This is a genomic window from Butyrivibrio proteoclasticus B316 (genome assembly GCF_000145035.1).
GTDB classification, from domain to species: Bacteria; Bacillota; Clostridia; order Lachnospirales; family Lachnospiraceae; genus Butyrivibrio; species Butyrivibrio proteoclasticus.
Genome location: NC_014388.1, coordinates 1 through 57,671, shown reverse-complemented (window position 1 = coordinate 57,671; position 57,671 = coordinate 1). Strand labels below are relative to the sequence as shown.

Sequence of the window (57,671 nt, the reverse complement as noted above, 5' to 3'; positions counted from 1 at the left end):
GGTTATCACAAGCTGAGGTTATGCACCATACAGGAGCAACTCTTTCAAGGTAAGTGCCTGTCTCCTTAATCGGAGGCATTGTCACAAGTTCTCCATCTACTCCTGCATCTTTCAGCTTTCCTGACAGTGTTTTAGCCCATGTTCCTGCCCAATATGTAAAAATGCCATATTCGTTAGCATAGAACTTGTCTCTGCAATCACCAGTACCGTTTTCAACGATATCCTTATCCATATAGCCTTTTGAATATGCATCTCTAAGTCTTACAAGAGCAGCCTTCATCGCGTCATCCATAAACCCATCTGCCCAGGTTCCATCCTCTTTTTCATAAAAAGATGGATACGCATCCTGATAAAATTCAGGAAGATAATTTATGTAAGGGGCTTCATTATTGATGATTCCTGCCGCTGAAACACCATAGGTATTACCGTCTATGCCATCTCCGTCAGGATCTCCCTCTGTAAAGGCCTTTAATACTTCCATATACTCATCGTAATTAGTTGGTACATCAAGGCCGACATTATCAAGCCATGCTTTTTTGATATATGTAACGCAGCCATTTCCTCTCGTTGGAGATATTCCATACAACTTTCCGTTTATTTCAAGTCCCTCTATAAGCGAGCTCTTTCCAGCCTCATCTATTCTGGACTGTAATTCTGAGCCATTATAATATGGGCTGATGTCTGCAAGCATTTCCTGCGCTGCATATGTTGTATAGTATGTAGAGCTAAGAAGCACAACATCCGGAAGGTTTCCTTCTTCGAAAGCCTTCGATACTTCTTCGTAGTAAACATCATGCTCCGGCTGGATTATTACAAGATCAATTCCTGTAAGATCTTCCCATCTCTTTTCAAATTCATCTCTACCGTTTTCCTGGGTTACTAAAGTTCCATCAACCATGATCGTTATAGAATCCGGTTTTGCAGCTTCCTTAGAAACACTGGCTACAACATTTTCTTTGGTCAATCCCTTCTTACCGATAGAACGGGCTTCTTGTGAATTACCACAAGCAGTAAGAAGTAATGCTACCGACAGTATTATCGGGGTTATTGCCCGTAACTTTCTGTTCATAAATCCTCCTGTATTGCATCATCACATTTTGAAATTCAATCATTTATTAACGCATAATTATTCAGCAACAAGAGGTCATTATAGCATAGTTTATATTTTATGCAATACGATTTTGAACGATATAAAATTACAATTATCAATAAATTTAGGTAAAAAAATATCCAAGAAAACTTCTGGTTCTCCTGGATATGCATTATTACTTATATTCTTCTGTTCAGCCCTTCTTACGTCCTGATTCTATCAGCTCTTTTTCAAAGGCTTCAGGATTCTTAAGATAATAATCCTGATGATATTCCTCTGCTTCGTAGAAGCTCTTAAACTTTTCCAAGGCAATCTGTACCTTCCGGCCGGAGTCAGCCTCAAGCTTACTAATCTTAGTGTAAGCCTTAAGTTTCTCCTCCTCTGTTGTATAATACACTGCTAAAGTGTATGAAAAGCCTTTATCTATAAACTGTCCATCTGCGTCAAAGGGATCCACGTTAGCCAGGAAAATATCCAAGAGCTTATCGTATGAAACCTTTTCAGGATCATATTCCAGCATTATAGTCTCTCTATGACCTGTTTTCTGAGCTTTAACATCCTCATATGAAGGGTTCTGCTCATCTCCACCGGAATAACCACAAACTACTTTATCAACTCCATACATTTTGTAAATTGGGGTAACGCACCAAAAACAACCACCTGCGAAATAAGCTTTCATACCGTTTCTCTCCTTTATATTTATTCATAGCTAATACTATATGAATATTATAAGAAAAACCAGCAATTCTTTTTCAAAAAATTGCCGGTTCTAAATCATACTAATACATCTAAATTAAATACTGATATCAAATCGTCGTCTTTTTGTCCAACGCCTTTGATAAGAGAATCACTTCCTTTGAGGAAAGGAGATGGCTCCTTGATCTCTTCGTCAGGAATTGCTACTACTTCTTTTACTTCATCTACAATAAGTCCAACCTGCTTATCATCCTCAATATCTGTAATAATGATCCTTGAACTGCTTGTAAATGTATCATCTTCAAGGCTCATCTTACGACGAAGGCTTATAACAGGTATGATCTCGCCTCTAAGGTTAATGATTCCCCTGTAATACTCAGGTGACCTTGGAACATTTGTGATCTGAGGCATTTCTATAATAGAATTAACAGAAGAAATATCGATTCCATAGTTTTCTTTGCTGATATTGAATACGATATATTTCTTCTCATCTCTGTTTTCATTTTTGTAAACTGCAAGTTCTGCCATTTCTAACCTCCTTATGCTACAAGTGACTCAACATTAAGGATAAGTGCAACATCATCCACATCCGGGAGTATAGAAACGCCAGTAAAAAACTCATTGTCACTGAGAAGGCCAAGTGACTTACTCTCAATCTCAGTCTGTCCAAACAGTTTATCTACAACAAGTCCTACATTAACATCATCCTTAGTACAAACTACAACGTTAATTGATTCCTTTTCTTCACTGCTCTCCTCAAGCTCAAAAATCTTATCAAGATATACAAGTGGAATAACCCTTCCTCTATGATTGATCACATCCTCACGATCAACAAGGCTGATATCTGAAGTCTGAATATTTTCGATGGCTAAAACAGATGAAAGCGGAATAGCAACTGTTTCATTCTGCACACCAACTATAAGAGCCTGGGCATTGTCATCACTAGTGCTGTTTATCACAGCTAACTGATTTGTTTCCATTTCTTACCTCTTTTATTTCAATTACTTATAGACTTTTGAACGAATATTTCATTCACTGTCCATGATTTGCTGAATATTTATACAAGACACGGATTATATTTTTACCATACTGATATATGCCTAGTCAATAAGTAATTTTCTTTTTTCCACACATAATAATTATGAAAAAAAGTTACATCCAAAGGTAAAAAATGAGATTAAAACTCAGACCTTTTTCGCTAATGATAAAGCTCTCAAATAACACAATCCTGCGAGTGCCGCTACAACCACAATAAATATCAGTGTCAGAACTGCATGGTTTATTTTCATTCCGAGAAAAATAACCCCAACTACAAGTCCCATAACAACAAACATGTTAGGAAGCATATATATAGCTACTGCCGATCCTTGCTTAATCACCTCCACCTCATTTTCCCAATCGAGACGCATATGCTTTATACCACATACACATCCCCACGCTGTAGAAAATGCGCATAGCATAACTCCGAGTATAAGGTACAAAACAGTATTGATAACCGGCACTTTTGCGGATATGCAAAGGCATATTATTCCAAAACTCATAAATGGAACGGTCAAATACATGTTAAAGAGCATCTTTCCCTGATAAATCTGCTCTTTTTTTATGGGTAGACTTTGCATTATCCAGTACTGTTTGCCTTCAAGTGAAGGTGAACACACTGTTGAAGCCACCATGCCAATAAGGAAATAAACTATAAAGGGAATCGCCGGCTGAACGATTGTTGGATCAAAAGGAGCGTTCTGCGTCACAACACCGACTATCTTGTCAAAGCCCATAATAAGGGTCGCTACTCCCAGAATAACCGCAAGAAGTTCACCCATTCCGACATTTGTAATATATGTCGTAGAACCGGTCATTCTCTTAAATTCTTTATATGCGATAGAATTTAGTATGCTATGTCTTTTCTGTGGAGTCATCTTATACTTCTTGGCAGCACTACGTGATCTAAGTGCAGAATTGATGCTTCTGTATGATTGTCCAACCACATAAAAGACCCCAGAAAACAGAATCACACTTACTCCCAGCAATAATAGCGCATGGAATATGCTTCCGGAATCAATAGCAAGTTCAAACCATTTCGCAGGAAAATAGTATCCTGCTGCGTTATCAATCACTTCAGATGTAGACGACAAAATGTCCTCAACCTTGTCCTCTTTGAACACTGCATCGATAATATATCTTAAAGAAAAGCAGAAGATGACAAAAATAAAGGTAAGCACTGTTTGTATCAGGTTAGTCTTCTTAAATCCAGCGCTCACTTTTGCTATCAGAAATCCCAGAAAAGCTGCAATAAGCATGGGAATTATAGGCAAAACGAGTGATAGTATCAGCCAAATAAGGTAAATATGTACCGGAGGAAAGGCAAATAATCCATATCCTGTCATCATCGCAAGACTTATACTCAAGTACCAGGGCAGGCTTTTTACATACATATATAAAAACTTACATCCTGCCACAGTTCTGCTCTCAAAAGGAAGCGACATCAGCATATCATATTCTTTGAAGTTAAAGAGATAACCATTTGTTTTAAAAAAGGTAAACAAGAAGGCAATGGAACTGATCGTCAATGCGCATAGCTCCGGAATGGCTCCTGTAAGGCCAACAGCTCCGTAGCCAAAAGTTGCTATAAAGCTATAGGCCATGATCATAGCATAAACTATAAACATGCCTACGTATGCACCCACAATCCTGCGCTTTTTCTTTTTATCATCACAGTGTTTGTAAATATTAGAATAACTTGTAGATAACAAAAGAGTTTTTAGAAGCAATATATTATTTTTCATTGCCATCTGCCTCCAGGAATGCTTCCTCCAAAGAATGTCCCTCAGTCAGTTCCTCCATAGTTCCCGATGCTATTATTTTACCCTGTTTGATAATTGCGACCTTATTACACAACTTTTCAGCAACATCCAGAACATGGGTTGAGAAAAAGATTGCTGTACCCTGCGCGCACATATCATGCATGATCTCTTTTAATACAAATGTTGCTTTAGGATCGAGGCCTACAAAAGGCTCATCCAAGACCAGAAGCTTGGGATCATGTATCAGCGCTGATATAATGGCCACTTTTTGTTTCATTCCATGGGAATAGGAACCTATCTGATCACCCAGAGAAGCTGTGATCTCGAACAAATCCGCATACTTTTTAATGCGAGCTTCTCTGTCAGTAGTACTGATATCAAAAACATCCGCAATAAAGTTCAGATACTGAATACCTGTAAGATTATCGTATAGATCAGGGTTGTCAGGAATATAAGCGGTCACACGCTTGCATTCAATCGGTTCATCTTTGACAGAATGCCCATCTATCAATATCTCACCATCAGTAAAATCAAGAACCCCTACAACAGCTCGTATTGTTGTCGATTTACCTGCACCATTATGTCCGATAAATCCAAATATATCGCCGCTTTCCACTGTAAGTGATACATTGTCAGCAGCTTTTACTCCCTCTTTGTACGATTTACTGTAATTTCTGATCTCAAGCATTTCCTATCCCCTCCATAAGCTTTGAAAACATAAAACTTTTTATCCTGAAGAACACTATCAGAATGAATTCTTCTTGGATGATGACTTGCCATTTCCAAGAATACTGAGTATTCTCAGGAACAGATTTATAATATCAAGATAAATATCAAGTGCGCTATCTACAGCATTGTCTACTGTCTTAGGATATTGCTGTGCTTTCCAGTAATCATATCCAATATATAAAGAAAAAAGGATGGCGCCGGCTAAAGAAGTAATGGACTGAGCGACACCAAATAATAAAAGGATGAGCTCTACGAGAATAAGACCAATAAGCCCTCCCAGAAGCACTCCTCCAAGTTTGGAAAAGAAATCAGGCTTAAGTATACTGCAGCATATCATAACAACTGTTATCCCTGCAGTATAGACCATAGCCAGCAGTACAACATTTGATCTGAGTCCTCCATAGTAATAGACAGAAGTTGAAACAACCAGGCCGATTGGCACTACAACAAGGTTATATCCCAGAAAACTGATAATAGGATCACTACTCTTTGCAGAAATAAATGTTCCTGCAAGAACACAAATAAAATAACCAATGAGAAGCGCCAGAGGATGTATACTAAGTGCTACTTCTGTAAATCTGGCACAAATAAAGATATTTACCAATAGTCCGTAAACAATTACTCCTCCAAGCCACATGTTATACGACCTGTCAGAAATTAGTTCATTCTCCATAACCTGTTTATAAAGTCGTTCTTGTTTTCTTTCACTTAATCCAAACATAGTAATTGCCTTTCTGAAAAAAAATTTTATCTATATCATTATATTATTTTTTTGCCTGTTTTTAATAAACATCATTTATTGCAAATTAGACAGCTTTAATCTCAGTAATCTGGCCATTTCCGCCTCATCCACGGAAACATGCCTGCTCTCTGTGCTTGCATAAATGCTTCTGTAATAAATATCAAATACTTTCTTTATTTCTGCCTGATGATCAAACGGCGCTATCTCTACATAATCTGACAAAAGGCCTCTATCTGTAAAATCACCTTTATATAGCTTTCTCAGTACCCTTTTTATCATCTCCACATCCATGGAAAGCCTTTTTTCATTATTTCCACGCCTATAAACGATATTTCTGATCACAATCGTCCCGGCTATTAAAAGAACTATTAACAAAATAATACTAAGGGCCACAATTGCAGCAATCATAAGAATCTGCGTCGTAGCCGTATTATTCTCCTGCTCCACGGGTTCAGGCTTGATAACTTCCGGGATATCCGGGATACTTGGCTGCTCATATACCGTATTTTTCCCTATTTCCTTTTTATCAGGCGCCGCGACTCTATGCCAAGAAAAATCTGCCGCTGTCATATAGGCACTTGTAGGCTCAAAAGGCATCCAGCCAAAGCCCTGAAGATAAGCTTCAGGCCATGCATGCGCACAGTTACTCCCAACAGAATAAGTTTCCATTTGTTCAAATGGGTAAGCATACCTGTATCCCACTGACACACGGGCCGATATTCCCGCAAGTCTTAGGAGCATCACCATAGAAGAAGCATAATGAACACAATAACCCTTTTGCGTTTCAAACAAAAATCTGTCAGCAATATCAGCCATTCCCTCAGCAGTACTCATATTTGAGCCAGGCTCATGTCCACCGGCAGTATCAGTGCTGTATGGATATTGACGCAGATAGGTTTCAATATTTTTGCACTTCTCATATTCACTGACACTTCCATTCGTCAGCTCTTTTACCAGATCCTTCATCCTCTCAGAGGAACCCGCTGTATCTGTATATCCCTTCAAATACTCTTCATCTATCTTCACAGCCCTCTCATATTCAGCTTCTGTCATAATGCTATCAAGAGGCATATTGTATATTTCCTGCATATAGCTATTAGCCTCAGCAAAAGACATATCCTCTTCCTTTAAGGCAGTCGGTGAATTCTCCAGCATACTAATAAGATAAGGGCTTCCATAATCAATATCCAGAAATCTTGCCTGCAGCCTGTAGCCTTTTTTATGCTGTGTCCCGGATACGCCTGCCTCGATTTTTCTCCCTTCATTTGTCAGTACATAAGAGTTGATCGGCGCAATTTCATCCTGAGTATCAAGATACACATATTCTATATTTACACGTGATAATTGTGAAAAAAGAGCCGCTACTTCCCTGTCTGCCCCCTGCGAATGCAGAAAATTTAAGTATCTTACAACGTTTGCAGCTTCCACTCCCCTTCCACCGGACAGATATACATTTCTGCGCATCTTCATATTAGCCCCTGTTTCTTCATCCTTAAAAATAAAAAAGGGCTTCTCATTAGTTTCAAGTAATAGCTGTACCTTGTCAGACTTTCCCACGCGGTCTCCCGTTACGTCAAAAGAACTGTATCCGGCTGTATATGAATCATCTTTAAACACGAAAGAAAGATAATATGACGCATTATCAGCTGCATCTTTGAACCCTGAAACTATTCTTTCACCTACTTCTATAGCCTTTGTCCAGTCAATGGGCTCTGTTTTCATGGGAAGAATTAACGAAAAGAAAGAAATGATGACAAAATAGTAGAAGGGAAATGCATTATTCTTTTTCTCACAAAAAAGTCTTTGGGAAGACGATAGAACAAGGGCTGCAAGACAGACAAATAATAGCTTATCAGTAAAAACAGCACCGTCAAAAGTTTTTCTGATAAGGCACAGATAAACAGCCACTGCAGATAATACAAAGGCTCCCCAGGTAATAACCTGCTCCTTATAAGTCATAAGTGCAAAGAGAAGCCTTATTATCACTGCTACCGCCATCGCTAGTTCTATATGCGGGATTAATGCATTATTTCTAAGAAGTAAAAATAAAAGAAGCGCAGGAATAAGCGACGTAAAAACAGATGTCAGCCTGCTGACAAAAACGCCAAAGACATATTCCATCGCGCTAAATAGAGCAAAGAAACCAATTACAAACAAAGAAAACTCTTCACGCCTTAAGTCTGCAACGTCTCCTCGCATAGTTATAAAAATTTCCGTAAATATGGAAACCAGAGAAAAAACAAACATATGAATCCTGATTTCATCCGCAAATAAGGTAGTAATCCTCTCCCGGCTCAGGGTTTTCTCTGATGATAATCCATGTATCCCCTTCATACACGCCATTCCTCACGTCATATGTCCTTTTGATAAGCTCATCGAATTCTTCACTGGAGCTATAGAATATGCTATCTGCAATAATGTCATAAAATTCCAGAAAGCTTTCATAAGAGTCAACGAAGCTTTCACTTATTTTCCCTGATGGATAAATAATCCTGACAGGAACCCCCTGATTGGCAAAGTGCCAGGCAGCTGATACTGCAAACTCCAGGAAAAAATCCCTCTTTTTAAGAAAAGCTGTGTCCTGCTCTCTTTCAGGCACATTAACTGCCTGTAAAAGAAGAGTAACACTTCTTTTTTCCATTTTGTCAGGAACTCTGGAAACCAGCTCAGATAATCTTGCAGATAGTTTCCAGTTTATCGAATTAAGAGAATCTCCCCTTTGATATGGCCTAATATCGCTTCCCGGGGTATTTTCTACCAGCCTCGGGCTCTTAAGGCCAGTGCTATTATACTGATTCTCAATATCAAGAACTCGGTCTGCCATATCAGTAATCCTTGGGCTGACAATAGCTCTAAAGGAATATGGAATATCAATAGTTATTGTATAAATTCCGAATGGATCTGCAAAAGAAACACATTCAACTCCAACATTATATGCCCCCGAATATCTGCAGTTTATACCTGATGAGAGCTCTTTTTTCTCATGGATTCTTAGAGATATCTCCTGACCATTTTCAATTTCATACAGGTCACACCTGTCCTCATAGAGATATAACTTCATCCTGTGAATCGGTAGTATTCCCTCATTGTCTATAGCCACTCTGTAACTATGCACTTCGCCTTTTGTGAGTTTATGAACCTCAATTTCCTGATAAATTCGAAGGAAACTATTGTTTACAAAAATATATAGTATTGAAACCGGAATGAGTAACAAAACTCCGTACAACCAGGCAAAAGCTACCGGGCCGCCGTAAAAACTGGCAAATGCAAAGCATGCTGCCACAACCACAAGATAAATTATGAACTTCCACTTCTGAACTTTAATTTTCATGAAACCTTCACTTGTTCAAGTATCTTTTTAACCATATCTGTCTTAGTAACGCGGCTAAGCCTCGCCTCTGCGGTAAGAATAAGTCTGTGCGGAATCGTTAATCTGGCAGCATTTGCAATATCCTCCGGAATGCAGTAATCACGCCCCTCCATATAAGCCAGCGCCTGAGAGCACCGCAGCATAGCCAAAAGAGCTCTTGTAGAGGCCCCACATGAAATCTCTGCCTTATTTCTAGTTGCCTCTATTATACTGACCGCATAGGTTCTAAGGTTGTCATGAATGCTAACCTTACCGGCTTCCCTCTGCATACTGATAATATCCTGTCCTGACAGGACCGGAGTAGTCTTATCATGTAATTCACCGCTCAAAAAGCGCCTTGCTATATCCTCTGAAGCGGCCGAATTCGGATATCCGAGCGAAAGCTTGATCATAAACCTGTCCAGCTGAGACTCCGGAAGCGGATATGTACCTGCCATATCAGAAGGATTCTGTGTTCCAATGACCATAAACGGCTCAGGTACAGGATACTCATGCCCATCAATTGTTACCCTGTGCTCTTCCATAACTTCCAATAGCGCAGACTGCGTCTTGGGAGACGTTCTGTTGAGCTCATCCGCAAGGACAATGTTATTTAACACCGGTCCCGGAACCACCTGAAAGCTTTCCCTGGCGGGACTATATATAGAAAGGCCTGTAATGTCTGAAGGTGTGGTATCAGGCGTGCACTGTATTCTGGAAAAAGAAACTGAAACAGAGTCTGCAAGCGCCTTGGCAAGAGATGTTTTGCCAACTCCCGGAACATCTTCAAGAAGCAAATGTCCTCCAGCAATAAGACAAGTCACTGCACTCTTTATCACCTCATCCTTGCCTAACAGCCTTTTTTGCATATTTTCTATAAGTTCTGTGATTTTAAGATTGGTATTATCCATAGAATCCCCCGATAGAATGAATGATCACACTCATATTTACTATACTCTATATTTATCGCAAATAAACAGACTAATTTGCAAATTGTGCGAAATATTCCATTTATTTTTCCAAAATTGGTATATAATCGTTATCCCGACTATCGTACAATGATTACATAAACAAGTAACTGATAACAATGGTTTTGATCAAAAGGAGAATAAACGTATGGAAATAACATTACAGGCAGTAGAGAAGGTTATGGAAGAGACAGGTGTGGATTTTAAGGCTGCAAAGGAAGCCCTCGTTAAAACTGACGGAGATGTAGATGCAGCTATAAAGCTTATTCAGCCGGATTCAAAAGAAATCAGTGATGATATCAAGGAACTGATCGACAAGCTTAAAAAGAAGGTTGAAGATGGCAATGTTGACAGAATCCAGATCAAAAAAGGTGATGAAGTAGTATTCAGCGTACCTGTTAATGTTGGTATCGTTGGAGGAATTATCGGTCTGGCTGCTGCTCCGTGGGCATTGATTGCCGGTTCAGTTGCAGCATTCGGTCTTGGATGCAAACTTGAAGTTGTACACAAAGACGGAACCATCGACGGAATTAACTGATCAAACGCAAATACAGCCTCAATCCTGGCTCAGGGTTGGGGCTGTTTTCATGGCATTCATGAATCACAACTCAAACCTCATAGTAAATGTCTCGCCCGAGTGCTAAAATATACTTAATTTGCACTATTACTTAAAAGGGGACGGGGAAATGGTAATACGGTATATTGGCCTTACTGAATATAATGATATAAAGGTTCCTATCAATATCAATCTTGGCGGGCCGTTTTTTTATGAGATGAAAAAAAGTGGTCATGAGTGGCCCTATCTTGTAGTTACCAAAAAAACTTCTGAATATATCTATGATTTCTATAAAACTGTCAGATTCTCCAAAGAAGATGAAGAATATAGTTCAGATATGCCGGTTATTAACACCGGTGTTCGCGAAATATCTGCAATTGTTGGTCGTAACAGCGCAGGCAAAACTTCAGTTCTTAGAATGATCAGCAATGTTCTAAGAGAAGACAAAAATTCCAATGCATCTCTTTCGCAGTACAGCTACGTTATGATTCATGAAAACTTGGATGACAAGCAGTTGTTTATCACTACAAACATCCACAATTTTTATAAAAACAAGACTCTGGACAATATTAATACAAGCTTGAAAGCACATGGTTACGACAAAAATGTAATAGTACTTCCAGAAAAAGATATGTTGAAAAAGAAAAAGCAGATCTATTTTTCCGGTGTCTTTGACAAAGCATCTCCGTTACAGACAGCCAGCAATCTGGATGATATCTGCACCAACAAAATGCTAAACGAATTTGTAAGAAATATCAGAAGCATGGCTCCTGACAATCTTATCCGCGATGAATTTGGGATTGCTGACTTTAAGGAAAACGAAATACTTAAACGTGTAGCGCTCATGGCCAAATATCCCGACCTGTCCACAAATAATGCCTTAATGTTCGACTTTCCTGATAAATTAAAAATATCACTGTTGGATTATTATATGGAAAAAGATGCTCTTTATTCAGACATTAAGGATGATGAGCATTTACTCGATCGGCTAAAAAATAGTATTGATGATCAAAGGGCAAAAGAGTCAGCGCAGGGCAAAAAAACAAAAAAAGTCCTTAGAGAAGCCTTTCAAAATGAGCTGGGATATCTTTTACTGGAAGAAACAATAATAGATTCAATAAAAGAATCTGACCTGAGCGTTGGAGAAGTCTGCCAGCAGATATGGTCTAAACTCAATAATGAAACGGACAGATTCTCTCTTCATAAATATGCTGAAAGTATCAAGCTTGATTCTTTCAAACATGTCCGTACGGAAAAAGAAAACTATTACGAAAATGAAAGCAACGATGACCCTGTAAATGAATCCCCATCTGCAGACAAGTTTGATTATGCTATAACCATCCTTAAGGAGTATAGAGAAAGACTCATCGAAGCCCCTGACTATCTTTTTGACGAGGATTTCACATGCGAATTAGCTGATGAAATAGAAAAGTGCAGAGATCTTATTGCAGAAGATTCCTTTCATGATCTTGCAGGGGAATACGGAGCAATAATGTATTCTATAGAAAATGAAGTACTGGATTATCAAGATGTAGATTTAGAGGACACCAAGGACAACATCGTAGACATTCTTGATAAGATAATAGAAGAATTGGTATATTCTCAAGCTGCTTCCAATCTTGTATCTGACAGTAATACTGATGACGCTGACTCCGACAAGGTGTTAAAAGATTTTAATGCCAAGCAGGACAATCATATGACAGAACAAAAAATGAGCGCAGCTGGAAGTGAAGGCAAAAAGCTGAAAATAGTAGATAACATCTTAAAAAAGTACTCACACACTTACGCAGATTTCGTGACTCTAAGCGAGAAATCTGCTGTAGATTTTGTAGCTGAGAAGCAGGAAGCAGACAGTAATCATGATACCTTACTGTTTGCTCAGATCGAATATAAAAAAGTTCGCGATGAATTTTTTGCCTTTATCAATGACTTTACAGATGAAAAGTGTAAACCTCAGACATTTGGCATCGTGATCGACCACGATGATATTTGCTCCGGATATAACGGACATTTCGACATGGTGGGTAGGCTTGGAAATCTTGCAGAACAGATAGATAGCGAAAAGAGCGAGCTTCTAATAATGGTTGATGAAGGTGAATTGTATCTACACCCAGATGCACAGAAAAACTTTGTGTTAAATTTCCTTAAAATGAGCAGCTACTTCTTTAAAGATAAGGATATACAGCTGATACTCTCCACCAATTCTCCATTTATACTGTCTGACCTTCCAAGGACGAACATTCTGTGTCTGGAAGGCTTAAACGAAGAAGGCCTAACTGTAAGAGATAGTAGCATTCTTGGAAAAACCTTTGGTACCAATATCACTACTCTTTTAATAAATGAGTTTTTCATGGACAAAGGAGTAGTAGGAAGCTTTGCCAAATCCAAGATCAACGAAATGCTGTATAGATTGAACTATGACGAGAACTATCTCGACGAAGAAGGAATTGATAAAAAAATAATAGATATTGTTGGTGATAGTCTCGTAAGCCGCAAGCTTGAGAAAATGCGCGAGGAAAAGCTAAAAAACAGTACTCTCAGCGTACTGGACCGAGAAATTAAGTATACCGAAGAAAGACTCAGACGTTTGAAAGAAGAAAGAGCTGAACATCAAAAGAATTAAGATCTAAATTGCGGAGAATAAAGCATGATTAGAATAGAGCTCACAGATGAAATACTGCAAAATCATAGAGACTACATATACAATGAGTCTAACATCAAAACAAGGCTTAATGCGCTAAAAAGAAAAAGAAAGATCTATCAGGGAAACCCAAAAATCAAAACGCTGGTAGACTATCTCATCACCCAGGTTGAACTTCTTGGCGATGATACCAAATATACCGAATCCATCTTTCTCATGACTCCGGAAAAGATGAAATCAGAACTTGAAGTCATAAAAAGAGATTATAATGAAGCATTTAATGAATGTCAGTCAAAAAACAGATCTTTTTCAAATGCGATTTTAGATGCTCTTGGATATGAAAATTTTGCAAAAAGAGATCCCACCGATAAATCCAAAAAAAGTTTTCGCCCCGGCGAATCCAGAAAGAACTGGGGTGCTTATGCCTTTTTACTGAAATTAGATCTTTCTGTATGCCCATATTGCAACAGAGCCTTTATCAACACGATATATATGGGGAAGTCCAAAGGTCGATCAAGGGCAGATCTTGATCATTTCCTGCCCAAGGCTCTATATCCATATTTTTCCATGTCCATATACAATCTGGTGCCATCCTGTAACACATGTAATTCAAGCTTTAAGGGGCAGAAGCCATTTAACTACAAAAATAATCTAAACCCCTATGAACATATTGATATCAATGCTCTGCTCACATTCGGATATACTCCTGAGAATTACATAGAATGTATAGGCCTTGGCAAGGATCAATTGAATGTAACTCTGAATTACAATACCGAGGATGAACACGGCAGCAAAACGCAAGCAAATAGATTAGAGGAGAATTGCAAAACTTTCCAGCTTGAAAAAATCTACCAAAACCATGCGGACGTGGTCAAAGACATCTTGCTCAAACATCATATTTTCTCTCAAGACTACAAAAAACAAGTTATGAATACCTACAAGGGACTATTCTCGTCTGAAGATGAGGTAGACAGGCTCCTCTATGGGGATATCCGAGAATCTGATATCAAGGACTCAATCCTTGGCAAACTCCACTACGATATAAACAGTAATATTCAGCGTTCCTGTTAATGTTGGAATCGTTGGCGGAATCATCGGACTTAACTAATTAAAACGTAAAGACAGCCTCAATCCTGGCTCAGGGTTGGGGCTGTTTTCATGTGCTATTTCTGTGGCGCAAGCATCTTATCCACCAACTCAACACACCTATTGAACTTAGTAAGATAGTCGCCCTCTATATACTCAAACTTCTTGCCATGAGACTCATAGATATCTGCTATCATCTTGCGATATTTGTCGCGATTATCTCTGATCTCAGTGCTCCTGTCGCCATCCTGAACCCATTTAACATCAGGTGCCAGGAAAAGAACCAGATCATAACTGTTAAGGGCATCAATAGCATCAGAAAGCTTGATGTTTTCCTCATTACCACCTAGGAATTTTAGGAAAAACTGAGTGATAAGGCAATCTGTGTCGCAGAAAAGAACTCTGTTACTCTGCTCTACTGTCTTCATCTCATTGAGCTTCTGAGTAAGCAAAATCTCAGTGAAATCCTCATCCAGCATCAGTGTATCGGTGCCGGATTTCTCAGATAAATCCCTGCCAGCTTCCTCGATGTAATTTGTGTTGTAGTAATTGGCCAGATTCACAGTCATTATCGACTTACCAGAGCTCTCAACTCCTATCAGCAGCACCTTTTTAACATAATAAGGTCTAACAAAGGTTGGCAGCCAGTCCCAGTGCCCATAAAGATCCTCGCGAATAGCTGTTGAGCTGATATCATTTCGCTCAAACACATAGAATTCGCTATCAGGGTAATTTACGTTCCAAAAGCTATCTGCATCGTAATCAGATCCACAGAACACAACATCGATAGGCTCTCCGATATGTTTTTTGACATATTCAGAATCAGCCTTAGAAGCTTCCAGAGTGTATTCCTGCTTGGTTTCGCAATCATCTGATATTGTAAAAATCTCGACGTTACCTATATGTTTGGTAGCCTGATACAGCCATCTATAACGAACTCTGTAGTCCACTTCGTCCCTGTTATTGCCTATGCTGAGCACGATATAGAGCTTCTCACACATGCATGCAGCCTTGATAATGCACTCCAGATGCCCATTATGCATAGGATTAAAGGTTCCGCCATACATACCAATCTTATACATATTATGCCTCTTTTGTTGTCGCATTAACTCTGGTATCTAAAATCCATTTTACCAACATTATTATGGCATTTATGAGATAAATGCTCCACATAAGAACTGTTGCCATGTCTCCTGTGCCAGTAGCAAAGGCGTAAACCCACATGATTACTGTAACAACATCTACTACTACCCAGAGAACCCACTGCTCCATGTATCTCTTAACACACAAGATCTGAGCAAATATTGAAAATACTGTGCTCATAGCATCAACAAATGGAAGTGTGCCATTCATCATTTTAAGCACATATCCATAAGCTACAGTTCCAACTGCAACAAGAAGATAAGCGATAAGACTGCCCTTAAGAGTCATTCTCTTTTTGACAACCTCTTCTGTCTCGCTGTTCATGTTCTTGGACCACATATAGAGTCCCACAAAGTTCATAGGAACGTAGTACAAAAGATTGAGCATTACTTCGCCCCAGTATCTCGCTCTCCATGCTACGATCGCATAAAGAATCGTATTGATAGTTCCAAACCAAAAGCTTGAAAGCTTACCTTTTCCAGTCAAAATAACGCACCAGATACCTGTAACAGCCGCCAGAATTCCAATAAGAGAATCCTTCCAATAGATTGATAGTCCCAGAATTACTGCCGTTGCCAGAACAATCCAGGCTACCTCCCACTTTTTCCAGCCAGCAAACTCTTTTCTAATTGCCTCTTTTACCTTTTCCATACCAAATCTCACTCCATTAAAACATGTAATAATTTCTGCCGATAACCGCAGAACATTGCTATTATAACAAATAACAATTCATATAGAAATAAAGTGGCATGGTATGCTTAGAAAAAGATTTTTAGCCAGCGAAAGTATTGATTTCCTTACAGAAAGGGCATTTTGCTTCGGAAACATCTACATTGATGCGAATTATCTTTTTACAGTGAGTGCATGCAACCTTCATAAACTGAATCTTACGAGCGCCACCTGTGACAGTCTCAAGTTCGCTGTCCAAGAGCACCTTTTTAGCCTCTAAACTCATGATTTTATCTCCCTTCTTAAATACTTTCCTCATAAAAACACTATTATTTAATTATACGAACCATAAATATTTATGGCAAATAAGCGCAGATATCCTTGTATCTGTGTTATTATGTCATTGTAAGTATTGATTGGTAGGAGGTTTCACATGTTTTTTCTTATAAAAAACGCCCTGGAGGAATGTAGTGCAGAACAGTGTCACGACGCGGCAGAGCCGTACGTAGCTGTACTTACTCCTGCGCAGTGGGCCGCCCAGAATGAAAATTTTGATATGGGTATAGACTTTGATCTTAGCAGTGAAGAAATATATACCACCAAGGCCGAGGTCAACTATGATTCCTTGACCGGAACATTTTATATACCGACTCAGTCCTCAAACACCTCTGAACCGCAAAAGTTTTCTTTTGTACTTGATGAAACCGGTATTGTCTTTATTGACGAAGGCGAAGAAGCTTTACGCCTTGTCAGGAGAATCCAGCATTATAAAAAGTGGAAAAAACCCTGTCTGGAACGCTTTATGTATGATTTTCTGGAATTGATCATTCATAACGATCTGAGAACTATGCAGAAGTATGAATTAGAGCTGGATAGTCTGGAAAAAGAGATCATGTCCAATGCAGAAACTGCTCATATGGAAAGAAACAATGATATCCGCGGTGATATAAGGGATCTTCGTATCCACTATGAACAGCTGCTTGATCTTGGACAGGAACTTGAAGAAAATGAAAATGGTTTCTTCAAAGAAGAAAACCTCAGATACTTCCATATGTTTTCCAGCAGAGTAGACAGACTGTATGATTCTGCCACACATTTAAGAGACTATACTATCCAGTTAAACGACTTGTATCAGTCACAGCTTGATGTAAGGCAGAACCGTATAATGACAGTTCTTACCGTGGTTACAACGATCTTCATGCCTCTTACACTCATCGTAGGCTGGTACGGAATGAACTTCAAATATATGCCTGAATTGGAATCCCGCTTAGGTTATCCCGTCGTTATCGTTCTGAGCATATTCATAGTAGTTGGAAGTCTGATATTCTTTAAGATCAAAAAAATATTATAACACTTGTTACTTATTAAAGAGGCATTGCTTTGCGATGCCTCAATCCCATTTTGGCCTCTGTCGCATGCTGTACGTAGATATCAGCATTTTCTAATATTCTCATTTTATCCTGATTTTCCACAGGCCTTATAACCTTGGCAGGATTGCCGTAAGCAATCATTCCGTCAGGAATAACCGTATTCTCTGTAACAAGTGCTCCTGCACCAACAATACAGTTATTTCCGATATGTGCACCATTCATTATGATCGCGCCCATTCCAACAAGCACGTTATCACCAACACTGCATCCATGAACAATAGCACTATGCCCGATAGTAACATTATTGCCAACAGTAAGTTGATATTCCTTATCAACATGAAGAACAGCAAGATCCTGGATATTAGTACGCTTTCCGATATGAATTTCCTTGGAGTCTCCTCTTACTACAGCGTTGTACCATATTCCGCTGTCACTTCCTATAGTAACATCGCCTATTACCTGAGCTCCCGGAGCAATAAATACACTTTTATCAATTTTTCTCATAACTATATATCCTTTCAATGAGCCAGGCCGTAAGGCCTGGCTCAGCATAAAATCATGAAATTCTCTCTCCAAGCCATCCCTTGATGTCAGATACTCCATTAAGCTTCCTGAATCCGTCTTCACCCGGTATTATCAGTGTTGGAGCCTGCATAATGTTATATTTCTCTACAAGCTCAGGATTCTCTTCTGCATCCAAAACGCGATAATTCACTCCGGCTTTATCCAGCATCATTCCGGCTATTTTACAGTTCGGACAAGTCTGCGTCTTAAAAAGCATGATTGCATCATCAACATTAAGCGCATTACTGCTGGAATCTTTATTGGACTTCTTAACTGCGGCTTCTACAAAGCTTGTTCCTTTTCCATTTCGCTTCAAAGTAGAATGGCCAATATCATAAACCTTCCTGTCCTTGTACTCCTGCGCCTTACCATCATTCCAGTTAGCTACCGGACGGTAATAGCCGGTAATTCGGCTGTAAACCTCTGTCTTATCTCCACAATGAGGGCAAATCGGCTGTTCTCCAACAAGATAACCATGATTCTTACATACTGAATATGTAGGAGACATTGTGTAATAAGGAAGCTTATAATTCTCTGCAATCTTGCGTACGAGACTTGCTGCGGCCTTCCAGTCAGGAAGCTTCTCCCCAAGAAAAGCATGGAAAACTGTTCCGGAAGTGTAAAGAGTCTGAAGCTCATCCTGAATATCAAGTGCAGAAAAAATATCCTCAGTATAACCTACCGGAAGATGCGATGAATTGGTGTAATAAGGTGTACCATTCATGTTAGCTGTAATGATATCCGGATACTCCTCTTTATCATGTTTGGCAAAACGATATGTAGTTGACTCTGCCGGAGTTGCCTCAAGGTTATAGAGGTCACCATATTTTTCCTGATAATCAGAGAGCCTGTCTCTCATATGCACCAGAACCTCCTTGGTGAAGTTCTGAGTACGTTCATCAGTCATATCTGCGCCTATCCATTTCGCATTAAGGCCAACCTCATTCATTCCGATAAGGCCAATTGTTGAGAAATGGTTAGCAAAGGTTCCAAGGTATCTCTTGGTATAAGGATAAAGGCCCTGTTCAAGAAGCTTAGTAATTACAGTTCTCTTGGTCTTAAGCGAGCGGGCTGCTATATCCATCAGATGATCCAGTCTCTTATAAAAATCAGCTTCATCCTTGGCAAGATAAGCAATTCTAGGCATGTTGATGGTTACAACACCTATAGAACCTGTTGACTCACCTGATCCAAAGAAACCGCCGGATTTCTTCCTGAGTTCTCTAAGGTCAAGACGAAGTCTGCAACACATAGAGCGAACATCGCTTGGCTCCATATCAGAATTGATATAATTGGAAAAATATGGAGTACCATATTTAGCAGTCATCTCAAACAAAAGCTTGTTGTTCTCGGTCTCACTCCAATCAAAATCATTTGTTATTGAATATGTGGGAATAGGATACTGAAATCCTCTTCCATTGGCATCTCCCTCGATCATTATTTCGATAAATGCCTTATTGACCATATCCATCTCGTGCTGGCATTCACCATAAGTGAAATCAAGCTCTTTGCCACCAACGATAGCATTAAGGTTCTTGAGGTCATTAGGTACTGTCCAGTCCAGAGTTATATTAGAAAATGGCGCCTGCGTTCCCCATCTGCTTGGTGTATTGACTCCATAAACAAAAGACTGAATACACTGTTTAACCTCAGCCTGAGACAAGTTATCAACCTTAACAAATGGCGCAAGGTATGTATCAAAAGAAGAAAACGCCTGAGCTCCCGCCCACTCATTCTGCATGATCCCAAGGAAATTAACCATCTGATTACAAAGAGTTGAGAGATGGCATGCAGGTGAAGATGTGATCTTACCAGGAACTCCACCAAGCCCTTCCTGTATCAGTTGTTTGAGGCTCCAGCCAGCGCAATAACCGCTGAGCATAGCAAGGTCATGAATATGAATAGCCGCACTTCTATGCGCTGAAGCTATTTCATCGTCATAAACCTCAGAAAGCCAGTAATTAGCTGTAATAGCACCGGAATTAGACAGGATCAGGCCTCCGATTGAATACGTAACTGTAGAGTTCTCTTTGACTCTCCAGTCATTTATCTTGAGGTAATCGTTAACAATATCCTTGTAATTAACAAGTGCAGAATTAACGTTACGGACCTTCTCTCGCTGTTTGCGGTACAGAATATAAGCCTTGGCAACATCAGTATATCCGGCCTCAGACAGCACCTTCTCAACGCTGTCCTGGATCTCCTCAACCGTGATCTTGCCGTCTGCAACCTTGCCCTCAAAATCTGATGCGACTCTGAGCGCAATAAGATCTATGACACTCGAATGATAATCCTTGTCAAGTGCTATAAAAGCCTTAGTTATAGCCGATGAAATCTTGGAAATGTTAAAATCTGCGATCTTGCCATCGCGTTTTACAACCTGATACATAAGAACCCCCTCTAGAAGAAAACCATAAGAAAATTTACTAGGATAAAAATAACATTAATTTATAATCGCGTCAACATATAGATATTGACTAAATGTCGACCACAACATATTGTGGTTTGTCTAAATTCCCCTCACTTCTGCATTTGGGACATACCGCCTCACTACTTCAATATATTTTTCTATAGTTTCACGGTTTGGAGCCTTCAAAGTGCAGTCAGGAACAGTGTTCCGCGCTACAAATTGCTGTAAAAAATATTTTTTTGCCCCCTTAATTAATTGTCCTATCGCCACAAAATCTTCCTTTTTGTGATATTGTTCCACTACTGTAGTCCTAAACTCATAATCCACCCTGTCTTCCATTAAAAGAGCTACAGTCTGCCTAATTTTATTAAAATCAAACATTGGATTATTACATCCATCAATGTCTTCGCCAAGTCCGGCCGTCATTGCATACTTTTCAGGCGAATTCTTGATATCCATTGCCACATAATCGACCAGTCCAAGGTCAATCAGCTCCTTAACCCTGTCTGGATGTGCGCCGTTAGTGTCAAGCTTAACCGTAAAGCCCATTTCCTTAATCTGCCTGGCAAAATTGGCAAGATCCGCCCTAAGGCAGGGCTCACCTCCTGTAATGCAAACGCCATCTAAAATGCCTTCTCTCTTTGACAGAAAAGAAAAGAATTCATCCTCATCCATTACCGGCTCGGCGCTTCCGTCAACAAGCTCATAATTATGGCAAAAAGGGCATCTGAAATCGCATCCACCTAAAAAAACAGTACATGCAACGAGTCCTGGATAATCCAACAATGTCATTTTCTGTAGTCCGTGAATTTTCATAGAAGCCCCCCAACAGATATTTAGAATCCCCGTACAATAATACCACGCCGGTACAATTTTGGTGCTATCATTATTGTTAGATATCCTGATTTTTTTGGGGTTAATTAATACTATTCTTTTTGGGGGATTCCATGATAATAACAGCACACAAAAACCGGACGCTTGCCTTAAGCCTTGCATGTTTATTATTTATTACATCCACTGGCTGTGGCAGTAGCGCAGAACAAAATGATACTCCTGTAACCATTTTTGAAGAAACTGATAATGCACTCTCTTCCGAAGCTACATCTTCTACGGATGCACTATCTTCAGGCGACTCGTCATCTATAGCAGGAGCATCTGCAGATATAGCTTCTGATGAGCCATTAGTCATACCCTATGGAACTTTGGAAGAAGCGGGAATACATCAGGAATGTATAGATCTCATAGAAAAAATAATAACATCCGATATTGAACAAGGCTTTACAAGCGCCCAGTTATCAATAATTCGTAGTGGCAAACTTGTATACGAAAATGCTTTTGGAAAAGTAAATTCATATAACCCGGACGGAACCAGAAAATCAGATTCTCCTGATGTCACAAAAGACACATTATATGATCTTGCTTCAGTCAGCAAAATGATAGGCGTTAACTATGCACTTCAAAAGCTTGTCACAGATGGTGAAATAAGTATAGATGAGAAAATCACTGATTTTCTCGGACAGGAATTTGTCGATAATACTATTTTCATAGATTATGAAGAAGGCTCTCACGAGCCGTTGGATACGATCAAACAATGGAAAAGTGAGCTGACTATAGCCCATCTTCTCCGTCATCAGGGAGGATTTCCGCCAAGTCCTAAATATCATAATCCAACGATCAATCCTGAGACTTTTGAGTATGACCCTGAGATAATTAATCCTCTCTTCTCTTCAACTTCTGCAGATAGTAGTGCCAAAAAAGCTACTATAGAAGCTTTTTGTAAAACGCCTCTTATGTTTGAGCCCGGTTCAAAGGTCATGTATTCAGACGTAGACTATATGCTACTGGGGCTTATAGTTGAATCCAAGACCGGAAAAGACCTGAATACTTATCTTCAGGATACCTTCTGCAAGCCAATGGGGCTTACCCATGTAACCTACAATCCTCTTGAAAATGGTTTTACTCGTGATGACTGCGCTGCCACTGAGCTTAACGGCAACACAAGAGATGGCTATATTACCTTTGACGGGATCAGAACAGATACTGTTCAGGGCCAGGTACACGATGAAATGGCTTATTACTGCATGGGCGGAATATCCGGACACGCCGGCGTTTTTGCCAATGCTACAGATCTTGCCATGCTCGGTACGCTGATGCTTGATGGAACCTACGGAGATATTCAGTTCTTTTCCCCTGAAGTTATAAACCAGTTCACAGCGCCCAAGTCTGATGATTACAAGAACTGGGGCCTTGGATGGTGGCGTCAGGGCGATATGCAGAGAACCAATTACTTTGGCACCAAATCTTCAACAACTACTTTTGGTCACCAGGGTTGGACGGGTACTCTTCTCATGATAGACCCGGAAAAAGAGCTGGTGATTGCCTACCTTACAAATAAAATAAACTCACCCGTTACAGATATTGAGGAAAATCCTAATAAATTTAACGGGAATTGGTATACCGCTGCTACTCTCGGATTTGTTCCTGAAATACTGTATACCGGCCTTGATAACAATGAAGACGTTCAAGATTCTCTCACAGAGTATCTTGAGAATCTTGTAAATAGCAGCGATGAAGCAGTTAAAAATACAATGCCCCAAGACCATCCGGCCAGATTGAATGCCTTGAGCAAACACAAAATACTTGATGAATATACCGGTAACAACTAAGTGTTTTCAGTTCAGACAAATGATGCTGCAAATATAATAATTACATGTATTTAAGCGCCTCGTCATCCGCAACCAGAGTAAAATCAGGATGAAGCTGAAGTATCGATGCAGGGACCTCAGGAGTTACTTCTCCTGTGAGTGCCTTCATCAGAACTTCCGCCTTTTTGGCCCCATCAACAACCATCAGGATCTTTCTGGCTTTCATGATAGTTCCGATTCCCATGGTAATGGCCTGTCTGGGCACCATTGAGGCGTCTTCAAAAAATCTTTTGTTTGCTTCTATAGTACTCTCAGATAGATCAACAATATGTGTCTTCCTGGTAAAACAGTTTCCCGGCTCATTAAATCCTATATGTCCGTTAGGGCCAAGACCCAGAAGCTGCATATCAATTCCTCCAAGGGCATCGATTGCTCTTTCATAGCTCAGGCATTCGCCTTCTATATCTTCATTAGTTCCCTCCGGAACATGGACATTATTTCTCTCAATATTTACTTTGGAAAAGAGATTTTCATTCATAAAATAGTGGTAACTTTGCGGATTATCCTCTGGCAAACCAACATACTCATCGAGATTAAAGGTCTTAACCCTTGAAAAATCAAGGTCGTCCTTTTTATACCATTCCACGAGCTGAGCATAGATTCCAAGGGGTGTCGATCCTGTAGCTAGCCCCAGCACACAATTGGGTTTGATTATAATTTGTGCCGATATGATATTTGCAGCTTTGCGACTCATATCATTGTAATCATGGGCTCTGTAAATCTTCATCATCTCTAATCTCCTGTAAATATAGGCGTAAACGGCCATATAGCCATCTACGCCTATCATGATCATTTAGTAATTTCAAAACCTCTAAGCTTAAGTTCCTCAGCGTAGATACATGACGCAAAATGTCCTGCTTCAAGCTCCTTGTACTCCGGAGTTATTTCTTTACACTTCTCATTGCAATATCTGCATCTTGTATGGAAATAGCATCCACTTGGCGGATTAGCAGGATTTGGTATTTCTCCTCTAAGCGGAATTCTCTCCTGCTGATAAGTAGGATCTGCAACAGGAACAGCGGACATAAGCGCTTCAGTATATGGATGCTTGGGCCTTGTAAATATCTGCTCCGTCTCACCGTATTCCACCATTTTGCCCAAATACATTACCCCGACCTTATCAGAGATATGTTCAACTACTGACAAATCATGTGAAATGAAGATATAAGTCAGCTTCATCTCCTTTTGAAGGTCTTTTAAAAGATTGATCACCTGCGCCTGAATTGATACGTCAAGAGCAGATACGGCCTCATCACAGACAATGATCTTGGGTTTAAGGACCAGCGCTCTTGCTATACCGATACGCTGTCTCTGGCCGCCTGAAAATGCATGTGGATATCTCATAAGATAAGCTGGATTAAGGCCTACCTTTTCTGCCATCTCCTTGGCAAGATTATCCATCTCACCTTTGGGCATCTTGGGATAATTGGCTTTAAGCGGTTCCTTGATAATATCAAGGACGGTCATTCTGGGATCAAGTGAAGAATAAGGATCCTGAAATATCATCTGTATTTCCTTTCGGATACCCTTCATCTTCTTTTTATCTACTTTTAGAAAATCAACTTCTTCTCCGGCTTCTGTCCTATAATAAACTTCTCCTTCTGATGCATCATACGCACGAACAATGCACCTTCCCAGGGTAGTTTTTCCGCATCCGGACTCTCCGACTATTCCGATTGTCTCTCCCTCTTTGACGGTAAAAGAAACATCGGTAACTGCCTTAACAGTGACATTTTTGGAGGTAAATCGCTTATGAAGATGCTTTACTTCAAGAATATTATCTTTTTCCACGCTTCTTACCTCCTTCCTCCGGCTGCATCTCAGCCTCCATGGCAAGTCTCTTTCCCACTTCCTGTCTGTGGGCCTGACACGCAGGATTACTACAATTAAAACATGCAATTTTATGTCCCGGCTCGATTTCCACAAGCTCAGGCTCTGCCTTGTCACATAAGCCCTCTATTCTGCAATCGCATCTGTCATAGAATCCGCACTGTTTTGGAAGGTTCATCGCAAGAGGAACAGTTCCTTCGATAGAAAACAGTCTCTCGTCTTTCCTTCCGCCAATCTTGTGCACAGAGCCAATAAGGCCTCTGGTGTACGGATGCTGCGGATTTGCATAGATAGTCTTAGCATCACCTGTTTCTACGATCCTTCCAAGGTACATAACAGCAACTCTGTCGCACATCTTGGCCACAACACCAAGGTCATGCGTGATAAAAAGAATTGCCATATTAAACTCTTTCTGGAGTTCTTTCATTAGTTCCAGAATCTGAGCCTGAATTGTTACATCAAGCGCTGTTGTTGGCTCATCGGCAATGAGAAGCTTGGGATTACAAACAAGGGCCATTGCAATAAGCGCTCTCTGGAGCATACCACCCGAAAACTCGTGAGGATACTGATTGTATCTCTTCTCTACATTAGCTATTCCAACTTTTCTCATTACATCCAGGGAAATCTCTTTGGCTTTCTTTTTATCCTTTGTAATATGCAAAAGAGTTGCTTCAGTTATCTGATTTCCTATGGTATACATTGGAGAAAAAGCCACCATTGGCTCCTGGAAGATCATAGAAATCTGCTTACCGCGCACATTTCGAATCTCTTTTCCCTTTGGATCCATTTTGAGGATATCTACCTCTGTATCGTCCTCGTTTCTAAAGAGAATCTCACCACGGGGAATGCACTTTCTCTCGTTGATTGCCAGAATTGACTTACAGGTAATTGATTTACCGCATCCTGATTCTCCAACAAGTCCCAGTGTCTCTCCACGCTTTATTTCAAAGTTTACACCTCTTACAGGAGTCAGCGTTCCTTCCATCATTTTAATATCTATATGAAGGTCCTTAACTTCCAAAATATTGTCTTTTTCCATATAAAGCTCCTAAAAAATTACTTGTAAGGATCTGCGGCATCTCTCATTCCATCACCAAGGAAGTTAAATGCCAAAACAGTGATTGTAACAAAGATGATCGGTATCAGCTTGTGGGGATTGGCTGCAACGTCAGTAACTGAACTTGCTTCCTGAAGAAGAACTCCCCAGCTTGTAGCAGGCGATTTAATACCAAGTCCAAGATATGACATTGAAGTCTCACCTACGATAGATCCCGGAATCCCAAGTGTAAGAGAAACAATAAGGTAGCTCATAAAGCCCGGTACAAGATGCTTCCAGATGATCTTCCATGTAGATACACCGGAAATCCTTGCTGCCATAACATAGTCCTCATTCTTAAGTGATAGGAACTTTCCTCGTACAACTCTGGCCATTCCTGTCCAGTTGATGAATGACAGGATTATTGTCATATAAAAATACATTTTTATTGTTGATACTCCGGCAGGAATAGCAGCTGATAAGGCCATCCAGAGCGGAATCTGCGGAACAGCTCCAATTACCTCGATAATTCTCTGGATTATCATGTCAAGGACTCCTCCGAAGTAACCCGAAACAGATCCTATTACTACTCCCAAAAAGAAACTGATGATAGCACTGGCAAATGGGATGGATAAAGAAATCCTCGCTCCCAGTAATACTCTGGAAAAAATATCTCTTCCAAGGGAATCTGCACCAAATAAGAATATCTTGGCTCCCGTTCCGCCCTTGGAACCTTCTCCGACACCAAACAAGTGAAGATCACAAGGGAAAAGACCTAAGACCTTATATTCAGTTCCATGAACAAAAAACTCTATCTTGTAATATTCAGATAAATCAGGTTCAAGGCTGACCTCAAAAGTTTTCTTGTTAATACTCTTTTCAAGCTTGTATACATGGGGACCTACGTGCTGATCCTCATATATTGTGTAGATTTTGGTCGGTGCGGAATTTCTATACAGACCATCAAACTCATCAAGCCCGTAAGGTGCGAGGAAATCTGCAAATAGCGCTGAAATGTACAGAACCGCCAAAATAATAAAAGAAACCTGCGCAAGCTTGTGCTTTCTAAGCTTTCTTGCCATCAAAGTCCACTGGGAGGCAAGATAATAATCTTCTTTAGATTTAAGTTTCTTAGCCATTATCTGCTACCTCCTGAGTAACGAATTCTAGGATCAAGAAATGCCAGCGCAATGTCAGAGAACAGCACACCAATAACAACAAGCACCGCCTGAACCATGACGATAGCGCCTGCAAGGTACATATCCTGTGACTGAAGTGCCTTATAAAGGACAGGTCCCTGAATCTGCATATTCAGAACCATAGCTGTTACAGTAGATCCTGAGAAAAGACTTGAAAGAACTCCGCCAAGTCCTGATACTGTAGGGTTGATAGCAGCTCTAAAACAATACTTCATAATGATCTTGCCCTCAGAAACGCCTTTTGCCCTTGCTGTAAGCGTATACTGTCTGGCTACCTCATCAAGCATCTGTGCACGCACTGAACGAATAATACCGCAAGTTCCACTGGTTCCGATGACAATGATAGGAATGATCATTCTCTTTAAGAAATCACCAAAATTATATAAATGAACGCCGTTTTTAAGCATCTCCTGAGAAAAAAGACCTACATTGGCATTTCCGGTCCATTTATAGGAGAGATACATCAGCACAATTGCCAAAATAAAGTTAGGTATTGCAGTTCCAAGGAAACCAATTATCGCAGATATATAGTCACCTACGGAATATTGGTGCGTACTGGCATAAACCGCTATAGGAATTGATACCAGATATTGGAAAATCATGATGATAGCTGTAACACCTATGGTAAGCCCCAGTCTGTCGTTGACAACGCTCCAGACGTCGCGTCCATAGGCAAAAGAATACTTCCAGTTATGATGTGAATGATACAGTCTGTAATAGGCTGTGTCAGAAGGTGTCCAAATGATATCCTTAACCCATTTGATATATTGCTGCCATACCGGCAAATCAAGTCCGTAGTCTTCTCTCATTGATGCTGCATAATCTGCATCAACCAGCTCTCCTTCTGTTGCAAGCGCCGCAATATGCGCAGAAACATAATCCCCCGGAGGAAGCTGTATTACAAAGAAAACCAGAATAGAAATGAGCAGAAGTGTTGGAATAAACCAGAGTACACGCTTAACAATGTACTGCACAAGGTCTCTTCTAAAGAACTCTTTTATGTTCTCAACAAAACTGTTTTTTGTTTTTTCCTCCATAGTGTGTAATACCCTTTCTAAAATAAAGACCTTCCCAAAATCTCTACTTTGAGATAAAAACCGGAGACGTGGAAACCCCCTCACGTCTCCGGAATTCTTATTCAATACATTATATAACCCTTGTTATTTATTATTCTGCCTTGAAGAGTACTTCATAGTGTGTCATGTTAGCATACTGATAGCAGTCAGCTGATACAAGATTGTCAGCATAGTTGTGGATCTTGGATGTTATAAGTTCAAAGTAACCTTCTGACTTGAGGTAAGCAATTGACCAGAGGTTATCTTTGTGGATCTTGTAGATTTCAGCCTGATACTCATCTCTTTCGGCTTCATCTGAACTAAGTCTCCACTTGTCATAGAGCTCTACCAGTTTAGCAAGATCGCCTGTTGGCTCAACTCCCTGCGCGCCCTTAGTTGCATAGTATGTACCATACTCACCGTACCACTCAGCAGCCTGTGCAATAGGAACAAATGGAGCTGCTCTATCCTTAAGTGAAGCGCCACCGATAGCTGTATGAGGTCCCATTACTGCAACCCAGTCATTGTTGTCGATCGCTTCATCAAATGCTGAAACTTCGAGGTTCTTGAGAGCACAGTTGATGCCGATTGCCTTGTAATACTGTTCAAATACCGGATAAGACTCATCTGCGCCACCATCATATGCAAGGAAAGTGAGCATAAGGTCTGAACCATCAGCGAATTTGTAGAAACCATCTGATCCCATCACAAGTCCGCATCCTTCGAGAAGGCTCTTAGCCTTGTCTACATCATACTCAGTCCACTTTGTCTCCCACTCAGGATCGTATCCAACGTTGCCTTCAGCAGGGCAGCACTGGCCAGGTTCAAGGAATCCGTCAGTAAGAAGCTCGGAAACCTGCTCTCTGTCAACGCCGATTGACATAGCCTCACGGAAATCGCTATTTGCGAAAAGATCTGCATAATTCTTATCAGGATTTGTATAGTTGAAGGTTACCTGATAGCTTCCCCAGCTTGTTGATCCCCACTCGCGAAGAGTAGCAGCATCTCCAAGATCTGACAGTGTAGCTGCAATATCCTTCATAGCTACTGCTATAACATCGATTTCGCCTGAACGGAACATAAGAAGATCCTGTCCGTCTTCAGAGGTCTGGTTAAAGTGAAGTGCATCTACATATGGAAGCTGATTTCCTTCAGCATCTACTTTCCAGAAGTATGGGTTACGGTCCATGATGCAAAGTGTATCATCCTTGGAGCTGTTGCCCGGAACAGTAGAAAGTACAAATGAGTTAAGTGTTGGAATACCTGCAACATTCCAGAAGTTATAGGAAACTGATTTACCCAGATCCTTAACAGTTGCTGCGTCAATATTCTTCTTCTGAGCATTAGCAAGAACCTCTTCCTCAGAAAGTCCTGTTGACTGCCAGTACTCATTCTCTACATAAGGATAATCCTCAGAATCAGGAATGAGATCCTTTAAGTAATGAGCAGGAGCCCAGCACCATTTGAAATCACCATTCTCAATGAAATCTGCAGGATATTTAGGATTAACGAATGTCCATGTAACTGTATAGTCGTCAACCTTCTTAAGTGTTGCCCATGCCTCTTCTCCGTCAACTTCCTCTTTAAGAGCTACCCAGCTCTTCTTGCTATCGAAGTTTGTAAGATGGCACATGTAATACCAGAAAGTAATATCATCTGCTGTAAATGGCTCACCATCTGACCACTTCATGCCTTCTCTGAGGTTGAATGTCCAGACTGTATAGTCATCATTGTGTTCAAATGATTTGATAACATTTGGATAATAGGAACCATCTGTGTTGTATCTGATGATAGATTCAAGAGATGGTCTTGAAAGTCCCCAGCTTCCGCCTGCAGGCCCAAGATTGATAACCCCACCATATGTACCAATCTCAAGTGAAGCTCCTGTAGCATCAACAGTTTCAACAAAAACATTATCTGCATCCGGAATTCTTTCTTCCACCGCAGGAAGCTTGCCTGCTGAAACCTGATCTGCAAGCATTGGTGCCTCAGCAAATCCCTCAACCTTAACTTCCTCTGTGTTTGAAGCTATGTCGCCAGTCTGAGCTGTGTCAGCTGTCTGCTCAGTAGCTTCTGTAGCAGCAGGTTCAGAAGATGTTCCGGATGGAGTAGCTGCCCCACCGCAACCTGCAAGCATCGTCATAGAGGTTGCTGCAGCAAGCACCAGTGATACTGCCTTAGAGTTAATTTTCCTTCTCATATTTCCTCCTTTTGTCGCATTTGCTATACCTTACGATATTTTTATTTTATCAAACCACCATTCCATGAAATAGCTGATTTTTTTGCTTATTTGCAAAAAACATTGCATTTTTTGTCATTTAGAAAACTGGCTTCTCATGTTTCTTATGGTGATGGTATGATCAAAACCTGTATAATCAGTAAAATACACTGTTGATGATCCCGAATTAGTCAGCTCAGAATCCTCTTTTCCCTCCATAAATCTGTGTGTTCCAAAGGCAGGGCCTACAATCAGCATATCTTTGCCATTAGACAGTTCAACATGATCATCCTTGGCAATTATGGTTTCGTTCCCTTTAAGAGTTGTTGCCAGATGTCCATTTTCCATAAAACTTGCCCCGGTCAAAGACATTTCTATTCGCCATGGTGCCCCATTCACACCACTTGTCTTTACTCTCACATCAATTCCGTCTTTATCAGAGCTTTCTTTTACCCAAACATCGATGTCCATGTCAGGGCCCATTTTCTTGTCCCTGGAAGCGTTGTCCATCTGCCACCAGTCATTTGTCTCAGGAATCTTATCCTCGCTCCATGGCAGATAATACCATCCATGCATAGTCTGATGAAGGTGAAGGCCATCAGCTGTTTCTTCCATAGTCTCGGACTTAAAAGCCCTATGCTCACAAAAGCTTCCAGCCACCTTCATTTCCAATTTGATAGTACCATTGTGGAAATACAGGAAATTGGACTTTCCATTCATGACAGTGTATGTGTATCGACCGGTTTTATTCCTTGATATGCCGGAATTTTTGTAGAATACGCTGTAATCCGGATTCTTATATAATCCAAAATGCTCAATGTTCCTCCACTCCGGATACCACATAAAGTAAATCAGACAATCAGGTCCATGAAGGTTATGGCGCTTACAGATGTCAATTATTGAATTAGCCATCTCATAAAACTCAGTGATGCCGTGCCTCTGTGCCATTAGCATGTACTCGGTATAGTAATCCGTTGGATACATGAGCCTGTCTTTATCAAAGCGGGTAGAATTAGCTGTAAATACTGAATCATCTGGCTCCCAATAATGAAGCATCATACGAAGATTTCTGATCACATATTCTTCGTAGGATGCATCACCTGTTGCTTCTGCCAGAGTTATCATTGCATCGTTGTTTACCCTGTTATAATTACCCGCAGATTTCTCAGCATACTCACCGTCTTCATTGCAATCTATTCCCTCGGCAAGGTATTTCTCAGCGCATTTCTTCATTTCTTCATCGCCGTAGATCTTGTAACATTCCATAAGTGTTGATGCAATCGCCCATCTGTGATTAGGTGTATGAAAACCACCTGTTATTATTCCCTTGGCAGCTTTCCCTATGATTCCATCAATAATCCTAAAGATTTCTTCCTCTCCCGGATTTCTCTTTTCTCCTCTGATATCCCTCATGTAAAAGAAAAATGGCATCAGCTTCTTGATACAAAATGCTGTGTCAGGCGCTGAACTGAAATTGCAGGTTACATAATCAAAAAGCCCGCTTTCAAGCTGCATTTTCTCTGTAAAATGCAGTCCCGCAAGTATTCTCTCAAAGAGTCTCTCATCTCCATAAAGCTCACTGTCTCTGTTGCAGAAAAGAGCTATCATGGAAGCTGTTCTGTAAATGGTGAACTTGGCATCAAGGATATGATTATCATCCAGAAATGCTCCATAATTCTCGCTTTCCACATCCATGATCTGTCTGCACATGGATTCATAAACCAGTTCTTCTGTATCCTTTAGAATAAATTCATAGTGCTTTTCCATAACAATCCTTCCTCACATCTTGTATATAAGTGCAGCTCCGATTATACCGATATCGCCACTGTCTGAAATTCCCTTAGACAACATTATCTCTGTATTCTTGCTGCTATTTCGCGAATATATACCCTTAGAAACCAGGTCTTTTAGCTTATCAAGGTACAAATCCGCCGCCTTGGTGATCCCTCCGCTAAGTGTCAGCACATCCGGTTGGAATATGTTGATGATATTGATAATGCCCTCCGACAGGTAGAACAAGTACTCATCCAAAACTTTTTTTGCGACCTTATCTCCTTTTCTTACAGCATCAAAGAATATTTCTCCGTCAAGTTCTTCTCTTTTGGACACTTTGCCAAGCAGGCTCTTTTTACCTGAGGATGATCTGGAAGCTTCCCAGGCAAGATTCATAAGTCCCTCAACAGAAGCATAATCCTCAAAGCATCCCTTTCTCCCGCAGTTACAGTCAACACCGTCAAAGTTAATTGTCATATGGCCAAACTCAGCAGCTGCATAATTACAGCCCCTAAGGACACGGCCGTTTATGATAACTCCGCCGCCAATCCCTGTGCCAATCGTCATCATGACAAAGTTCTTGGCATTGTAATCACCTGTTATGTATTCTCCGATAGCTGCAGCGTTGGCATCATTATCAAAATAAACTTTATCTGCAAGTTCTTCTCCAAGCGCCTTTTTAAGCTCTGTCAAAAAAGGCACATCCTCAAAGCCCAAATTGTTGGCATATAGCACTTTCCCAGACTCCGGATCAAGAGTTCCCGGAACTCCGACGCCTATGGCAGTGACCATATCTGCCTTGACCATGGCTGACTTCATAAGATCTTTGACCAGTCCTGCAATAGCCTGTATCATCTCTGATGGCGTACTGACATTTCTGGTCTTAATTGTTTTCTTTTTGACTATTTTGTAGGATTCATCTACAATCCCCGCTGCTATATTTGTTCCGCCTATATCAATGCCTATTCTGAACATTTTCTACCTCAAATCTTATGAATTTCTAACAAAAACAGCATCGCCAGCGCCTGTCCGTAAGGCATAGGCTTAATTTCTATTTCCTTATAAAAGTCTTTGGACACTCTTCCCATTGGTGTTCCATAGGAAACCTGATTCACTGTTCCATCCGGATCAATAAGCCCCAGCATGGGCTTAAGAGCTTTAATTCCAACTTCCCTGAACTTCTCATCAATTATTCCCATCCGGACAGCCTTTAGAATTCCATAGGCAAATCCGCAGGTTGCACTTGCTTCAAGATAGGATGTTTCGTCATCTACAAGTGTATGCCACATTCCGCCTTCATCCTGATATTTCTCCAAGGCCTTCACCTGCTGCAGAAAAGCTTCCACAAGGAACTTTCTATCAGCCCCGGTTACATTTGCTATATCCAGATATTCAGGAATTGCAATGGTAAACCAACAGTTTCCTCTTCCCCAAAGTGCCCTCGCGAAATTATGATGTCCTTCAAATGTCCAACCATGATATAAAAGGCCTGTCTCATGATCCACAAGATATTTGATGTGGAGAAGGAACTGATACCTGGCTTCCTCTCTATATTCATCGTTATCCTCTATTTCTCCCATAAGCGCCAGAAACATCACAGTCATGAAAAGAGTATCATCCCACAACTCTCCGGTATTCTCACTATCAGAAGTCCTGTGCTGAATGCCATCTTCTTCAGTTCTGGCAAAATCATGCATAATAGCCTCTGCCCACTCATGGCAAACTTTTTTATATTCTGTTTTCCCTGTGTCCTTTAGGAGAAAAGCCAGTGTCAAAAGAGGAGCACAGGTATTAACGTTCTTGGCAGGAAGCCCCAAAGATATTTCTTTATCATAAAAACTATGCAGAAAGTCAACGTAATCATTTCTTCCAAGCTCATGTGCCATCTGATAAAGACCATATAAGCCAACACCCTGCGTCCACTCCCAATGCTGATATCTGGAGACATCATCACCTGCAAGGTTTTTGGTCTTCATATTTTCCAGAAACTGCTCATCATCTTCAAACAAAAACTTCTGAAAGCTTTGAGCCAAAATCTCGAGCTTTGCCATGATTTCTTTATTATCCGCTACCATTTGCTACCTCTTTCTATTTCATTTATACTAATCATATGCTTATAAACGATAATATTTATTACGAAGACAATCACTACATAATCATCAATAACATCCCAAATAACATCTATTACTATTTCGATTATGACAAGAGGGATGCATCGGTTAATATGGAATTCCAGCATCTGCATCCATATTACGAGATCATGTTTTTACTTGCGCCCAACGCAACTCACCTTATTGAGGGTGTTCCCTACAATATTCACATGGGTGATTTCGTGTTGCTGGCGCCTTCTGTTATGCACAAATCCGTTTATTACAAGGGCGATCCCAGCAGACGTCTCATTATCGATTTCATGTATCCCTTAGATAAGCCTGAAAGCTGTGATGCCTACAAAGAGATTCTGTCTCCCTTTCATGCCGATAACCCCGTATACAGATTTGGTTTTCAGGATCAGCAGAAGCTTATCGATATCCTGAACAACCTGTTTATTTTTTCCAAAGAGCATAAATACTACGGCAATCCCGCTGATGAATTCTATATTCACAACAAATTTCAAGAATTCCTGTATTGCCTGTATGAACTAAGGGACAAGAATACATATACCAATACCCAGAGCTATAATTCAATCGAACAGAAGATATATGAGGTTTCTTCATATATTCACACTCACTATGAAGAGGATATCTCCCTTGACTCTCTCTCTGAGCAGTTCTTCATCAGTACCAGCTATTTATCAAGAGAGTTTAAGCAGGTTACAGGTTTTAATCTGTCCAATTACATACAGCTGACCAGGATCAAAAACGCTCAGTATCAGCTTGTATCCAGTAACAAGAAGATTTCTGTAATAGCTCAGGAATGCGGTTTTTCCTCTTTTTCCCAGTTCAACAGGATCTTTAACAAGATCTCCGGAACATCACCAAGAGAATATCGCCAGAATGCCGTTATCGGTTGATGATCACAGGATTTGTAATTGCAAGGTTTGTGCAATCATCCCTGGCAATAAAATATAAGTATTTTCCATCAGGAATGGCTTCTTCCAGTTCCATGCTATAGTCGTAGAAGCCATCCTTTTTTTCTGCACAAAGTTCTATTTCCTTATAAACACCATTTTCCGTGCTAAGTTCAAGCGTCTTAAGGGGACGGTTAGCCAGAAGTTTAATTTCGACCGTCAGTTTATCAATTCTCTTTTTACCCTCAGTAAGTCTTACATTATGGCCCGGAATCTTTCCGTTAACCTTAGTCAAAAGAATTGGTCCATTAGTCAAAAAACTCCTGCCCAGGCGCAGTCTGTTCATGATATATTCAGGATTATGAGTATTCTCCCTTGGCTCTGTAACATCAAAGTTAATATAGGTTCTGACACAGCCGCTTGAAAGGCATGTCTCCGCCCACTTTTCCAGAATTGGAAGAAGTTTTTCTCCTATCTCGAGCATTACCCCTGTTTCATCTGAATACTCTCTGGAAAGCTCCTGTTCATTTGCCCTGATGGCATCCATCGTATCCATGACTTCATCGAACAGAACATGGTAATCATCCGCGCAAATATTATGGGTATCGCTTCCGGTAGTTGCAGGAAGAAAAAGCCCCCTTTGCATGCAGCGATTCCACAGATTCATTGCAGCATCATTGGTAGAGCCTGCCATCATCGGGTTTGATCCGTTCCAGATTTCCATAGTCTCAAAAATATCAAGCATATCCTCAAAATCAGGATTCCATGATATTGATCTTTGCAGATCTCTAGGATGATTAATTTGCGCAAGGCCGCCATTTTCTTTTATTTCATCAGTAATCCTGACAAATTCATTTCTCAGATACTTATCAGTTCTATTTCTGTCATCCGGAATGGCATAAATTACATCTACAGGCACTCCCATCGCCATAACATGCCCATTAGATGTAGATATCTCTTTGGAAATGATTGGAATAAAGTTATCTCTTTTATTTGCCTTCCATGCAGAATGGCTCAGAATAATATGGTGATCTGAAAGAGCTCCATAGCTAAGTCCCGAAGCCATCATAGAATTGGCTACCTGTTCGGGAGTTTCAACAACGTCATCATCTCCGCCAAATACAGGACTTGAATAAACACAGTGATGATGAAGTTCACCTGAAATCCACCCCTCGCTTTCGAGATTAACAAAGCGGTTCAGATCATAGGTTTTTCTGGAAAATACCCCTTCTGTTATTTCAATATCATCTGTTATTATTTCGTATTCACTTCCCTTTGACACTTCAATTACATATCTTCCAACCGGAAGTTTTCTGGATAAACACCCATCAAACCCTGTCATATCGCGGATCATCGTAATCTTTCCATTTACTCTGTCAAAGGTGGCTGGTTCTTCTTCCTGAAGTAGTTTAAAAAACTTAACCTGAGCAGGCGTCCCCACGCCGCTAGTCCTGGTTTCTACAAAAACATTTCCAAGTGGAACATCAGGACTAATTATTCCATTATGATGAAATCTGTTCCTGTCATTTCCCGCAGGATAATCAACTTCATTAGTCCTCTTTGCTGCCTTGTCCACGTATTTATCATTTACCAGCCTGACATATTTATAGAGCCTGTCAGCATCCATCGAATCGGCAGTCTTATTTGTAATGCCTTCTTCCCTATATATTCCCTGCAAAAGACCTATCGCAATACTCAAAAATTTAGTTTCTTTACTCATAATCTGCTCCTATAAGAAATCGCTGACATATTTTATACCGGCGATTCTTCAATAAAAAAAAGAATGCATGACATAGTTAATTCCCTATATCATACATTCTATTTTTTTATTCGTGCATTATCTACGCGGTTTTTATGTCAAATTTTCAAAAAGATTGCATTTTTTGCGATAAAGCTTTTACACGCCTTTTTACAAAGATATGCGTATAGTCTTAATCTCAAAGGGCTTAAATTCCATGGAAATAAGTCTTTTTGTCAAATCATAGCTTATCATCTCTGCGCTAATCTTATTTTCCATAAGGTCACATTCATAAACATCCTTAACAGGCTTATCAAGACCTTTTAATAGTCCAGCTGATACCTTATGTTCCTGTCCAAAGCCCTCATACAGTCTAATGACAATATCCTCTGAGTCTTCCGCCTGTTTAACCGAGCTTATGTACACGCCCTTTTCACCCTTTAGATCGATCACAGAATTCATCATGCTCTCATAAGCTCTGCCTGCACTTCCTGCAGAAATATCATGAGATAATAACATGTGCGAATCAAGATTAAGCCTTGTAGCCTCTTCAATAACATATCCTTCTCTGTAATCCCCTTTATGAGGCAAAAGAGAATATGTAAACTCATGTATTCCCTGATCAGCATTAGGATTTGGATAAATACCGGATTTAATAAGCGTCAGACGCATCAGCTTTTCTTTGGCGTCATATCCGTATTTGCAATCATTTAAAACAGCAACTCCATATCCGGATCTTTCATCTGAAATATCCATCCATCTGTGAGTACAACATTCAAATTTGGCCTTATCCCAACTGGTATCCCTGGTCAGATTCCTTCTGATATTGCCAAACTGGATCTCACATGTAATCTCCTTGGAGATTACATCTACCGGAAAAGCTGCCTTTAACAGTATCTGGTGCTCATGCCAGTCGGCTGTGGTGCGAAAATCTATTCGCCTTGAATCATTTTTGATCACAATGCTCTGACATATCTGTGAATCTCTAAAGGTCCTCTTTATATCTACATGAACCTCTACGAATTCAGCACTAGTGTCTTCACTCCAATTTGCAATATCAATCTCGGATGTGGTTCCATCAGTCAGATAACCGCAAATCTTCATTTCCTCAATATCAGTGATATCCCAGCTTATCTTCTCGAAGTCAGCATCAATATTCCAGGCATCATACTCCTTAGGTTCATCCTTAAATGCTATCAGCCTGTTGAGCGGACTCTGCCCCATATCACGAACTTCTCTTCCTGCCTCCTTATCCACAAGACTTACTATTTCTCCGTTCTTATCAAAGGAAATAGTATAAAATACTGTCTCTATCACAGCTATATCCTGCTTTTTGGTCACGAGAATCATCTGTGGATCTGGCGCTTGTTCTTTAACTGATCTGCTTGGCAAAAGGCCTGTCTTTTTCCGCATAGATGCTTCGCTAAGTTTATCAGACGCCGAATTTATCAATTCTGTAACAATATCAATCGCTTTTTTATAATTCTCTTCAGAAGTAATATACACTTCCTCAATAGACGATCCCGGAAGAATATCATGGAACTGATTTAGCATGAGGATCTTCCACGCCTCATACAGTTCTTTTTGGGGATAAGAAAGGCCTGTATAGATATGTGCCAGAACACTTAAAGTCTCAGCTTCCTGAAGTAATATCTCAAGCCTTCTGTTATATTTCTTGTTTTTACCAATAGAAGTATATGTACCTCTGTGAAATTCCAGATACAGCTCATCATCCCACACAGGAACATCATTTGATCTTCTGACTTTATCAAGAAGTCCATCCATAAACGCAGAGACTGACTTCTGAACAGTTTTAGGGCACCCCGGGATTCCCCTACGAAGCCTTCTGTCAGTTTCCAGCATCTCCCAGGTAGGTCCGCCGCCTCCATCTCCAAATCCATAGCAGGTAAGGGTCTCATTGGTAATACTCTTTTCCCTGAAGGCCCTCCATGTACCCATTACCTGGCTCGCGTCCTGCCTTCCATTATAGGTGTAATTCAGGATTCCTCCGTCTTTCATGGCCTTATCTGCCAATGGAAGATCACATGTAGTAACAATATATACTGGAATAAAGCTTCCATCTATCCCTTTCCACATAAAAAGATCATGTGGCAATCTGTTAGTATCATTCCAGGCAAGCTTGGTTGTCACAAAGGCTCTTACCCCACTTTTTTGAAGTATTTGTGGCATTGCCTTGCTATATCCAAAAACATCGGGAAGCCAGAGAATATCGCTGTCTACGCCAAACATCTCTTTGAAATATCTTTTTCCATAGAGTATTTGTCTGACAAGGCTCTCTCCACTTGTAAGATTACAGTCAGCTTCCAGCCACATTGCGCCCTCAGGCTCAAATCTTCCCTCTTTTACCCTTGCAAGGATCTCTTCAAAAAGCTCCGGTTCGTCTTCCCTTACAAACTCGTATGTCTGAGGAGAACTGGCCATAAAAAGATATTCCGGATACCGCTTCATAAGCTCCATAACTGTGGAATAGCTTCGGATTGCCTTTTCTCTTGTCTGTCGAACCGGCCATTTCCATGCCACATCAATATGCGTGTGACCGACACTCGCAACTGTTGCATCAGCAGTTCTAATGCCATAGAGATTATCAGCCAAAAAAGCAGATGTCTCCTCCAGAAGCTCTTTTGAAAAGTTACCTCTTGTATCCGATTCGCCTTCTTGCTGCAATATATCACAGGCTTTATCAAGAATAGTCAGGATATATTCCGCATTATCACTATCTACAGGTTCTGCCGAACTTAGTGCTGTCTTGTTGCTTAAAAGATCAATTACCGTTTTTCTGGAATCAAGCCCCAGCATGGCTTTGACGCCATCAAAAGGAACAATCATGTCAAAATAAGCCGCCTTGGCTGCTTCGTCGCAGGCTCCCAGCTCCATTCTCAGATAATTGCCATTTACGGAGAGATTGGAATATGCATAGATTGCGATATCTACAGTCCTGTCTGTCCTTTTTTTCCAATCCTCTGCCTTGTAAATACTGATGCTGTTGTGATTCATATCCATTCCGCTTCGCCTGGAACCGTTTATATACACCAGCATCTGCGGATTATCAGTATTCCAAATATCCTCCGCTCCGGTTGACAGAAAAAAGAAGACCTCTTTTCCACTAAACTTTTCCGGAACTATAACAGTTACTCTAAAAAGTTCATGTCCATCAGGTTCTCCCCATACAGAGCCTGCCTCAAAATCATCCCAGTCTGTGCAATCCTTTAAAAGCTCATTCCTATGGCCATATGGAACTTTTTTGCATTTAATACCATCAGATGTCATCACTTCCGTAATGTCCACCTTACCTGAGAAAATCTGATCCTTGATTCTTTCTATGCAATCATCAATCCTTGTAAACCTGTCCTCCATAATCAACCCCCAATTTATCGAGCTCTGCCTTTATGAATCCGGGAATCATTTCTTGTAGATCCTGTAACCTGACATAATCTCCATCAGAAATGTCATATCTGACAAATTCCATGGACGGGACAAAACTGTAATTTGCTTTGATGTATTCCGCAATCCTACGGTTATCCTCGTCAGAAATCTTTATTCCCTCAAGATATCTCTCAGGGGCATCAAGGCCGTTTATTCCTGAGAGTCTGTCGCAGGCAGTAAATAGTTCAGGATATATCCACATCAATTCGGGAGAAGCAAGCATTGCATGCTTTCCCGGCTGTGAATACATCACAACATGAGACTTATTCTCAATTTCTGCGCGTGCAACAGCTCTTTTGCTATCAAAAGAGCTGTTGTCTTTCCTGTAAGCGCATAGAAATCTGCCATGATAGCTTCCTTCAGCACCGACTACTGCTCCATTTTTATCTACATAGATCCAAATGTGCTCAAGATCATATAAATGCTGAATATCATAATCGAGGTAGTAGACGTATTCCAGTACTCTAGCTGCCTTTGGATAATTGCCAAAATCAAATGCTCTGTTAAAAGAACTGCTGCGAGCCCCATCCTCACTGTACTCGGTAAATCCGATCTTTTTAAGCCTGAATGGCTCTTTTTTATCCATATATATGATCGGTTCGTATTTAACAATATCCTGCTCCATCTGATCACCTCAAAAACTTTCAGAATAATGATCACGAAAGCTGGATCTTAAAGCAAAGCGGCATATCTGATTTAAAAGCTTCATTTGCTTTAATGATCATTTCATCAGAATTTCTCTCATAGCTAAGCTCTTGTCCTGTAGACAAAAGAGATACTCTGTCTATTAAAAGTCCTCTTATTGTTTCCATTTTAAGAGCTTTAATTCTGACATCCTGCATCGCAGGGCGCATCCAGAACGCATATATGCAGCCTTCTTTATAAGTAAATCTAAAATCGGAAGGAGTATACAAAACTTCCGCCCCATCATTGAAGGTTCCGCTTGCTACAACTGTATCGCCTTCCTTATACTGTTTCCAATAGCTTGATCCATAAATGCCTTCCCCATTTTCTAAGAGCCATGCTCCGATATCAGAAAGAGCCTTTTCATCCTCTGCAGTAAAGGTTCCATCTGCTTTTGGTCCAAGATTTAGGAGAAAATTACCATTTTTGCTGACTGCATCAATAAGATCGCATACAAGCTTGTATCCACCCTTATACTCATTATCCTGTACATAGCACCAGGATCTGTTTCCAATAGCAGTATCTGTCTGCCAATATCTCGGTGAAATCTCCGAAAGAGCCCCTCTTTCCATGTCAAAAGTAGCTACATCGGGTGGAAACGCGTTATGCTTATAGCATATAGTTACTTCTTTTCCCCATTCCCTGGCACGATTGTAGTAATATGCACAGAGTTTCTTGAGATATGGTTTAAAAGCTTTATTCTGTATCCACCAGTCAAAATAAAGCATTGCAGGTCTATATTTGTCGATTATCTCTGCCGTACGAACGATCCAGTCCTCAAGCCAGTCCTGATCAGGTCCCTTTGAATCCGGATTTTCCGTGCTCTCAGTAAACTGTTCGTTCTGCCACTCCGGACACAGTACCGCAGGGCCATAAAAGTCGCGATAATCATCATCATTTACATCACTGTCAAATTCTCTTCCAAGGTTCATAAAGAAATAGTGCTCAGCTCTGTGAGAAGATCCGCAGAAAGTCAGTCCCTGTCTGCCACACTCTTCTTTAAGCTCTCCTACGATATTTCTCTTAGGCCCCATATTGGCTGCATTCCACTTATTAAACTCCGTATCATACATCGCAAAGCCGTCATGATGCTCCATTACCGGAACAACATACTTTGCGCCTGCTTTTTTAAATGTTTCAATCCATCTGTGGGCATCAAAATTCTCAGCTTTGAACATAGGAATAAAATCCTTGTATCCAAACTTATTCTGAGGTCCATAGGTCTCTATATGATGCTTGTACTCTCTTTCTGCCCGGTTATACATATTTCTGGAATACCACTCATTTCCAAAGGCAGGAACACTGTAAACTCCATAATGAATGAATATTCCAAATTTGGCCTCTTTAAACCACTTTGGCGTCTCGTGTCTGGATAACGATCCCCAATCTTCTTTGTAAAAACCATCTTCATTAACCTTGGCAATTTCCTTTAAATACTCTTCTCTTGTCATTTTTCCACCCTTTACTAAATTGCTATCCTTTCCCCCGCAGAATTAGCTATTATTCTGCAATATACTCTTTATTATACAATGCTCAACCTCCCATTAGTACGCAAATTTTGCGCATCTTGGGCGAGAATATATGACTTTTTGCGGACAATAGAAGAAAAACCCGCTACCGAAAAATCTCTCGATAGCGGGTTTTATTTATGCTATATAACTTATATAATTATTTCTCTGTAGCAACTGTTACTTCAGCACCTGTAATATTAACGTTCTTATTTACCTTGGCATCGTATGTATTAGCCTTCATGATCTCAGCAAAATCAACACCTGTTGCTTCACTCATAGTATCAAATACCTGCTTCATAACTACAGGCATATTACCTGATATTCTGGAAGCGCCGCTTTCTGCACCATCACCGGTCTCATAAATATTGATCTTATCAATCTGAGAAAGAGGTTTAGCTATCTCAGCAGCAATCTGAGGCATTACCTTGATCATCATCTCTGCCATAGCAGCTCCGTTATACTTCTTATAAGCTTCTGCTTTCTTCTCCATAGCCTCAGCTTCAGCAAGACCTTTTGCCTTGATAGCTTCAGCTTCTGCACGACCTTTTGCTGCTATACCGGCTGCCTCTGCATCATATTTAGCCTTTATACCTGCAGCTTCCTGCTCTGCAGCAAACTTCTGAGCTTCAGCCTGTGCTTTTCTTGCATCAGCTTCTCTTTCCTGCTCGTACTTGGCAGCTTCAGCCTTCTTCTGGCGCTGAATAAGCTCAGCCTCAGCCTTTTTCTCAGCCTGGTACTTATCAGCATCAGCTTTTTTCTCGATTTCAGCAGCTAGTTCCTGCTGTTTAACAATAACTTCTTTCTGCTTGAGTTCTGCTTCGCGCTCAGCTTTAGCAATCTGAGCATTTACTGTAGCAGTCTCGATAGATTTCTGCTGTTCCTGCTGCTGAATAGCGTAAGCTGCATCGGCTACAGCGTTAGCTGTATCAGCCTGCTGCTTGAGTTCTGCCTGCTTAATAGCAAGAGCATTATTCTTTTCAGCAATTTCTGTCTGTGCAAGTACCCTTGCATCATTAGCTGCCTTATCGGCCTCTGCTTTGGCAATTGCAACGTCTCTGTCTGCCTGTGCCTTAGCAATAGCTGCATCTTTTTTGATCTTAGCTGTGTTATCCATACCAAGATCACTGATAAGGCCATTTTCATCAGTAACATTCTGAATATTACATGAAAGAATCTCGATACCGAGCTTATTCATATCTCTTGAAGCTTTCTCCATAACCTGATCTGAGAAGCTATCTCTGTCGGTATTGATTGTCTTAAGGGCAAGTGTACCGATGATCTCACGCATGTTACCCTGTAAAGAATCCTGTAAATCCTCTGTAATCTGCTGAGGATCCTTGTTAAGGAAGTTCTTGGCTGCAAGCTGTATTGCTTCAGCGCTGGTACCAATCCTTACCTTGGCAACTGCATCAACATTTACATTGATGAAATCATTTGTGGGAACTGACTGTTCTGTCTTGATATCTACAGTCATCTGTCCAAGATAAAGTTTATCGACTCTCTCAAAAAACGGAATCTTAACACCTGCGCGTCCAATTAGTATTCTTGGGTTTTTCCTCATACCTGAAATGATATAAGCTCTATCCGGTGGCGCTTTAACATACCCCGCAACAATGATCATAATAACTATTAAAATGATCGCAAAAATTGGGATTAACTGGTAACTCATACTTTCCTCTCTTTCTTTGGGCTCTGCCCAAGCAAATGTGTTATACACATTGATCTTGAGAAAATATTATCAAACCCAGCAACCACCTGCAATATCTCGATTAACCGTTTACAAATGCATATTTCGCGGTTTTGGCAAATAAATATCACGACGTTATTTGCTTAATGTACTTATATTTGTTACCATAGAACTATCAATATTATCGCAAAAAGTGAGGTTAATATGATATCAAAAGAAATCCTGATAGAAGCATTTGGATATTTGGGATCAGCACTGGTGCTTGTTTCTTTCCTTATGGCATCTGTCTTCAAGCTTCGCGTGGTTAACACGATTGGAAGCGTTATTTTCACAATTTATGCATTCATTATCCATTCATATCCTACAGCGATCATGAATGCCTGCCTCGTATGTATTAACATCTATTATCTTGTCAAGATGAGCAATACAACCAAGAGCTACGATCTTGTCAAGGCTGATTGCCATGACTCTCTCCTGAAATATACTGTAGACAAATATAGAGAGGATATACTAAAGCTCTTCCCCGGAATCAGTATGGATTTTTCCAATGCTAATACCAGTTATATCGTATGTCACGATGGCAAACCTGTAGGAATACTGATTGGTCATGAGCTTAATGGTGTGATCGAGGTATTACTTGACTATACCATTCCTGAGTATAGAGATTTTTCTATAGGAGAATTCCTGTTCACCAAGTTGCCAGAAGATGGAGTCAAGTCCCTCACCTATCGTGGTTCTGATGAACACAACAAGCCTTACCTTAACAAAACAGGTTTCGTAAATAAGGGCGGTTACTACGAAAAGACTTTCTGAGAATTATTAGATAATTATTAGATATAAGATATAATTGAATATGACAGCAGGCCATTGCAACAATATCACATGTTATCAATGGCCTGCTTTTTTACATATGCGTGTAACTATAAATTAATTGTTAGCATTTTTCATCATGTTGATTGTCTCAATATCATTAGCTGTAAGCTTAATATTTGATTCAAGAACCTTGCCATCAGCAGTAGTTACTTTTACCGCAAAAACTGTGCCCTCTTCAATAGCCATATTACCTACAGCCTGCATAAATGGCATAACCTTGGGATGATCTTCCTGAAAAAGGCCCATTCTCTTTTGAAGCTGCAATAGCAGCATAGGATTCATATCCATGTATCGTACATCCTTTCAAAAATAATAAGGATATTCTACCATATATCTCATGAAATGTAGCATAGTTAAAAAATAGTCAAACTATATAATTTAGTTAATAAATTATCAAAGAAATTTATTGAAATTAACCATATTTTTATGTATATTTTGACTGAAATCAAATTTTTTTGTTTTTTCAAGGTCTATAATCCCTATTGCGCATGAAAATGTATGCGCTTACATAATACAATACACCTGTTTATATAAGGAGGAAAAATACATGTACGGATTTGGTGATATGATTGAGAAACTCAAAGCTAATCCTAAGACTATCGTTTTACCAGAGGGTTCAGATCCAAGAATTCTCGAGGCTGCTTCAAGACTTCTTGCAGGCAACTTTATCAAGCCTATTCTTTTAGGCAATGAGGATGAGATCATTAAATCAGCAGAAAATGCCGGTTATAATATTAGAGGTGCACAGATTATTGATCCTGAACACTTTGACAAGTTCGATGAGATGGTTGAGCAGTTCTGCGAGCTCAGAAAGAGCAAGGGAATGACTCCTGAGAAGGCTATTCCTATTCTCAAGCAGACTAACTACTTTGGTACTATGCTCGTTAAGATGGGTCTTGGCGACTGTCTCCTTGGCGGAGCAACTTATTCAACAGCTGACACAGTTCGTCCTGCTCTTCAGATCATCAAGACTAAGCCTGAGAATTCAATCGTTTCTTCATGCTTTATTCTTGTTCGTCCTGCAGCTACAGGCGAGAACGAAGTTATCGCAATGGCTGACTGCGGAATCAACATCAATCCTAACGAGGATGAGCTTGTAGAAATCTGTGGTGAGACTGTAGGATGTGCTGCAAGATTTGGTGTAGATCCTAAGGTTGCATTCCTTTCATTCTCAACAAAGGGATCAGCTAAAGATGACACAGTAACTAAGATGCAGAACGCAACCAAGAAGGCTCAGGAGAGATATCCTGAAATTCCTATCGATGGTGAGCTTCAGTTTGATGCTGCTGTATCTCCACGTGTTGCCAAGCAGAAAGCTCCGGGATCACCTGTTGCCGGTCATGCTAATATCTTTATCTTCCCTGACATCAACGCAGGTAACCTTGGTTACAAGATTGCTCAGCGTATGGGTAACTTTGAAGCTTATGGACCTATTCTTCTTGGTCTTAATGCTCCTATCAATGACCTTTCCCGTGGATGTAATGCACTGGAAGTTTATTCAATGGCTATCATCACAGCAGCACTTGCATAATCTTCTAACACAATATTAGCTATCTGCCACCGTATAGAACTCTATACGGTGGTTTTTTGAACTACTTTAGAACTATTGTGATAGAATGTATTGTGCAAAACACATCATATATACAGAGGTTTTTTAATGTCTAGAACATCAACAATGGACATGACGCAAGGTTCAATCAGAAAAGAGTTGATTCTTTTTGCTATTCCTTTACTTGCAGGAAATGTCTTTCAACAGCTTTACAACACCATAGACAGCATAATAGTTGGACAGGTAGTAGGTCCGGATGGGCTTGGTGCAGTTACCAGTGTTGCTCCTGCCATTAATACGCTTGTAGGCTTTTTTATGGGTTTTTCTGCCGGTTCAAGTGTAGTTATCAGCCACTATTTCGGAGCTAAGAACACTGAAGGTCTCAGGCGAGCAGTGCACACTTCTATTATATGCACTTTTATTCTAGGCCTTGTTCTCATGGTAGTAGGTTTCTTTCTGACTCCGCCCCTGCTTGTTTTCATGTCAACTCCTGAGACTGTAATGCCGCTGGCAACTCAGTATCTGCAGATATACTTTTTAGGTATAGTAGGACTTATGATGTACAATATAGGTTCTGCTATATTGAGAGCTGTTGGTGACTCTGTCAGGCCGCTTATTTTCCTGATAATTACATCGATACTCAATATCTTTTTGGATTTGTTCTTTGTAATAAATCTTCATATGGGAGTAGCAGGAGCCGCCTACGCAACGATAATATCTCAGTTTATTTCAGCCATTTTGACAATAGCTGTCTTATTTACAAGTAAGGAGTGTTATAACTTAAGGCTAAAAGAATTTGCAATAGATAAATCAATCCTGTCTCAGATCATCACTATTGGAATGCCTGCCGGAATACAATCGGCCGTTATTTCATTTTCTAATCTCTTTGTACAAAGCTATATTAATAGATTTGGCGAGAGTAGTACTGCCGGATGGGGCGCTTACGGACGTATAGATGCCTTTGTTATGCTTCCAATGCAGAGTATTGCGTTAACAGCTACAACATTTGTAGGCCAAAATGCAGGAGCCGGAAACGTTGATCGTATTAAGAAAGGCATTCGTGAAGCACTGTTTTTGGCTGCAATATGTACAATTGCACTTGTTATTCCGGAATTCCTCGCAGCGCCTAAGATTGTATCTATGTTCAATTCAGATCCTGAAGTAGTGCGCTATGGAACTCTTTTTATCAGAATGAATTGCTTTTTTGATATATTATGTTGCAGTAACCAGACACATGCCGGAGTATTAAGGGGTGTCGGAGATGCCAAAGCTCCAATGTTTATCATGTTAAGCTCTTTTGTTGTGTTCAGGCAGATATATCTTTTCATAGCATCACACCTGACAAGCTCCATATATCCTATTTCTATTGCCTATCCAATGGGATGGCTTGTATGTAGCATTATTATGCTCATTTACTTTAAAATGAGTAATTGGGAACTAAAGGTAGATGCTTCATATCGCAATCACGCTATGAACTAAAAGAAAAGAACTATCACTAATCTTTATTTAAAAGTGATAGTTCTTTTTTATTTATCTGTCACCTGATCTGCGTCTGTTATTCTTCCTGTAATAGTTAGCCTTATCCTCATACATGAGTTTATCTGCACTTTTCATTATTGTGCTTATCTCGGCTGAAGAAGTGCCCCAATCCCAGCCCATCGCAACGGAAATACCTTCTGCTTCCTCAAAATCTTTTTGAAGAGAAGCACACAGATCTATAAAATCCTGTTTTTCCATCTTAGGAATAGCTATTACAAATTCATCACCGCCTACACGATATATATAATCCCTATTGACACGACGTTTCATAATTGTGCTGATTTTTTTTAGCAGTTCATCTCCCGCTTCATGTCCCCTTGAATCATTCATCTGTTTAAGGCCATTAGCATCAGCATATATGATTCCGATATTAAAACTACGCTTCTTGAGCTTTTTAATCGTCATTTCCATCGCGCTACGGTTTTTAACTCCGCACAGGCTGTCGTATATGCTCTTGTTTTCCAACTCTCGAAGCAGCCTTAATCTGCTGAATTCAGAAGCAAGGAAATATGAAACTGCCTCCATAAGCTCTTTTAAATCGAGGTTTTTGATCCGCCCGTAGTTTACCCCACCAAAATAGCCAATCAGAACACCTTCATCATATATAGGAATCTCAATAATTGATCTTACCTCAAATTTCTGAAGCTTACTGTATAATTCCGGATGTGCAACTTTAATACTTTCCACATCCTCCAGTACTAGGCTAAACGCTCCTGGATACTCTTTTTCCCAATCAAGAGCACATATTTCCTCCGGTTGCGCTGACTTTTGTATTATAGGCGTCACATTATCACTACACCACTCGTAATTGCCAATAAAGGTGTTATTATCTGTCTTCTCAACAATATATATCCTATCTGCACCTGACGCTTCACCCACAAGACGTATTACCTGATTGATTGCTACTTCGTGAGGAAGACCACTATGCAATACCTTGGTACATCCAATGATCAGGTCATCCGTTCTCCATTCCCTGTCCATAAACTCATTGGTTATATGTTCCTTGGTCACATCTTCCAAAATCAAAGCACATCTTCCTGTAACTGCTGCTTTATCGACAGTTATATTGATCCATTTCCCCGTTTTTCTGGAATGATAGATGGTTTTACTATTAATTCCTTTAAAAGCTGCATTTCGCATCATCTGAACCACATCTTCATGGTCCTTGCCAAATTCAGGATAAACATTAGATCCGACAATATGATTTAAGCTTTCATCCATTAATTTGGCAATTCTGTTGCTTGCATATAAACAGATGATCTCATTATCATCCTCTAATTCCGTATTAAATTGCAGAACTGCGTATGCTAGTGGAAGATCATTGAACAACTTGACGTAATCATTTTTGATCAGAATATGTTCTGTTTCAGAATCAACATCCCTAAGACAGGACAAATATATGCCTGGGTCTGCAAAAGAAGGTTTTAAGATTATATACGCTTTCCAGGTATATGTTCCATCTGTTCCTTTGGTCCTAAAATAAGACATAGTAAAGCTTTTTCCATCAGATTCAAGCTGCTTTCTGATGTTCTTTACCGAACAGAACTCCATGTAGCCTTCTATATCATCCGGATGAATAAAATCTCTGGATATTCTCTCTACGTAATCAGGCATACTGGTATAGTCACTAAACAAATAATCACCCTTGCCAGTATACAATCTTCTAAGAGTTAATGTATTCAGATCAAGAAGATTAACATGGTCGTATAGGCCATACAAAGTCTTTAAAACCTCATCATGATCATCATCAAATGCTGAATTTTCGGAAAAAATAGTATTATCAATCCGCCTGATCATAGCTCTGCCTTTCTCTGGATTCCCCGGCTGTTAAATATCATGTGTTATGTCTTCGCTCATGATTCCTATAGTACTCAGATTTACTACTGTACATGGCTTCATCAGCCTGACGAATACTGTTCTTGATATTACTGGAATCTTCCGACCAAACATGTCCCAGTGAAACAGAAACATGCTTAAGCTTGGTTTTGAGCTTATTTACCATCGCTTCGAATATGTCCTCATCGACTTCCGGCATTATTACTATAAACTCATCACCGCCAATCCTATAGCAAAACTTCTTTTTAAACACAGTACCAAAAATCTCTGCAACATGCTGTATAAGCTTATCACCAGCTTCATGTCCCTGCTCATCATTTACAGCCTTGAGGCCATTGATATCGGAATAGCAAATGCCAACCGTCGTTGACATTTCAGTGAGCAGCATAAGTGTTTGATTGAGCGAATGTCTGTTTCCAAGTCCTGTAAGGGAATCATGGCTTCCCATATAGAGCATTTCATCCGTAAGAGCTTTGTTGCGCATTTCTGCTGAAATAAAAATAGCAACTGTTTCCATTAAATCTGTAATATTGAGGTCAAGATCGTTTGAATAATTATCTGCCACAAGATACCCCAATCTGGTATCTTTGTCCGTCAGTCTTACCACTATATACCTTGAAACTGCTCCGGCTAGAACATCATTGTATAGTTCACCATATTCATCCAGTAAAACCGCTGTGTCATTTATAACTACAAGATTCTTATCCTTTAACTGTTTCTCCCATATTTCCGGAAAATCATATTTTTCAAAAGCTTTCTTTGCCGGAAGATTATAGTTTCTAGTACTGTTTAGCCAAGAATGCATATCAGAGAAAGGAGCATCTCCTTCCGGTAAAATGTAGACTCTGTCTGCATTTATAGCCTGGCCTAATATTTTGAGGACCTTTTTTAATCCTTTTCCGAATTCAGCAGAAGAAACTGCTGTAGCACAGTCTATAACAAGGCTATTTGTATTAGTTCTATACGTGATATTTTCTTCCGATTTCTTGGCTGCTGTTACATCATGGATTATGAAAGCGCAGAAGCCTTTTTGGAATACAGGAACGGCCCAGAATTCGAACCATTTATCAAAAGATGAATTATAAGTACGCATGATGCTTGACTGGCGCAAAATAGCTGCTTGATAGCTATACTTGATCCAGTCTTCATCTCTGTTGTTAACAGTAGAATAATATGTACTTCCCACAAGCTCAGCGGGTGTTTTTCCGACTAGCTGGCCATATTTATCGTTGGCAAAAAGAAAGAGCATATCTTTAACGGTTCCAAAAGGATCCGTAAGTACCTTAAATATACAACAAGCATCCGGCAGATCCTTGAGCATATATAAAATATCGCTGGGAGTAAACTCCGTCATTGCTGCGTATCCAATTTTTCCATCATTGCTCTTACTTTCCATAGTCGTATTCTCCATGTGAGATGTTTACAAAGCCCTTACATTAGATTATACAACAAATGCGTCATTTTATGAAGTTTTTAACTTTATATCGTTGGTTTCCCTAAATATTTTGCTATCTGCTCTTTGTTAAGAGCTTCACCTATCACTATTAAAACTGCATCAGTATTGTCAACTACTCCTGCCACTAACTCATTACGAGTAGTATTTATCTCATAGACGGCCCCTTCGTTGTCCTTAACAATACCTTTTATCCTATGCACATTCCCACATTCAGGATCAGAAAATATTGCGCTTATCTTTCTTTGCAGCTCGTCCTTTTCCATTTGAAAGTTAAAATAAAAAATAGTCTGAAATGTATCATCAGTTTCAAGATGCATTTTCTCATAGGAATTACGGCTAAATCCGGCTTTCTCTATTTTATCAATCCAGGATGAATCTAACGCACTCCATTCACCGTATGATATATATTTGGATTCCAGTCCTTCTCTGCATTTAAATTCATCCATAGCCGACTCTATAAAGTTGACTACAGAATCCATTTTATCTTTAGTAGAGTATTGCGATCTGCTAAATACAATAGCTCCGGCATCTGCTACTTCAGACATCAGAATGTATCTGGCCTGTTTGGACATTTCTGTACATAATTTGGAGTCAACTACTGCGATAACATTAGAGGCACTATAAAATCTGTCTATCGGGTCTTCATACAAAAGGTCAAAATATTCATCGACATCAAATATACCCGAAGGCTCAATTATCACTCTTGTATAGCCCATCATTGCCATTGATATTAGTTTTGTTTTAAGCCTTCTCTTGTGAGCTTCCTTTCCGTCTCCGCCAACAATCATTTCAAGATTAATGCCCTCTGACTCAAGCTCTTTTAACAGAACCATGTCTACATTTATGGCTCCAAAATCATTTTCAATAACACAAACCTTCTCCCCTGACTGTGCAAGATATTTCGCATATATTTTGATAAAAGTAGTCTTTCCTGCACCCAGGAATCCGGTTATAAGGTCTAATTTGATCATTTTTCCTCTGTTTCAGTTACAATTACGTTCAATCAATCTCACCAATCTCATTTTTCAGTTCGATTATAGATTTTCCTGTTCTTCTGGCTATTCCGGCAAGATCTTCGTATTCAAGCTTGGATCTCGTAACATTGTAGCCATAAGCATATTTCTTTCTTATTTCGCCATATGGTGTTTCTATTTTCTTGACTTCTCTGGTCAGAACATACCTGTTACACAGATTCTCTCTGATTCCCAGAGTTGTAGTATATTTGAATATCTGTTCAACAAGATGATCCCTCACATCCTGTTTGCAGACGCAGCATAATACGGTACCTGGTCTGTTCTTTTTCATATCGGCTGCTATTGTATAAACCTCGAGTGCGCCTGCTTCAAACAGCATCTCTGTCGCGAATCCTAGCTCCTCGGCAGTCATGTCATCTATATTGCAAACTAGCTCCAGTACATATTCTGAGTCCTCATTTGTCTCTCCAAGGATCACCCTTAATACATTAGCCTGCGGAAAATCCTTGTTTCCTGTTCCATATCCGATTTTTTCTACTGCCATAGTAGGCTGTGTTGAGAAATCATCCGCAAAGTATTTAATTAACGCAGCACCTGTAGGTGTACACAATTCAGATTTGATCACTTCACTCTCATAACTTGGAATTCCTTTGAGCAAAAGAGCTGTTGCCGGTGCCGGCACCGGAAGTATTCCATGGGCTGCCTTAACGACACCACCTCCGACATTGACAGGTGAAACTACTATTTTGTCAGGGGAAAGCTTATGTATCAGATAGCATACTGCTGTAATATCTGCTATTGCATCCAGGTCACCAACTTCATGGAAATGTATTTTATCAACAGGAACTCCATGTACACTGCTCTCTGCTTCGGCAAGTAACTCATAAACCTCTCTGATATCGCTCTTAATATCTTTGGAAATGTTCATGCTCTCAATAATATCTTCGATTTCGTACAGTGATCTATGATCATGATGATGGTGATCATCATCATGATTGTGACTGTGCTCATGTTCATGGCTATGCTCATATTCATGGCTATGATCATCGTGAACATGCTTATCATTATCAAGCTTTTCTTCCGGAATTTCCTCTACTCCATTAACGATTACTCTCAGGTGCTTCCCCACTATACCGCACTTTTCGGAATCTTCCAGCTTATACTCGATATTCTGTATTCCAAGAGAATTAAGCTCATTAACAACCTCTTCAGGTTCTTCACACAGGCTCAAAAGAGCTGCTCCCAGCATATCACCGGCAGCACCCATCTTACATTCAACATATAATGTTTTCATATAACCTCCAAGTTATACTCATATTACATTTGCTCGCCAACTGTTCGCACTTATAACTATTCAATGTTTTAATTCTATCAAAGCTATATATTTGTTATATAACTTATCTATCTTCTATAACTAAATCTCTTAATACTACGCCTTTACCCTCGATTATATGGGCTTTTCGTCCTCCGCAGTGTGGACAAAGATATCTGTTTTCTTTATTTGGAAAGTACTCCCTGCCACATTCTTCGCAAAGAGCTTTAACATCTGTTTCAACACATTCAAGTTCTGCATTTTCAAGTAGACTTCCCTTTGCCGCCTCCGGGAAATACTTGTACATATAATAAGGCATTACTCCGCTTGTTTTACCAACTTCAACTACAAGTTTTTTTACCTCTTTAGCTCCATTTTCTCTGGCTATTTCCTCAGCCAAATTGACCATTTTTGCTATATAACTCATTTCGTGCATTACTAAAAACCAACCTGTTTAGATTACTATAAATTGTATTTTATCCTATTTATCTCATTTATCCTATTCTTTTTATTATGATTTTATGCTATTTTTATTGATTCCGGCCATTCATAACACAATAATGGAATTGTAGAGTGTTTCTTTTACCGAAAAGGAGTTAATATGGCTCACAACATTGAGAAAACCTGCATAGGCTGTGGTCGTACATTTATCGCCAGAAATAGTGGCGCACCTTTTTGCTGTCGTGCCTGTAAACTCCGTTATTCATATCATTACACCTTCAGATGCCGCGACTGCAGAAATGCTTCCTGTGAAGTAAGAAATAATAACCTGCAGGGCTGCGCCAATGATTGTCCTAATCTTAAGTGGGATCCGTAATATATTATTGTTCTCCCAACAAATGGTTTACAAACTGTCTGGCTGTTCTTCCGGATATTCCACCATGATTTAGCTCCCATCTGTCAGCTTCTTTCATTAGTTCCTCTTTATCCAGAGTCAGGCCTTCTTTTTGTGCTAATTCCAATACAATATCATAATATTCCTGCCTTGATGGCTTGTAATAGCCAATAGTAACACCAAATCTGTTGGCAAGAGACAATTTCTCTTCCATCGTGTCAGATCTGTGAATATCTCCATCCTGTTCTACATCTCTTCTGTCTTTCCAGGTTTCTTTTATCAAATGTCGTCTGTTAGACGTTGCATATATGAGGATATTGTCCGGTTTTGTCTCCACTCCGCCCTCAATAACTGCTTTGAGAAATTTATAATCTGACTCATCTTCTTCAAAAGACAGATCATCCATGTAAATTATAAATTTATAGTTTCGATTCTTGATCTGCGCAATTAGCTGTGATAGCAGTCTGAATTGATGCTTATAAATCTCTATCATTCTAAGGCCATCACCATAAAACTCATTAACAATGGCTTTAATACTTGTAGATTTTCCCGTTCCACTGTCTCCAAACAGAAGAACATTGTTGGCTTTTTTACCTTCTACAAACGCCCTTGTATTAGCTATTAACTTCTTTTTCTGAAGCTCATATCCAATAAGATCATCAAGTACAACCGCATCCATGTTGTTAATTGGATTAAATTCCACCTTAGAATCTGCTATTTCATGTATTCTAAAGGCTTTATTGAGTCCAAAAGCCCCTACTCCTATATTTTTGTAAAAAGATGTAATTTCCTGGAAAAAAGACTCTTCAGAATCTGTTTTTTCAAGTGCTGCGCTTAGATTTCTAACCTTTTCACTTACATTTCCGTTATACATAAGTTCAGGCTTATCAATAGCTTTATAATTTGTTATACAAGTAAAACAGTCTACATTAAGCGCATTTTCTAGCTCACTGAAATCATAATCAAAGAGCTCCCTAAATGCTGCAAAATCATTCTTGGCAAAATGGTTTACGCTTCCGTCCTTGCTCCCCACTTTCTCACAGGTTAAACTAAATGGATTTTCATCCATTATCAGCAAATATGTCAGATAGTTGTGCCATAGATTTTTATCAAATGCGCATGCTGTTCCCAATACAAGAATTCTCTTTATTTGCTTATATACGCGTGTTGTCAGATCTTCCTTACTATAACTACCGCTATGAAGATCTCTGCAAACGTAAGCAAGTTGCATTAGTATTGAGTCTTCCGGCATATCTCCATACATCAATAGTTTAGATACTATTCTCTCCATTTTTCCTCCATGATTCTATAGATTTTTGCGGACTTTTTCCTCTTTTGTCCGCAAAAAGTCATGATTTCTTACAGGCATAAGCAGAAATAGCCTGTTATTTGAAAAAGAGATATATGTTATATAACATATATCTCTTTTATATCAATTGTCTAACAATAGTTTTTCAAGTTCTTCAAAATTATCCTGATTTTGCTCAAAACTATTAAATGTATTCTTTTTAGGATACATTGGTTTAGCGGTATTTGAATAATACTCGTTCTTGATGCAGTCTTTAATAAAAGCTATCGGAACATCTATGGTCTTATCATAGGTCAGCATATAGCTATATGATTTTTTAACTTTTTCTACATCATAGCCTGCAGCTTCAGCAATTTCTCTGATCTCCTTGAACTTAAAATCTTCATGTAAAAGATCCATAAGTTCATCCAGAACTTCATCTTTGTTAATAACCGGAATCTTGTCTTTTGGTATCGTATTCTCCTTTTGATTAACGAAAAACCTGATTCCTGCTGTCTTTCTGCCACACTTTATAGGCTCATAATCTACTTCAAGACTTGTTTTCTTATTCAGCTCTTCTTTAGCCTTACTAAGTACATTTCTGTTAAAAATCTTGTACTCTTTGTACTTGTTCAGATCATTTTTATCTGCCAGCGCTTCAATTTTGTCATAATCAGGAAGCTCTTTTTCAAGCTCATTCTTAATCTCTTTAACACCACCGGAAGTAATTATACCAAGCTCCAGCTTAAGCTCGGTAAGATCATATTCAAAAGCCTGTTCTCCAGGTTCCTTAGTCAGGTATTTCTTATAATCATATGCTGCCTTGAGCATCTCATATAATCTGAGAGAATATACACTTTTAAGGCTTAATGTATCTGCCAAACTAAGCACTGTATAGTTCTTCTGTAAATTAACTATTTTATCTGTCAGCGAATTGTTGTAACGAAGAGTTAGAGTTCCATCCTTGAAAGAAGCATCTGTAACTACTTGATGTGCTTCAATCTTGCCATTCTCTTTATCCTTCATAAGAAGGTTCCAATCAAAAATAGTCTGTCCCTTAACCTGCCTGTCACAAAGAGCTTCAATGTGCTCATATAAAGAACCGGATGTAGATTTGAACATCTTACGTAGTTCAGGTCCATAGATCGTTGCAACTACATTATTAGTATTATCTACTGTAATATGCTGCATTCCTATAGCAAATAGTTTCTGGCTAAGGGCTGTTCCTTTGCCCATAGCATTGATCAATTCATTAGACTTCTTATAACTCTTACTGACTATTAATTGTTCTCTTTTTTTATCTGGCAT

General features: G+C 39.8%; 48 protein-coding genes (1 of these 48 running past the window's edge). 10 read left to right on the top strand and 38 right to left on the bottom strand.

Annotated elements, in window-relative coordinates:
* The 10 genes from BPR_RS15290 to BPR_RS15245 form a co-directional block, all read right to left on the bottom strand.
* A protein-coding gene (locus BPR_RS15290; protein ID WP_013282391.1) for an extracellular solute-binding protein crosses the window boundary here: on the bottom strand, positions 1 to 1,069 show its 5' portion. It extends 398 nt beyond the left edge of the window; 1,069 of the gene's 1,467 nt are visible here — the first part of the coding sequence; it begins with the start codon at positions 1,067 to 1,069; the stop codon falls past the left edge of the window.
* A 214-nt stretch (positions 1,070 to 1,283) separates the two neighbouring features.
* Positions 1,284 to 1,769, bottom strand: a complete 486-nt coding sequence (gene msrA / locus BPR_RS15285) for a peptide-methionine (S)-S-oxide reductase MsrA (RefSeq protein ID WP_013282390.1) — start codon at positions 1,767 to 1,769, stop codon at positions 1,284 to 1,286.
* 95 nt (positions 1,770 to 1,864) lie between these two features.
* A complete protein-coding gene (locus tag BPR_RS15280; RefSeq protein WP_013282389.1) occupies positions 1,865 to 2,314 on the bottom strand; it encodes a chemotaxis protein CheW in 450 nt (149 codons plus the stop codon).
* Positions 2,315 to 2,325: 11 nt separating this feature from the next.
* A complete protein-coding gene (locus BPR_RS15275) occupies positions 2,326 to 2,766 on the bottom strand; it encodes a chemotaxis protein CheW (protein ID WP_013282388.1) in 441 nt (146 codons plus the stop codon).
* A 204-nt stretch (positions 2,767 to 2,970) separates the two neighbouring features.
* On the bottom strand, positions 2,971 to 4,569 hold the full coding sequence (locus BPR_RS15270) for a putative ABC transporter permease subunit (RefSeq protein WP_013282387.1): 1,599 nt from the start codon (positions 4,567 to 4,569) through the stop codon (positions 2,971 to 2,973).
* Positions 4,559 to 5,275 (bottom strand): ABC transporter ATP-binding protein, encoded by a 717-nt coding sequence (locus tag BPR_RS15265; RefSeq protein ID WP_013282386.1) that lies wholly within the window; start codon positions 5,273 to 5,275, stop codon positions 4,559 to 4,561. Before BPR_RS15265 ends, BPR_RS15270 begins: the two co-directional genes overlap by 11 nt.
* A 57-nt stretch (positions 5,276 to 5,332) precedes the next feature.
* Positions 5,333 to 5,989, bottom strand: a complete 657-nt coding sequence (locus BPR_RS15260) for a Bax inhibitor-1 family protein (protein WP_143754369.1) — start codon at positions 5,987 to 5,989, stop codon at positions 5,333 to 5,335.
* Positions 5,990 to 6,112: 123 nt separating this feature from the next.
* Positions 6,113 to 8,257, bottom strand: coding sequence for a transglutaminase-like domain-containing protein (locus BPR_RS15255; RefSeq protein ID WP_167531178.1), 2,145 nt, complete (start codon positions 8,255 to 8,257; stop codon positions 6,113 to 6,115).
* Positions 8,258 to 8,318: 61 nt separating this feature from the next.
* Positions 8,319 to 9,389, bottom strand: coding sequence for a DUF58 domain-containing protein (locus BPR_RS15250; RefSeq protein WP_013282383.1), 1,071 nt, complete (start codon positions 9,387 to 9,389; stop codon positions 8,319 to 8,321).
* Positions 9,386 to 10,318: an AAA family ATPase gene (locus BPR_RS15245; protein WP_013282382.1), complete on the bottom strand. Its 933-nt coding sequence runs from the start codon at positions 10,316 to 10,318 to the stop codon at positions 9,386 to 9,388. The genes BPR_RS15250 and BPR_RS15245 overlap by 4 nt, the downstream gene beginning before the upstream one ends.
* 205 nt (positions 10,319 to 10,523) lie before the next feature.
* Here BPR_RS15245 and BPR_RS15240 point away from each other — a divergent pair, with 205 nt between their 5' ends.
* From BPR_RS15240 to BPR_RS15230, 3 genes are all read left to right on the top strand, one after another.
* Positions 10,524 to 10,913, top strand: coding sequence for a DUF4342 domain-containing protein (locus BPR_RS15240; protein ID WP_013282381.1), 390 nt, complete (start codon positions 10,524 to 10,526; stop codon positions 10,911 to 10,913).
* A 148-nt stretch (positions 10,914 to 11,061) separates the two neighbouring features.
* The gene (locus tag BPR_RS15235; RefSeq protein ID WP_013282380.1) at positions 11,062 to 13,554 is read left to right on the top strand and encodes an AAA family ATPase; all 2,493 of its coding nucleotides are present in this window, start codon (positions 11,062 to 11,064) and stop codon (positions 13,552 to 13,554) included.
* A gap of 24 nt (positions 13,555 to 13,578) precedes the next feature.
* Complete coding sequence (locus BPR_RS15230) at positions 13,579 to 14,643, top strand: HNH endonuclease (protein ID WP_013282379.1); 1,065 nt, start codon at positions 13,579 to 13,581, stop codon at positions 14,641 to 14,643.
* Between the two features lie 92 nt (positions 14,644 to 14,735).
* Here BPR_RS15230 and BPR_RS15225 read toward each other — a convergent pair whose 3' ends face one another.
* The 3 genes from BPR_RS15225 to BPR_RS15215 all read right to left on the bottom strand — a co-directional run bounded on the left by BPR_RS15225 (position 14,736) and on the right by BPR_RS15215 (position 16,756).
* Positions 14,736 to 15,740 (bottom strand): AAA family ATPase, encoded by a 1,005-nt coding sequence (locus BPR_RS15225; protein WP_013282378.1) that lies wholly within the window; start codon positions 15,738 to 15,740, stop codon positions 14,736 to 14,738.
* Position 15,741: 1 nt separating this feature from the next.
* Positions 15,742 to 16,452: a nicotinamide riboside transporter PnuC gene (gene pnuC, locus BPR_RS15220; RefSeq protein ID WP_013282377.1), complete on the bottom strand. Its 711-nt coding sequence runs from the start codon at positions 16,450 to 16,452 to the stop codon at positions 15,742 to 15,744.
* A gap of 121 nt (positions 16,453 to 16,573) precedes the next feature.
* Complete coding sequence (locus BPR_RS15215) at positions 16,574 to 16,756, bottom strand: hypothetical protein (protein ID WP_026662204.1); 183 nt, start codon at positions 16,754 to 16,756, stop codon at positions 16,574 to 16,576.
* A 147-nt stretch (positions 16,757 to 16,903) separates the two neighbouring features.
* Here BPR_RS15215 and BPR_RS15210 point away from each other — a divergent pair, with 147 nt between their 5' ends.
* Complete coding sequence (locus tag BPR_RS15210; RefSeq protein WP_013282376.1) at positions 16,904 to 17,821, top strand: magnesium transporter CorA family protein; 918 nt, start codon at positions 16,904 to 16,906, stop codon at positions 17,819 to 17,821.
* Between the two features lie 13 nt (positions 17,822 to 17,834).
* Here the strand turns inward: BPR_RS15210 and BPR_RS15205 are convergent, their stop codons facing one another.
* The 3 genes from BPR_RS15205 to BPR_RS15195 all read right to left on the bottom strand — a co-directional run bounded on the left by BPR_RS15205 (position 17,835) and on the right by BPR_RS15195 (position 21,630).
* Positions 17,835 to 18,344: a gamma carbonic anhydrase family protein gene (locus BPR_RS15205; RefSeq protein WP_042258371.1), complete on the bottom strand. Its 510-nt coding sequence runs from the start codon at positions 18,342 to 18,344 to the stop codon at positions 17,835 to 17,837.
* Between the two features lie 52 nt (positions 18,345 to 18,396).
* Positions 18,397 to 20,793 (bottom strand): ribonucleoside triphosphate reductase, encoded by a 2,397-nt coding sequence (locus BPR_RS15200; protein WP_013282374.1) that lies wholly within the window; start codon positions 20,791 to 20,793, stop codon positions 18,397 to 18,399.
* 120 nt (positions 20,794 to 20,913) lie between these two features.
* Positions 20,914 to 21,630, bottom strand: coding sequence for an anaerobic ribonucleoside-triphosphate reductase activating protein (locus BPR_RS15195; protein ID WP_013282373.1), 717 nt, complete (start codon positions 21,628 to 21,630; stop codon positions 20,914 to 20,916).
* 131 nt (positions 21,631 to 21,761) lie between these two features.
* Here BPR_RS15195 and pbp4b point away from each other — a divergent pair, with 131 nt between their 5' ends.
* Positions 21,762 to 23,480, top strand: coding sequence for a penicillin binding protein PBP4B (gene pbp4b, locus BPR_RS15190; RefSeq protein WP_052301845.1), 1,719 nt, complete (start codon positions 21,762 to 21,764; stop codon positions 23,478 to 23,480).
* Between the two features lie 40 nt (positions 23,481 to 23,520).
* Here the strand turns inward: pbp4b and nagB are convergent, their stop codons facing one another.
* The 9 genes from nagB to bglB form a co-directional block, all read right to left on the bottom strand.
* The gene (gene nagB / locus BPR_RS15185) at positions 23,521 to 24,246 is read right to left on the bottom strand and encodes a glucosamine-6-phosphate deaminase (RefSeq protein ID WP_013282370.1); all 726 of its coding nucleotides are present in this window, start codon (positions 24,244 to 24,246) and stop codon (positions 23,521 to 23,523) included.
* A 62-nt stretch (positions 24,247 to 24,308) separates the two neighbouring features.
* Entirely contained in the window at positions 24,309 to 25,310 is a 1,002-nt protein-coding gene (locus BPR_RS15180) for an ABC transporter ATP-binding protein (protein ID WP_013282369.1), read from the bottom strand.
* Entirely contained in the window at positions 25,297 to 26,388 is a 1,092-nt protein-coding gene (locus tag BPR_RS15175) for an ABC transporter ATP-binding protein (RefSeq protein ID WP_013282368.1), read from the bottom strand. The genes BPR_RS15180 and BPR_RS15175 overlap by 14 nt, the downstream gene beginning before the upstream one ends.
* Before the next feature lie 17 nt (positions 26,389 to 26,405).
* Positions 26,406 to 27,524 carry an ABC transporter permease gene (locus BPR_RS15170; protein ID WP_013282367.1) on the bottom strand — a complete coding sequence of 373 codons (1,119 nt, stop codon included), beginning with the start codon at positions 27,522 to 27,524 and terminating at the stop codon, positions 26,406 to 26,408.
* Positions 27,524 to 28,621 (bottom strand): ABC transporter permease, encoded by a 1,098-nt coding sequence (locus tag BPR_RS15165; protein ID WP_013282366.1) that lies wholly within the window; start codon positions 28,619 to 28,621, stop codon positions 27,524 to 27,526. Before BPR_RS15165 ends, BPR_RS15170 begins: the two co-directional genes overlap by 1 nt.
* A 130-nt stretch (positions 28,622 to 28,751) precedes the next feature.
* A complete protein-coding gene (locus BPR_RS15160; protein ID WP_013282365.1) occupies positions 28,752 to 30,839 on the bottom strand; it encodes an ABC transporter substrate-binding protein in 2,088 nt (695 codons plus the stop codon).
* Between the two features lie 114 nt (positions 30,840 to 30,953).
* Positions 30,954 to 32,624, bottom strand: a complete 1,671-nt coding sequence (locus BPR_RS15155; RefSeq protein ID WP_013282364.1) for a hypothetical protein — start codon at positions 32,622 to 32,624, stop codon at positions 30,954 to 30,956.
* A 12-nt stretch (positions 32,625 to 32,636) separates the two neighbouring features.
* Positions 32,637 to 33,605: an ROK family protein gene (locus tag BPR_RS15150; protein ID WP_013282363.1), complete on the bottom strand. Its 969-nt coding sequence runs from the start codon at positions 33,603 to 33,605 to the stop codon at positions 32,637 to 32,639.
* An 8-nt stretch (positions 33,606 to 33,613) separates the two neighbouring features.
* Positions 33,614 to 34,705 (bottom strand): beta-galactosidase BglB, encoded by a 1,092-nt coding sequence (bglB, locus tag BPR_RS15145; RefSeq protein ID WP_013282362.1) that lies wholly within the window; start codon positions 34,703 to 34,705, stop codon positions 33,614 to 33,616.
* Between the two features lie 35 nt (positions 34,706 to 34,740).
* Here bglB and BPR_RS15140 point away from each other — a divergent pair, with 35 nt between their 5' ends.
* Positions 34,741 to 35,640 carry an AraC family transcriptional regulator gene (locus BPR_RS15140; RefSeq protein ID WP_026662216.1) on the top strand — a complete coding sequence of 300 codons (900 nt, stop codon included), beginning with the start codon at positions 34,741 to 34,743 and terminating at the stop codon, positions 35,638 to 35,640.
* Here the strand turns inward: BPR_RS15140 and BPR_RS15135 are convergent.
* The 5 genes from BPR_RS15135 to BPR_RS15115 all read right to left on the bottom strand — a co-directional run bounded on the left by BPR_RS15135 (position 35,630) and on the right by BPR_RS15115 (position 44,683).
* Complete coding sequence (locus BPR_RS15135; RefSeq protein ID WP_013282360.1) at positions 35,630 to 37,357, bottom strand: CehA/McbA family metallohydrolase; 1,728 nt, start codon at positions 37,355 to 37,357, stop codon at positions 35,630 to 35,632. The two genes, BPR_RS15140 and BPR_RS15135, sit on opposite strands and share 11 nt — an antisense overlap.
* A 189-nt stretch (positions 37,358 to 37,546) precedes the next feature.
* Positions 37,547 to 40,750 (bottom strand): alpha-mannosidase, encoded by a 3,204-nt coding sequence (locus tag BPR_RS15130; RefSeq protein ID WP_013282359.1) that lies wholly within the window; start codon positions 40,748 to 40,750, stop codon positions 37,547 to 37,549.
* Positions 40,725 to 41,444: a hypothetical protein gene (locus BPR_RS15125; protein ID WP_013282358.1), complete on the bottom strand. Its 720-nt coding sequence runs from the start codon at positions 41,442 to 41,444 to the stop codon at positions 40,725 to 40,727. The genes BPR_RS15130 and BPR_RS15125 overlap by 26 nt, the downstream gene beginning before the upstream one ends.
* 31 nt (positions 41,445 to 41,475) lie before the next feature.
* A complete protein-coding gene (locus tag BPR_RS15120) occupies positions 41,476 to 42,954 on the bottom strand; it encodes an alpha-L-fucosidase (protein WP_013282357.1) in 1,479 nt (492 codons plus the stop codon).
* A 217-nt stretch (positions 42,955 to 43,171) separates the two neighbouring features.
* Positions 43,172 to 44,683, bottom strand: coding sequence for a flotillin family protein (locus BPR_RS15115; RefSeq protein WP_013282356.1), 1,512 nt, complete (start codon positions 44,681 to 44,683; stop codon positions 43,172 to 43,174).
* A 222-nt stretch (positions 44,684 to 44,905) separates the two neighbouring features.
* Between BPR_RS15115 and BPR_RS15110 the strand changes: the two genes are divergently transcribed.
* Positions 44,906 to 45,514 carry a YgjV family protein gene (locus BPR_RS15110; RefSeq protein ID WP_013282355.1) on the top strand — a complete coding sequence of 203 codons (609 nt, stop codon included), beginning with the start codon at positions 44,906 to 44,908 and terminating at the stop codon, positions 45,512 to 45,514.
* A gap of 114 nt (positions 45,515 to 45,628) precedes the next feature.
* Here BPR_RS15110 and BPR_RS15105 read toward each other — a convergent pair whose 3' ends face one another.
* Entirely contained in the window at positions 45,629 to 45,862 is a 234-nt protein-coding gene (locus BPR_RS15105; protein WP_013282354.1) for a hypothetical protein, read from the bottom strand.
* Positions 45,863 to 46,121: 259 nt separating this feature from the next.
* Between BPR_RS15105 and pta the strand changes: the two genes are divergently transcribed.
* Together pta and BPR_RS15095 are read left to right on the top strand one after the other, a co-directional pair.
* Entirely contained in the window at positions 46,122 to 47,105 is a 984-nt protein-coding gene (gene pta / locus BPR_RS15100; RefSeq protein WP_013282353.1) for a phosphate acetyltransferase, read from the top strand.
* A gap of 126 nt (positions 47,106 to 47,231) precedes the next feature.
* Positions 47,232 to 48,602 carry an MATE family efflux transporter gene (locus BPR_RS15095; RefSeq protein WP_013282352.1) on the top strand — a complete coding sequence of 457 codons (1,371 nt, stop codon included), beginning with the start codon at positions 47,232 to 47,234 and terminating at the stop codon, positions 48,600 to 48,602.
* A 51-nt stretch (positions 48,603 to 48,653) separates the two neighbouring features.
* On the opposite strand, the gene BPR_RS15090 is transcribed toward BPR_RS15095, so the two are convergent.
* From BPR_RS15090 to BPR_RS15070, 5 genes are all read right to left on the bottom strand, one after another.
* On the bottom strand, positions 48,654 to 50,459 hold the full coding sequence (locus BPR_RS15090; protein WP_013282351.1) for a GGDEF domain-containing protein: 1,806 nt from the start codon (positions 50,457 to 50,459) through the stop codon (positions 48,654 to 48,656).
* A gap of 37 nt (positions 50,460 to 50,496) precedes the next feature.
* Positions 50,497 to 51,894: a sensor domain-containing diguanylate cyclase gene (locus tag BPR_RS15085; RefSeq protein WP_242662255.1), complete on the bottom strand. Its 1,398-nt coding sequence runs from the start codon at positions 51,892 to 51,894 to the stop codon at positions 50,497 to 50,499.
* An 83-nt stretch (positions 51,895 to 51,977) separates the two neighbouring features.
* Positions 51,978 to 52,925: a GTP-binding protein gene (locus BPR_RS15080; protein ID WP_013282349.1), complete on the bottom strand. Its 948-nt coding sequence runs from the start codon at positions 52,923 to 52,925 to the stop codon at positions 51,978 to 51,980.
* 28 nt (positions 52,926 to 52,953) lie between these two features.
* Entirely contained in the window at positions 52,954 to 54,222 is a 1,269-nt protein-coding gene (larC, locus tag BPR_RS15075) for a nickel pincer cofactor biosynthesis protein LarC (RefSeq protein WP_013282348.1), read from the bottom strand.
* A gap of 103 nt (positions 54,223 to 54,325) precedes the next feature.
* A complete protein-coding gene (locus tag BPR_RS15070; protein WP_013282347.1) occupies positions 54,326 to 54,667 on the bottom strand; it encodes a hydrogenase maturation nickel metallochaperone HypA/HybF in 342 nt (113 codons plus the stop codon).
* 174 nt (positions 54,668 to 54,841) lie between these two features.
* On the opposite strand from BPR_RS15070, the gene BPR_RS15065 reads away from it, so the two are divergent.
* Positions 54,842 to 55,057: a hypothetical protein gene (locus tag BPR_RS15065; protein WP_013282346.1), complete on the top strand. Its 216-nt coding sequence runs from the start codon at positions 54,842 to 54,844 to the stop codon at positions 55,055 to 55,057.
* Positions 55,058 to 55,061: 4 nt separating this feature from the next.
* On the opposite strand, the gene BPR_RS15060 is transcribed toward BPR_RS15065, so the two are convergent.
* Both BPR_RS15060 and BPR_RS15055 read right to left on the bottom strand, forming a co-directional pair.
* Entirely contained in the window at positions 55,062 to 56,366 is a 1,305-nt protein-coding gene (locus BPR_RS15060; protein ID WP_013282345.1) for an ATP-binding protein, read from the bottom strand.
* A 141-nt stretch (positions 56,367 to 56,507) separates the two neighbouring features.
* Positions 56,508 to 57,671: a replication initiation protein gene (locus BPR_RS15055; RefSeq protein WP_013282344.1), complete on the bottom strand. Its 1,164-nt coding sequence runs from the start codon at positions 57,669 to 57,671 to the stop codon at positions 56,508 to 56,510.

Coding starts and splice junctions, on each gene's coding strand:
- BPR_RS15210 (WP_013282376.1), top strand. CDS start 16,904: ATGTTTTTTCTTATAAAAAACGCCCTGGAGGAATGTAGTGCAGAACAG.
- BPR_RS15125 (WP_013282358.1), bottom strand. CDS start 41,444: ATGGAGCAGGATATTGTTAAATACGAACCGATCATATATATGGATAAA.
- BPR_RS15085 (WP_242662255.1), bottom strand. CDS start 51,894: ATGGAAAGTAAGAGCAATGATGGAAAAATTGGATACGCAGCAATGACG.
- pta (WP_013282353.1), top strand. CDS start 46,122: ATGTACGGATTTGGTGATATGATTGAGAAACTCAAAGCTAATCCTAAG.
- BPR_RS15160 (WP_013282365.1), bottom strand. CDS start 30,839: ATGAGAAGGAAAATTAACTCTAAGGCAGTATCACTGGTGCTTGCTGCA.
- BPR_RS15245 (WP_013282382.1), bottom strand. CDS start 10,318: ATGGATAATACCAATCTTAAAATCACAGAACTTATAGAAAATATGCAA.
- BPR_RS15105 (WP_013282354.1), bottom strand. CDS start 45,862: ATGGATATGAATCCTATGCTGCTATTGCAGCTTCAAAAGAGAATGGGC.
- BPR_RS15165 (WP_013282366.1), bottom strand. CDS start 28,621: ATGGAGGAAAAAACAAAAAACAGTTTTGTTGAGAACATAAAAGAGTTC.
- msrA (WP_013282390.1), bottom strand. CDS start 1,769: ATGAAAGCTTATTTCGCAGGTGGTTGTTTTTGGTGCGTTACCCCAATT.
- pbp4b (WP_052301845.1), top strand. CDS start 21,762: ATGATAATAACAGCACACAAAAACCGGACGCTTGCCTTAAGCCTTGCA.
- BPR_RS15135 (WP_013282360.1), bottom strand. CDS start 37,357: ATGAGTAAAGAAACTAAATTTTTGAGTATTGCGATAGGTCTTTTGCAG.
- BPR_RS15130 (WP_013282359.1), bottom strand. CDS start 40,750: ATGGAGGACAGGTTTACAAGGATTGATGATTGCATAGAAAGAATCAAG.
- BPR_RS15155 (WP_013282364.1), bottom strand. CDS start 32,624: ATGGAAAAGCACTATGAATTTATTCTAAAGGATACAGAAGAACTGGTT.
- BPR_RS15255 (WP_167531178.1), bottom strand. CDS start 8,257: ATGCGAGGAGACGTTGCAGACTTAAGGCGTGAAGAGTTTTCTTTGTTT.
- BPR_RS15260 (WP_143754369.1), bottom strand. CDS start 5,989: ATGGAGAATGAACTAATTTCTGACAGGTCGTATAACATGTGGCTTGGA.
- BPR_RS15235 (WP_013282380.1), top strand. CDS start 11,062: ATGGTAATACGGTATATTGGCCTTACTGAATATAATGATATAAAGGTT.
- BPR_RS15215 (WP_026662204.1), bottom strand. CDS start 16,756: ATGAGTTTAGAGGCTAAAAAGGTGCTCTTGGACAGCGAACTTGAGACT.
- BPR_RS15280 (WP_013282389.1), bottom strand. CDS start 2,314: ATGGCAGAACTTGCAGTTTACAAAAATGAAAACAGAGATGAGAAGAAA.
- BPR_RS15080 (WP_013282349.1), bottom strand. CDS start 52,925: ATGATCAAATTAGACCTTATAACCGGATTCCTGGGTGCAGGAAAGACT.
- BPR_RS15240 (WP_013282381.1), top strand. CDS start 10,524: ATGGAAATAACATTACAGGCAGTAGAGAAGGTTATGGAAGAGACAGGT.
- BPR_RS15060 (WP_013282345.1), bottom strand. CDS start 56,366: ATGGAGAGAATAGTATCTAAACTATTGATGTATGGAGATATGCCGGAA.
- pnuC (WP_013282377.1), bottom strand. CDS start 16,452: ATGGAAAAGGTAAAAGAGGCAATTAGAAAAGAGTTTGCTGGCTGGAAA.
- BPR_RS15150 (WP_013282363.1), bottom strand. CDS start 33,605: ATGTTCAGAATAGGCATTGATATAGGCGGAACAAATATAGCAGCGGGG.
- BPR_RS15140 (WP_026662216.1), top strand. CDS start 34,741: ATGCTTATAAACGATAATATTTATTACGAAGACAATCACTACATAATC.
- BPR_RS15265 (WP_013282386.1), bottom strand. CDS start 5,275: ATGCTTGAGATCAGAAATTACAGTAAATCGTACAAAGAGGGAGTAAAA.
- BPR_RS15115 (WP_013282356.1), bottom strand. CDS start 44,683: ATGAGTTACCAGTTAATCCCAATTTTTGCGATCATTTTAATAGTTATT.
- BPR_RS15270 (WP_013282387.1), bottom strand. CDS start 4,569: ATGAAAAATAATATATTGCTTCTAAAAACTCTTTTGTTATCTACAAGT.
- BPR_RS15170 (WP_013282367.1), bottom strand. CDS start 27,524: ATGGCTAAGAAACTTAAATCTAAAGAAGATTATTATCTTGCCTCCCAG.
- BPR_RS15095 (WP_013282352.1), top strand. CDS start 47,232: ATGTCTAGAACATCAACAATGGACATGACGCAAGGTTCAATCAGAAAA.
- BPR_RS15200 (WP_013282374.1), bottom strand. CDS start 20,793: ATGTATCAGGTTGTAAAACGCGATGGCAAGATCGCAGATTTTAACATT.
- BPR_RS15055 (WP_013282344.1), bottom strand. CDS start 57,671: ATGCCAGATAAAAAAAGAGAACAATTAATAGTCAGTAAGAGTTATAAG.
- nagB (WP_013282370.1), bottom strand. CDS start 24,246: ATGAAGATTTACAGAGCCCATGATTACAATGATATGAGTCGCAAAGCT.
- BPR_RS15110 (WP_013282355.1), top strand. CDS start 44,906: ATGATATCAAAAGAAATCCTGATAGAAGCATTTGGATATTTGGGATCA.
- BPR_RS15090 (WP_013282351.1), bottom strand. CDS start 50,459: ATGATCAGGCGGATTGATAATACTATTTTTTCCGAAAATTCAGCATTT.
- bglB (WP_013282362.1), bottom strand. CDS start 34,705: ATGGTAGCGGATAATAAAGAAATCATGGCAAAGCTCGAGATTTTGGCT.
- BPR_RS15120 (WP_013282357.1), bottom strand. CDS start 42,954: ATGACAAGAGAAGAGTATTTAAAGGAAATTGCCAAGGTTAATGAAGAT.
- BPR_RS15225 (WP_013282378.1), bottom strand. CDS start 15,740: ATGTATAAGATTGGTATGTATGGCGGAACCTTTAATCCTATGCATAAT.
- BPR_RS15205 (WP_042258371.1), bottom strand. CDS start 18,344: ATGAGAAAAATTGATAAAAGTGTATTTATTGCTCCGGGAGCTCAGGTA.
- BPR_RS15065 (WP_013282346.1), top strand. CDS start 54,842: ATGGCTCACAACATTGAGAAAACCTGCATAGGCTGTGGTCGTACATTT.
- BPR_RS15275 (WP_013282388.1), bottom strand. CDS start 2,766: ATGGAAACAAATCAGTTAGCTGTGATAAACAGCACTAGTGATGACAAT.
- BPR_RS15195 (WP_013282373.1), bottom strand. CDS start 21,630: ATGAAAATTCACGGACTACAGAAAATGACATTGTTGGATTATCCAGGA.
- BPR_RS15175 (WP_013282368.1), bottom strand. CDS start 26,388: ATGGAAAAAGACAATATTTTGGAAGTTAAGGACCTTCATATAGATATT.
- BPR_RS15230 (WP_013282379.1), top strand. CDS start 13,579: ATGATTAGAATAGAGCTCACAGATGAAATACTGCAAAATCATAGAGAC.
- BPR_RS15250 (WP_013282383.1), bottom strand. CDS start 9,389: ATGAAAATTAAAGTTCAGAAGTGGAAGTTCATAATTTATCTTGTGGTT.
- BPR_RS15070 (WP_013282347.1), bottom strand. CDS start 54,667: ATGAGTTATATAGCAAAAATGGTCAATTTGGCTGAGGAAATAGCCAGA.
- larC (WP_013282348.1), bottom strand. CDS start 54,222: ATGAAAACATTATATGTTGAATGTAAGATGGGTGCTGCCGGTGATATG.